Source organism: Bacillus sp. K7 (genome assembly GCF_053903245.1).
Map to the genome: position 1 here is coordinate 403186 of NZ_CP096406.1, position 57671 is coordinate 460856.

Sequence of the window (57671 nt, forward strand, 5' to 3'; positions counted from 1 at the left end):
GCGTTGAAGGCGGCAAAGCCGATCGCTGACATGATGTAAGTGAGCTCGGTCAGCTTGAACCGCTGCGTCATTTTTCTGGCGGCGGTATTGTACATCGCGGAAGACAAAGCGGACAAAAGGATCAGCAAAGATCCTGTTAAGCTGGCTGATTCCACTTCGATCCCTTTCATCACAAAAATAAATATGACGCCGGCAACGGATAAAACCGTGAAACCCTTCTGCATCCACGTGGAGCGTTCCTTTAATAGATAACTGGCTAAGACCATTGTGAAAATCGGAATGGCAGCCTGTATAATTCCCGCTTCAGAGGAGGACGAGTACACAAGGCCGAATGCCTGAAAGCTGAAAAACAACGCCGGATACAGCAGGGCGAGCGGCAAGATGGCAATGACGTCCTTTACACGAATTGATAGCTTTACCCAGCCGAATAAGACCGGTACAGTGGCAGCGGCAAACGCAATGGTGAACCGGTGCGCCAGAATATCAAACGGTTCTGCTGTTTGCAGCGCGATTTTTACGAATAGAAACGATAAACCGATAATGAATGAATATAAGATAGCCGCCATATAAGCGGGGGCTTGCTGATGTTTACCCATAATGGAAGGTGCTCCTTTACCTGATTTGCAGCGCCGGTCGCTCCCTTTTATTGTATGGCTGTGAGCAGAAGGGTACAATGAGAAAAACAATGAACTGTACCGGTACAAAACAGGGGGAGAAAGCATGGAGAAATATATGAGTCTATTGACGAGGATAGAGGAGATGATACAAAGCAGCGCCTATCAGGAAGGAGACAGGCTTCCATCCATCCGACAGCTGTCCATCCGCTATCAAGTCAGCAAAAGCACAGTGATCCGCGCGCTGCGGGAGCTGGAAAAGCGCCATCTCATCTACTCCGTTCCGAAAAGCGGCTATTATATTGTGAAAAAAACGGGCACACCAAAAAGCGGACAGCCGGGGCTCATCGACTTTGCCACATCTGCGCCAGATCCCGACGTATTTCCGTATCTTGATTTTCAGCACTGCATCAACAAAGCCATTGATACATACAAAAACGATTTGTTTATTTATGGGACGCCAAAGGGGCTTCCGTCGCTCATCCGTGTTCTCCGAAAGCTGCTCGCCAATCAGCAGGTATTTGCGGACGAACGGCACATTTTCATTACATCAGGTGTCCAGCAGGCGTTATCCCTGCTTTGCGCCATGCCGTTTCCAAATGGGAAAGAGAAGATCGCCATTGAGCAGCCGGGCTATCATTTGATGATTGAACAGCTTGAGACGCTTGGGATTCCTGCCATCGGAGTAAAACGAACGGAAGAGGGGCTTGATATGAACGAGATTGAGCGGCTGTTTCAGACGGAATCGATCAAATGGTTTTATACAATGCCCCGCTTCCATAACCCGCTAGGCTGCTCTTTGTCAGAGCGTGATAAACAGGAACTTGTAAGACTGGCGGAAACGTATGATGTCTATCTCGTTGAGGATGATTATCTCGGTGATTTGGAGGAAAATAAAAAGGCAGATCCGCTGTACGCATATGATCTGTCCTCGCATGTCATTTATTTGAAAAGCTTCTCAAAAATGATGTTTCCCGGCCTTCGCGTGGGGGCCGCTGTTTTGCCGGATGCGCTGGCTGACACGTTTCACACGTACAAAAAGCTAAACGATATCGACAGTTCTGTGATTTCTCAAGCGGCGTTGGAAATCTATTTGAAAAGCGGCATGTATGGCAGGCATAAGGAGAAAATCCGCTCATCCTATAAGGAACGGTCACTGAGGCTTCATCAGGCCATTCAAACACATAGAAGTCTAGGAAGCGGCCGCTTTGCGTTCTCCAGCGGACAGGCGCCCTGCATGCATACCCATCTGGTGCTCCCTCGGGATTTGCAGGCCTCAAGGGTAATGCAAAAGCTGAAAAAACAAGGGGTTCTCCTTGAGGCGATAGACCGTCATTATTTATCAGATTATCCAAGAGAAAATCTATTAAAAATCAATATTTCCAATGTGAAAACGGAAGATATTGAACACGGCGTCAAGCTGCTGATGAGCCATTTATAAAAGCGCATCGTATGAGACCATTGTGATATCCTTGGGGAAATCAGGGTGCGCGGCGCATACGGCCATTTTGTAGCTCGGATCTACTTCATATGTTTTGATATAACAGGGGGAATGGCTGTCCGGAAGCTCAATGGTTACTTGTCCGTCCTGATGCAGGCGCACCGAAAAGGAGTCAAGCGGAAGCGATAAGCCTTTGCCTTCCTGCTTGATAAAGCTTTCTTTCATTGACCATAGATGATAAAAATAGTCTGTCTGTTCGTCGATGTTTTTGGCTATAAGGTCGTTGTACTCTGTTTTTGAAAAGAAGCGTTTGGCGATATCGAGGCTGATCGGTTTCATTTTTTCAATATCGATGCCGATCGGCTGTGAATCAAACGCGCAAATGACCCAGCGGCCGGAGTGGGAAATATTGAAATGGGCGTCAGGAAGATCAGGGATGCAAGGCTTCCCGTATTCCTGCGCGCTGAAGCGGATCTCGGCTTTGTCCAGCTGATATTGCCCGCTGATAACAGAGCGAACGAGCACATCTCCCAGCAGGGTGCGGTGAGCATCTTCTTTATGATAAAATCTCCGGCATTTCTCCCGTTTTTCAGGCGATATGAAAGACATTAACCGTTCAGTCTCCTCCTGTGAAAGCGGGCGGTCCATATACATTCCGTAAATCTTCATTCTAGATCCTCCGTCTGCAAAAGATTGTCAAAACCATCCTATCATATTTTGTTTTACTTCGGAGTAAGATCCTCAATAATCTCGTATACGTAGGGATTTTTTGGTGTACTAATTGTTTGCATATGTGTGACGGATACGATCGGAAGCTGTTCGCCGTTCTTATTAAATACAGTCAGTTTTCCGGTGGTCTGAACCCACTCGCCTTCCTTTATATCATGTTTTTCTGAGAAAGAAGCCGGCAGTCCGTATACCGCAGCATCTGCAATACAGCAGGATATGCCGTAACGTCCAACGATATAGCGACCCAGCTGTTCATCAAAATAGACAAATCCTTTCATGTCGATCTCTTTTCCTGCATACGCTTCTGCATGTTCCAGCAATAGATTGACAATGGGCACATAATACTTGTCTGAAATCGGAATGACATTCATCCCTTCCAGCTCCCGAGAAAGTTCTTTTTCATAACCGCTGGGCAGGACTGCGGCCGTTCCTGCTTCATGAGAGGATTCCGCCTGAGTATTAGATTTCTTTTGTTCCGGGCTTTTGGCACTGTTTGCTGAGAAGATTCTGTTCTGTGCCACTTCCTTTGTCAGCACATGGTCAGGGAAAAGGAAACCGGTAACAATAGGAATCAGAAAAAAACTGTACAGCCATGGGTGAGACGGAGAATGTGTTTGACCGCCGGCACATGCACAGCAGGTATGCTGACTGTCTTGTTTTCTCCAGATCAATGACAGTATGCCAAGCGCAAATGCAGCGACGATAAAAAACTTCGCAAACCAAAGCATCCGCGGAGAAATGAAATGCAAAATATGCCCTGTCAGATAAAGTTTAAAGATCATTAAAGCAAAGCCGACCAATAGAAGCCCCCGGACAACAGCATCAAAAGAATACGGTTTATTTTGTTTCAATTCACTCATCCTTTATGAGGTAATCAAACCATAAAGCCAAGCTATTGCAAGAACTGAAGCGGAAATCACAACAAAAAATACAAACACAAAGCGTTTTTTAAAAAATGAAGCATACACAAACGTGTTTTTTACATCTAACATTGAGCCGTACAGCATGAAGGAGAGGAGGGAAGCGTGAGAATAGGTGCCTGAAAAAGTAGACGCGACAAACGCATCCGCATGTGAGCAAAGTGACAGGACAAATGCCAGTCCCATCATGACAGCGGAACCAGACAGGTCGCTTGTCCCCAGCTCTGCGAGAGCCCCGCGATTTAGAAACGTTTGAAACAGGCTGGCGATACATGCGCCCATGATCAAATAGCGGCCCATATCGAAAAATTCTTCTACAGCATGGGTGACGATAGGTTTCAAGCGTTTTCCGTGCTGCTGATGACTGTGTTCCGGCAAGGCAGCTGTTTTATGCGGTTTCAGCATGTTTTTGTTTCCGAATATCCAATACATCAGGAGCCCGATTATGATACAAATAACGACGGAGAGCCCAATCCGCGCGTACACAAGTTCCAAATGCTTGCTGAAGGCATAGTAGGTGGAGAGGATGACAATCGGATTTAAGATGGGCGCTCCAACTAAGATAACCGCGCCAACATGCAGAGGGAGCCCTTTTTGAATGAGACGGCGCACCACCGGAATGACTGCACACTCACATACAGGGGAGAGAATACTGATGGCGACAGCGGACCCTATTGCGCCATAAGGGTTTTTGACGATCCATTTGGCCATCCATTCATCTGAGACAAAGAATTCAATGCACGAAGAAAAAAAGATGCCGAGCATGATAAATGGAATGGATTCAAGCAAAATACTCAGGAAAATGGTATTCACATTTAGCAGTGAATCTGGAATAGCAAAAGACAGTTTTGAAGGTTCAAGCAGAATAAAACAATACAGTAAAAAGAAAAAGAGCAATATGCTGAAGGAGCGTCTTGCAAAGTGTTGGAGAGCTTCCATCATGATACCTTCCGATTCTAGTATTTCTCTTACTCAGAGATAGTACCAATCTATGAGACAAGCCTGCCAAACATGAGTGAAAACAAAAAAACGGGCCATTGAAATGGTCCGTTTTTCTTTGACAAAAGATTAGTGCAGAGGCGGAGATGCTTTCACAGCGGCTGTCCGCCTTGCCACCGCATAATTCAGCAGCTGGATTGACTGCGGCAATGAAAAGCGCAGAATGAGTCCGGTGAGAATGGCAGTCAAAATGGTACCAAAACCGATCGGACCGCCCATGCCCCATGCCGCCAACAAAATGATGATTTCCATGCCGTTCCGCACCCATTGCACATTCCAGCCGGTTTTTTCTGTAATCAGCATCATCAGTGAATCACGCGGCCCCGCGCCAAGGCCTGCCGATACATAAACACCGACGCCGTAGCCGATCATGACCACGCCAAGAGAGAAGACGATGACGGAGCCTGTATAAGTGGAGGGGGCAGGCAGAAGAAAATTGAAAAAATCTATAAAAACACCAATGAGTACCATGTTCAGGATCGCCCCAATTTTTGGCCAAGCCTTCGTAAACAATGACGTTAATCCAACGATGAGCGCGCCAATCATGATGGACCACTGGCCGACGGTAAAACCGAAATGCTGAAACAGGCTGTAATGAAATGCATCCCACGGGCTAATGCCGAGCGCTTTCCCTTCAATCGTCAGGGATACACCAAAAGCCAATATGATTAAACCGGAAAAATAAAATGTCCAACGCAGCACAAGTTCTCGCTTCACGTGAGGTCCCTTCTTTCGTAAAAATCAGTCGAGTGTCATTGTAGCACATCTGACAAAAGGGCGGAATAGGCGAAAGGGGCTCAACAAAAAAACAGGGCTGCCGCAGCCCTGTTTCAGCGTATTGGCAAACCCTTGCATTCGTTGTCAGGCCTGCGCTTCGGTGCTCACGAATTTAACATTCGCTGTGCTCCAATGCTCGCCCTTCCTAGACTTCAAAGGTTTTCAATCACGCTGAAAATGACAAAATCCTAAAACGAAAATCGTTTTAGGATTTTGTCAACAATCTGAAACAGGGCACTGACGCCCTGTTTTTCTTTTTACAACGGGTTCAAAATCCGGTTCAAGAACCGCTGTGTCCGTTCTTCTTTTGGTGCGGAGAAGATTTGCTCCGGCGGTCCCTGTTCCACGATGACGCCGCCGTCAATGAAGACGACTTCGTCCGCCACATCCTGGGCGAATTTGATTTCGTGGGTTACAACGACCATGGTCCAGCCTTCATTGGCCAAATCCTTGATCACCTTCAGCACCTCTCCGACAAGTTCGGGGTCAAGAGCTGAGGTCGGTTCGTCAAACAGCATGAGTTCAGGCTGAATCGCAAGAGCGCGGGCGATGCCGACGCGCTGCTGCTGTCCTCCGGAAAGCTGGAACGGATATAAATTCATTTTGTCCTTCAGTCCGACTTTCTCAAGTAGCTGAATCGCTTCTTTTCTGACTTCCTCTTTGTTTCGTTTTTGCACCTGAACAGGGCCCTCCATCACGTTCTCAAGGGCTGTGCGGTGCGGGAACAGGTGATAGGCCTGAAACACCATTCCGGATTTCCGGCGAAGCTTTAGGATATCTGCCTGTTTCACCTTTTTAGAGAAATCAATGGAGAAATCGTCAAATGCAAGCTCCCCGCGATTGGGGATCTCGAGCGCGTTCAGGCAGCGGAGCAGCGTCGTTTTCCCTGAACCTGAGGGCCCAAGTATGGCGATGACTTTCCCTTTTTCAATCTTCATATCTATCTTTTTTAAAATTTCATTTTCACCGAATGATTTGTTTAATCCTGTTACGGTAAGCATACCCGGAACCTCCTTATTTGGCCACGTAGCGGTCAAGACGCCGTTCGATGACATGCTGGACGAGTGAAAGCAGGAAGCAGATCATCCAATAAATAAAGGCTGCTTCAATATAGATCACTAAAATCTGGTCAAGATTCCGCGCGCCGATTTCTTGGGCTTTTCTGAACAGTTCAGCGACCAGAATTTGAGAGGCGAGGGATGTATCTTTGATCAGGCTGATAAAGGTATTGGATAATGGCGGGATCGACACACGAAACGCCTGCGGCAAAATGACGCGGAACAGCGTTTTCTGATGGGTCATGCCAATTGTATAGCTGGCTTCCCACTGTCCTTTCGGCACGGATAAAATAGATGCCCGGATGATTTCAGATGCATAGGCGCCGACGTTAAGTGAAAAGGCGATCACTGCGCTTGGAAATGGATCTAATGTGATATTAAAGGCCGGGAACAGATAGAAAATGATGAACAATTGAACGAGAAGAGGAGTGCCGCGTATCGCGGATACGTATACGCTGAACACCCATCTCAAAGGTTTCATTTTCGACATTCTGGCAAGCGCTGTAATCAGCGCGATGATCATCCCAAATAGGAAGGAAAGAATCGTAAGGGGAATCGTATAGTAGATTCCCCCTGAAAGGATCGGCCAGAATGACTGCTGCACCAGATCCCACGGGATCGCCGTGCCAAGCGTCAATGCCGGCAGATTATTTAGAAACATCTTCGCCGAACCATTTTTTCGAAATGCTAGAAAGAGTCCCGTCCTCTTTCATTTCTTTTAATGCTTTGTTGACTTGATCCACAACCTCGCCGCTTCCTTTGCGGAATGCGAAATAGGTGAACTGCGGATCGCCTGTTTCAAAAGCGATTTTTACGTTTTTGTTGTCTGATGTTTTTAAGTAGTTCAATACAGCAAGCTTATCGTTGTATGTCATATCGACGCGGCCTTGCTGGATGAGCTGAAGGGATTGTGCCAAGCCTTCTACGCCTTCAACTTTCGCGCCTGCATCTGTAGCTAATTTGTTGTAATTGCTTGTCAGTGATTGTGCCGATGTTTTTCCTTTTACATCTGCTTCAGACTGAATATCGTTGTTGTCTTTTTTCGTCACGACAACGGCTCTTGAAGTTGTATATTTATCAGAGAAATCGTATTTGTCTTCACGGTCTGTTTTTCCGACTTGGTTGGCAATAACGTCAAACCGTTTGGAATTCAGGCCGGCAAACATACTATCCCATTGTGTTTCCTTAAAATCGACTTTCAGACCTAGGCGTTTTGCGGCTTCTGTAATGACTTCCACATCATAACCAGTCAGCTTATCAGTGTCTTTGTCGTGGAAAGTGAACGGTTCATATGTTCCTTCCGTACCGACTGTCAGCACACCTTTTTTCTTAATTGAAGCCCAAAGATCGCCGTCTTTGGCGTTGTCTTTTGACTGATTGTCATTTCCTGCTCCGCAAGCTGCGAGCACTGCAATGCTTACGATCATGAATAAAGCCAAAAATGCTTTTTTCATCATATTCCCCACTTTTCTGGTTGATTTTATTGAAATAAAAAATTAGCTTACAAATCTAAAGGATAACTTTTTTTTAGTATGAGTCAAGTAATTGGTTTTCATAAGGCGATTTCTCTTAAAATAAATCCAAAAATTGCTGTACCGGTTTTGGCAAATAACTGTCCGTTCTCCACATCACAGCCGGTTTCATGATAAAGGGATTGTTTTCGATACGAATGGTATGAACGTGGTTCCTCATATGAACAGGAATCATTGTGACGGGCAGAATAGAAGCGCCAAATCCGGATGAGACGAGGCTGAGCAAAGTTGCGGAATCGTGGCATTCACAAACAGTACGCGGCTCCAGATTCAAACGCTGAAATTCATTCATGACCTGATTATAGACGCCTTTTCCATTGACAGGCCGCAGCAGAATCAGCGGAAAGGAAGGGATGTCTTCCATTTTAATGGTGTCCCCGCACGGATATCCTGCTTCTTCTGAAAGCACAAGTACACATGGAATGTCATCAAGCTGTTTGAATTGGACCGTGTCGCTTTTGATCTGCGTCGTCGTGACCGCCGCATCGATTTGTCGGCTTTCCAGAAGTTCTAACAGTGTCGCGGGCTCATTTTCCCAAATGTTAAAGGTGAGGTGCGGGTATTTCTCTTTCATCTGTGTGACTTTTTCAAGCATCAGAGCGGCGCAATAAATCGTTGACCCCACAGCCAGCGTGCCGGCAACTTCCTCCTTCAGCTCTTGTACCTCGATGACGGCATCTTCAAATCTGTGCAGAATCTCTTTGGCTCTTTTCAGAAAAACAGTTCCTTCATATGTAAGCGTCATTTGTTTTTTCTTATTCCGGTCAAAGAGAATGACACCTAGCTCGTCCTCCAGCTGTTTCAGCTGTCTGCTTAAAGGCGGCTGTGCCATGTGGAGTTTTTTGGCGGCGGATGTGATTTTTTGTTCTTGGGCGATGGTAATAAAATATCGAAGCTGGCGAATGTCCAAAAAAAGCGCCTCCTCAGTATACCTTTTAGGTATGAAATATAGATTTTAGAGATATTTTTCATATGGATATATCAGGAGTATGATGGAAATGAAAGCGGAATTCAAGCGTAAAGGAGGGGGCAAAAATGAAACTCGTTGTCGGAATGACAGGGGCAACAGGGGCCATTTTCGGAGTCAGGCTGCTGGAGTGGCTGAAAGCGGCCGGAGTGGAAACCCATCTCGTTGTGTCTCCTTGGGCGAACGTCACGATCAAACACGAAACAGGTTATACCTTAAAACAAGTGGAACAGCTGGCTACATACACATATTCGCATAAGGATCAGGCTGCAGCCATTTCTAGCGGATCGTTTGATACCGATGGAATGATTGTCGCGCCATGCAGCATGAAATCTCTCGCAAGCATTCGCACCGGGATGGCGGATAATCTGCTGACACGTGCGGCGGATGTCATGCTCAAGGAGAGGAAAAAACTCGTCCTCTTAACGAGGGAGACGCCTTTGAACCAGATTCATCTCGAAAATATGCTAGCGCTTACGAAAATGGGCGCCATCATTCTTCCTCCAATGCCGGCCTTCTATAACCAGCCCGGCAGCTTAGAGGAAATGGTCGACCATATTGTATTCAGAACATTGGACCAATTCGGCACTCGCCTTCCTGAAGCGAAACGCTGGAATGGGATTGAAAAGCAAAAAGGAGGAGCTTGATCATGGCTTATCAAGATTTCAGAGAATTTCTCACTGCCCTTGAAAAAGAAGGGCAGCTGCTGACAGTGAAGGAAGAGGTAAAGCCGGAGCCTGATTTAGGGGCCGCGGCACGAGCAGCCAGCAATCTTGGAGATAAAAGCCCCGCGCTTTTATTTAACAACATTTACGGCTATCACAATGCACAAATTGCGATGAATGTAATCGGTTCCTGGCCGAACCATGCAATGATGCTCGGCATGCCGAAAGACACGCCAGTAAAAGAACAGTTTTTTGAATTCGCCAAGCGTTATGAACAGTTCCCAATGCCGGTCAAACGTGAGGAAACAGCGCCGTTTCATGAAAATGAAATCACAGAAGACATCAATTTGTTCGATATCCTGCCTCTTTTCAGGATTAACCAAGGGGACGGCGGCTACTATTTAGATAAAGCATGTGTCATTTCCCGCGATCTTGAAGACCCTGAGAATTTCGGCAAACAAAACGTCGGCATTTACAGAATGCAGGTCAAAGGAAAAGACCGCCTTGGCATTCAGCCTGTGCCGCAGCACGATATTGCGATCCATTTGCGTCAAGCTGAAGAACGCGGCATCAATCTTCCAGTCACGATTGCGCTGGGCTGTGAGCCGGTTATTACAACGGCGGCGTCGACTCCGCTTCTCTATGATCAATCAGAATACGAAATGGCAGGCGCAATTCAAGGCGAGCCGTATCGCATCGTCAAATCTAAGCTGTCTGATCTTGATGTTCCATGGGGCGCTGAAGTTGTGCTTGAAGGTGAAATCGTGGCCGGAGAACGTGAATATGAAGGCCCGTTTGGTGAATTCACAGGCCACTATTCCGGCGGACGCAGCATGCCAATTATCAAAATTAAACGCGTATATCATAGAAACAATCCAATTTTTGAACATTTATACTTAGGCATGCCTTGGACAGAATGCGATTACATGATCGGCATTAACACTTGTGTGCCGCTTTATCAGCAGTTAAAAGAAGCGTATCCGAATGAAATTGTCGCTGTGAACGCCATGTACACACACGGTTTAATCGCGATTGTTTCCACAAAAACCCGCTATGGCGGATTTGCAAAAGCAGTCGGTATGCGCGCACTCACAACACCGCACGGACTCGGCTACTGCAAAATGGTCATTGTTGTTGACGAGGATGTCGACCCATTCAATCTGCCGCAGGTCATGTGGGCGCTTTCGACTAAAATGCATCCAAAACACGACGCGGTCATCATTCCAGACTTATCTGTCCTGCCGCTTGACCCTGGATCTAATCCATCAGGGATCACTCACAAAATGATTCTGGACGCCACTACGCCGGTTGCGCCGGAAACAAGAGGCCATTATTCACAGCCGCTTGATTCACCATTAACAACGAAAGAATGGGAACAAAAATTAATGGACTTGATGAATAAATAAGGAAAGGATGATCGATATGCATACATGTCCTCGATGCAATTCAAAAAAGGGAGAAGTCATGAGCAAATCGCCCGTAGAAGGCGCCTGGGAAGTTTATCAGTGCCAAACATGCTTTTTTACATGGAGATCCTGTGAGCCGGATAGCATTACAAACCCGGCGAAATACAATCCGGCGTTTAAAATTGATCCGAGTGAAACAGAAACAGCAGTTGAAGTTCCGGCTGTGCCGGAACGAAAGGCTTGATCAGCGTGAACTGTCTATCAGACCGCCTGTTTGAGCTGCTTGACGGGAATCGCTTGGATGAGAAGCAGCATGAGGCTTTCGTTCTGCAAACGGTATCGGATGATGGCTGGCCGCATGCCGCCATGATTAGCGTGGGTGAAATCATCGCTCTCAGCCGAACAGAAATTCGAATCGCTCTGTGGAAAAACACAGCGACTGCAGCCAACATCCGTCGCAGAGGAAAAGCGCAGTTTATGGCATGGTGGAAGGGAGCCGCCCATTATGTGAAGCTGCAATGCGAGCCTTTGCCGTCTTTGAAAGAATCCGAATATGACAGAGACCGTTTTGCCTGCCGCATCGTTTCGGTGAAGGAGGATGTGGCGAAATATGCAGATTTGACTTCCGGTGTCCGAATCCAGCTTCACAGCCCTGAAGAGGTGCTGAAAAGATGGGAAAAGACACGAAAGGAATTGAAACGGTAATATGACAGAGCCTGACGCCATACGTCTAGCTTTTATTTTTAATAAAAATGAAATGGGGGCCGCGCGTAGAAGATTGTCTTGTTAAGGTCGCCACATATTTACAATGAATCTCTCCTTTTGGAGGGATTTTTTCATTACTATAGATGAAGGTGTTTTCACCAATATGCCGATTATTGAAGAATGATGGGGGCATACATTTGCCCAGCTCGATCTTGTTGAGCGGTTATCTGATGTTCAAGTACCGGTTTACATCGATTTAGGAAGATATGATTATCTGGTTGGGCCTGTTACATTGTGGGATGCTGTTGACGGTTTATATGCCCATGTGAAGAAGGTTGTTTTTGAGGGTAGCGGCCATCAGCCGGTGCTGGAAGAACCGCAAGCCTTTGATCAAAGCTCAGCAAATGGATGGAAAAATAAAAAAACAGCCCGTGGGATCAAAAATCCGCGGGCTGTTTTCTTATTATAAGACCCCTTTCATCGCACGCTTGATAATTGGCGAAAGCAGCAGCAGAATGCCGCCGAGCACGATAGAAATCAAGCCGATGGTACCGAAGTAAGTTGTTTCAGGAATTTTATCAAACAATCCGGCTACTTGGGCATTGATTGCTTGGGCGGCTGCGTTAGTCAAAAACCACATGCTCATTGTTTGTGCAGAGAATGCAGCTGGCGCCAGTTTCGTTGTGACGGATAAACCGACTGGAGACAGGCACAGCTCTCCAAGCACGACAAGCAGGAAGCTGAGAACGAGCCAAAGCGGGCTTACGAGTGCATCTTTCCCTTGCATAGCCGGGAATACCATAATGATAAATGACAGTCCGGCTAGAATAATTCCGATTGAGAATTTAACTGGTGTGGACGGCTGGCGTTTGCCAAGCTTCATCCATAACCAAGCGAAAATTGGCGCGAAAATGACGACAAACAATGGATTTAATGATTGGAACCAAGATGACTGAAGTTCTAATCCGCCCAATGAAAGCTTTATGCGTTCATCAGCGTAAACCGCAAGAATGGTTGCTCCCTGTTCCTGAATGGCCCAGAACATGACAGCGCCGATAAATAAAGGAATGTAAGCGGCAAGACGAGATTTTTCAGTTTTGTCCGCTTTTTTGCTAGTAAACATGATGATGAAATAAACAATAGGGATCAGAATACCGAGAATACTCACAAGGTCGATGAAACGATTGATCGTCAGCACGCCTGTTTGTACAGAGACCATCACTGCGATCGCTAAAATGATAATACCGATTCCAGTGCCAATCGCAGATTTTTTAGACAGCGGATTCGGCACATTTGAGCCTGCAAGCCCTAGGTTTTTCTTTCTTGTTACAGCATATACGATAAGTCCGAGAAGCATTCCGACTGCGGCCACTCCGAAGCCAAGATGATAGTTGTACTTCTGTCCGAGTGTTCCGACAATTAACGGCGCGAGCAAACCGCCGAGGTTAATCCCCATGTAGAAAATACTAAAACCTGAGTCGCGGCGCGGGTCTTCTTTCGTGTAAAGATCTCCAACCACGCTTGAAACGTTTGGTTTTAATAAGCCTGTTCCGATAATGATAAGCGCCATGCTGATATAGAATGCTGTCGCGCTGCCCGGAAAGGCGAGTGCAATGTGGCCGAACATAATGAATATGCCGCCGTAAAACACGGTGTTTGCGGTTCCGAATACCCGGTCAGCAAGCCATCCGCCTATAATAGTCGACATGTATACGAGAGATCCGTAAATTGACATAATGGCTACCGCTGTGCCTTTGTCAAAGCCAAGCCCTCCGTTTACCGTCTCTGTATACAAATAGTAAAGTAAGATTGCTCTCATTCCATAGTAAGAGAAACGTTCCCAAAATTCGGTGAAAAAGAGCGTAAATAGTCCCCTCGGGTGACCAAAGAACCCTTTTTGCGGGACGCTTTTAATGATACTTTCGTTATCAATTGAAGCCATGTCAGCCAAACCCTTTCTTAAAAAAGTGTATTATAAAAATCATATTCTTATATAATACTTGTGTCAATATAATTTATACGCATTTCAAATAGTTCCATAATGGAAAAATTGTAACAGTATAAAAATAGTGATTTTATCCTAATGATTAAGTCCTTTTTCCGTAAGATTTTCTAACAAAACGATTCCTTTATATTTTTTCAATAAAATTTTAGAAAAATGTACAAGCGGATCGGGCCGTTATGCGTATCATGATAGTATCATGAAGAAGGAGGCTCGCAATTGGCTGAATTCATATTAAATGCGGCTGATTTCGGTGTTTCAGGAGATGGCACAACGGATTCAACAGAAATGATTAATCAATGCCTCAGTACCGCTGTTTTGAAAGGATATCATACGGTCTGGTTTCCAAAGGGAACATATCTAATAGACGGAACGCTTGGAGGTGATCCCAATCAGAGGTTTCGAAACGCGGGGATAAAGGTTCCTGCCAACCTTGAGATTGTGATGGACCCCGAGTGTATCATGAAAGTCATTCCGAACAGTTCGTGGGGTTATTCCGCATTTTATGTAGGCAAGCAAGAGAATATAACCATTTCCGGAGGACAAATCATCGGCGATCGCGATGAGCATACGTATGCGTCCGCGGGCATCAGGTCAACCCATGAATGGGGCTTCGGCATATGTATTGAAGGATGTTCGAATGTTGTGATTGATGATGTCAAAATTTCTGATTTTACCGGAGACGGGATCATTGTCAGTCCGAGAGGATTAAAGACAAATGATGATTATCGAACGTCAGAGCATGTCACCATCAGCCGCTGTGAGGTTCGGCGGTCGAGAAGGAATAACATTTCCATTACCGGATGTGACATGGTCACAGTGGAGGGATGCTTGATTGAGGACGCCGGAACGGGAAATGGAACAGCGCCTAAGTTCGGAATTGACCTAGAAGGATATGGCGAAGGTGATATTGATTATGAAGAACCGGTCAATGTATCCATTCGCAATAACCATTTTACGGGGAATGTTTCGAGTTCTGTGACCAACTTTAACGGGTACGGCATTTCAATAGAAGGTAACCACTCAGACAATACGATCAGCTATGGGTATGGAACGCAAACGGTGATCAAAGGAAATATTCTCAGATGGGAGAAAGACGCGGCTGCCGCGCCTAGAGTCGGGATTACGGGACTCGGTGTGTCACAAGGAAAAGAGAGCAGTGATGCGGTCATCGCCGGCAACCTCATTACCGGGTTTTCAACAGGGATTGATGTCAGGGGAAAGAGCGTGCTTGTCACGAACAACAAAATCAGCAACTTTCAAAACACAGGCATATTGGTTTATCAGTCTTCCGACGTAAAGGTGGATGGCAACCAGATTCAAAACGGATTGTCTGAAACAAGGCGCAGCACCGGCCTTCGCGCAGTGCTGTCAGATGATACCGCATTTTTGAATAACTGCCTCATTCAAGTCATTGACGGCGTGAACATTTCCGGCGGCGATATGATCATAAAAGATAATGTGATGAGAAAATTCAGCCGGGGGATCTGGATCGCTCAAGGAAACGCCGTGATTGAAGGAAATACAATGATCCCCGATGCGTTTGAAGGCGCCTTGGAGTCGTATACCATTTCCGTCACGAACAATGCGAGCGCTATTATCAAAAACAACACATGTAAAGCGTTTAAAAACTACCCGATCTACTGTTCAACAAGGGCGAAAACCTCAATTATCGGCAACCATTTTGAGAGATCTCCGCTTTTGGTCACCATCTATATCAACGCTGGTGTGCATGAGATTTTTGATAATACCATTTCAGTCAACAGAACAGCTGGAAATCCGATTGTGATATATGTTAACGATTCAGCAGGCTCTATCATCTCTGGAAACACCATCAATAACCTCTCCGCAGGCACGGCGACAGCCATCCAAACAAACACCTCAACCAATTCCAAAATCATCGGCAACCACATTTTCAAAGGAACCATCAGCAAACATAGCAGTGATACCACAGACGGCAATATCATCGCCTAAAATTAGCGCCCCGCCTTGGGGTTCTTTTTTTTCGACTTATACATCAAGAATATTTCTCTGCTCAATTCCAAAGTGAAAAATAAAATCACGATCGATTCAGCAAACGTTGTCATCTTAAAGCTGGATATATTGTTGAATAGGGATTTTGTCAAACTGAATCCTTGCAGCGTGTCCATGAATACAGAAATAAATAACAGACAAAACAATAAAAGCGCTGTCACGCCTAATATCTTCATGATTGATCACCCTCCGCCTTTTAGTTTCTGTCTTTATCAGAGAGTTATACTGCCCGTCGGACACATGCATAAACTTAACGCCTAAAGGGAGAATATGAGAAAACGACAAAGAAAGGTATTTGTGTATGCCTTTATTTTCCAACCGGAAGAACAATACCGATTCAAAAGACAAACAGAATACAGAAGAAAAGAATCACGAACAGCAGCAAGAAAGAGAAAGGCCTGTACTCATTTCCGCAAGTTTGACAAAAAACATAGCGGAAATGAAGAAGGAAGTCGGAAGCAGCGCTGATGTCATCATTCGCGAGATCAAAATCGGTGAACAGGATCGTGTCCGCCTCGCCGTTATTTATATCGCGGGTTTGATTGATAATAACACGCTTCATGAATCCTTAATTGAGCCTTTGGTTGAGAGCCCGTCCATCCAAAATCCTCATGCCATCCAGCAGATTCTCGAAAAAACGCTTCCGCTGGGCGGGGTGAAAGCGAATGGGAATTGGGACAAGCTTTTTTCTGAATTGATGCTAGGCAATGCGCTGGTTTTTGCAGATGGATCTGAAGAAGCGCTGATCTGCAGCACACAGGGCGGAGAGCAGCGCTCCATCCAAGAGCCTAGCACCCAGGTGTCGTTCCGCGGTCCGCGGCAAGGGTTTACAGAGTCTCTTCAGACCAATATTTCCATGATCCGCCGATACATCAAAAATCCGAATGTATGGGTAGAGAAAATGAAAATCGGATCTGTAACACATACAGATGTCGCGCTAATGTACATTCATGGCATTTGCGAGGAAAAGGTGCTGAAAGAAGTTCGCTCTCGCCTGAAAAAAATAGATATTGACAGTATTTTAGAGTCGGGATATATCGAGCAGCTGATTGAAGATGAAACATTTACAACGTTTCCGACCATGTATCATACAGAACGTCCTGATGTTGTAGCGGGAAATCTGTTGGAAGGAAGATTTGCGATTGTTGTGGACGGAACGCCGTTTGTTCTTATTGCTCCTGCCTTATTTGTTCAATTCTTTCAATCGGTTGAAGATTATTATTCGCGTTTTGACATTGCGACGAGCATACGGATTCTGCGGGTTCTAGTCTTTTTTATTTCGCTTGTGGCACCGGCTGTTTATGTGGCAGCCACGACGTTTCACCAGGAAATGATCCCGACACAGCTGTTGGTTGTCATTGCCGCCCAGCGGGAAATTGTTCCATTCCCCGCTGTTGTCGAAGCACTCACGATGGAGGTTGCTTTTGAGATCCTCAGAGAAGCGGGAGTCAGGCTGCCCCGTGTCGTCGGCTCGGCGGTATCTATCGTAGGTGCGCTTGTTATCGGCCAGGCTGCTGTACAGGCTGGCATCGTTTCTCCGGCCATGGTCATCATCGTTGCTCTTACGGCTATTGCCAGCTTTGCAACACCGGCGTTTGCGATGGCGATTTCAGCCCGGCTTATTCGGTTCATCTTTATTATTGCTGCGGCTGTTATGGGATTTTACGGGCTGATTTTGGGGATCATTGTGATGTTTGTTCATTTATGCAGCCTTCGTTCCTTTGGGGTCCCTTATATGTCCCCGCTTGCTCCTTTTTCTTCTCAAGGCGTAAAGGACACGCTGTTTAGGGTGCCGTGGTGGGCTGATGAAAAACGGCCGGAATCAATCACCAAGAAAGATAAAGTGCGCCAGTCAAAACATCAGCGGCCTGTGCCGGACGCTTCACGCGGAATGGTGAACAAAGAAATGGAAGAAGGGGATAAGGATGATACGTAATCGTGTATTAGCCATTATCATGCTTTTGAGCATCATTGTGCTGCCCGGCTGCTGGGATAAGCGGGAACTGACAGATTTAGCGATTATTTCTGCGATAGGCATCGATAGGACAAATGAAGGAAACTATGTACTGCATTTTCAAATTATCAATCCCGGAAATGTAGCCGGCGGGCTTCAGGGCGGCGGTGCGGGAGACAGGCCGCCTGTATCCGTTTATTCGATTGAAGGAGACAACATGACGGAAGCGCTGAGAAAAGCCTCCATGAAGGTATCGAGACGGCTTTACTTTGCCCATACGAACCTGATCGTGATCAGTGAAAAGCTGGCGAAAGAGGAAGGCTTGGATTTTGTGTTAGATAATCTTGACCGTGACACAGAGTTCAGGACAACGGCCACAGTGGTCATCGCTCATAAAACGAAAGCGGAAAATATTGTAAAAACCCTGACGCCGATTGATAAAATTCCGTCTAATAAAGTCAATAAAACACTCGACTTTACACAGGCGCAGTATGGAAGGGTCATTAAAACGAATATTCAGGACGTCATAAAAACCCTTGCTGCTTCGACACAAGCGCCAGTCATACCCGGGTATTTGATGATCGGTGACAGCAAAAAGGGGATCAGCCTGGAAAACACACAGGCAACCGATCCTAAAGCGATTCTTCAGGCAAACGGTTTAGCGGTATTCGATAAAAAAGGCCATTTAAAATATTGGATTGAAGATGATACGGTGAGCTCCGGTGTGGTTTGGCTTTTGAACGAGATTGAGCATACGTTTATTAATGCCGATTGGGGCAAGACAAAGGATGCGGTAAGCTTACAAATCACACACCAAGACACCAAGCTAAGCCCCGAGATGCGCAACGGCCGCCCGCGAATTCATGTTCATGTCACTGTCGAGGGCATCATAGACGCTGTCAAATATCCGTTTCAATTGTCCGATCCAAAGGTGCTGGCCGGTATTGAAAAAGCGTTGAACAAAGAATTGGAAGATGAAATCAGCAGAACAGTGAAAACCATTAAAAAGAACAAAGTAGATTTTATCGGATTTGGCGAGACGATATTTAGAAAGTATCCGAAGCAGTGGGAAAAAATGAAAGACACATGGGACAAAGAGTATTTGCCTGAACTTCCTGTCGATGTGAAGGCGGAGATATATATCAGAAGAACGGGATTACGCAATAACCCGATCAGGCACCAGCTCGGCCATGAATAGGCCTTGGAGAAAGGGGAAGTGACAGATGGAAAAAGCTCAAATCAGCATCAGGCAGCTGTTTGTCATGATTATCATTTTTGAGCTGGGCAGCTCCTTATTGATTACCCCGGGGACGATGGCGGGCCGTGATGCCTGGATAGCAGTGCTTTTGGGCTGTGCGGCCGGTTTGTTTCTGTTTTATTTGTATCAGGGCATATACCAATGCTATCCGGACTTTTCTCCGAAAGAATATATGGATGATATGCTCGGCACCAAGCTCAGCTGGATTTTTTCATTTCTCTATATCTTATACTTTGCCTATATTGCCGCACGGGTGCTGCGTGACTTCGGAGAAATGCTCCTGACGTTTGCGTACCATGATACACCTATTATTATCCTCAATGCGCTATTAATGGGCGTAAGCATTTACGCGGTCAGAAAAGGAATTGAAGTGCTGGCCCGGTCAGCGGAACTTCTTTTTGGGGCCATGTATTTATTGGGTGCGTTCGGTCTCGTATTGCTTATTGTATCAGGCTCTGTAGAACCGCAAAATTTAAAGCCGGTTTTAGCAGATGGTTTTTCTCCTATCATTCATTCCGTCTTAACACAAACGATGTATGTGCCATTTGGTGAGGTTGTACTATTTGTGATGATTTTTCCTTATCTCAGTGATCGTAAAGGTGTAAAAAAAACGGGAATGCTTGCCATGATCATCAGCGGAATGGTTGTGACGCTAACTGTGGCGATTAATATCAGCGTGCTTGATGTTGATTTGACATTAAGATCCCAGTTTCCGCTATTAAGCACCATTCAGACAATCAAGGTTGAAGAATTTTTAGACCGTCTCGATGTCTTTTTTATGCTGGCGCTGATTATCGGAGGTTTCTTTAAGGTCAGCCTTTATTTATACGCGGTGGTTGTGGGCACGTCCACGCTCTTTAAGGAAAAGAACCCTTCTCAATTGGCTTATCCGATGGGATTTGGCATCTTACTCCTTTCCATTACGATTGCGACTAACTTTTCGGAGCATTTGAACGAAGGCTTGAAGGTGGTGCCGCTCTATATTCATTTGCCCTTTCAGCTTTTGTTTCCGCTTTTCTTGTTTATCATAGCCGTTTGGAAAAAGAAGCGAAGAGAGAAAGTAAAGTCATCGGAAGAAAAGAAACAGTAAAAAGAGCGGGGGATGCAGCCGCCGCTCTTTTTACGTTCACTTCTATATAAAAGGGGGATATAGGGTGCGCCCCTGTCTGCACTGGCAGAGGCGCGTTTTTGTTATACGACTGCGGCGTTTTCCTTCACAGTAAAGCTTCCTCTTGAAAGCCTGATATTGATGTCCGATACTTTCGCAATTTGCTCATCGTGCGTTACCATGATGACGCATTTCTTTTCCTTGTGTGCCAGATCTTGAAAGAGCCGCACGATTTCTTTTGATGTATCCTCATCAAGGTTCCCTGTCGGTTCATCGGCTACGATGAGATCCGTGTCACAGCAGAAAGCTCTTGTAATTGATACCCGCTGCTGCTGTCCGCCGCTTAGTGTCAGCACTTTTTGCCGGGCTTGTTTTTCATTGATGCCGACCTTCTGCAGCATCTCCAGCGCGTACGCTTCTTTATTCTTTTCTTTAGAACCCGTGATTTCCATGGCGGTCGTGATGTTTTGAAGAGCCGTCATATATGGCAGCAGGTTGTACGCCTGAAAGACAATGGATACAAATTGATTTCTGAAATTGGTTAATCCGATTTTGGAAACGGCTTTTCCGTTGTAAAGGATCGTTCCTTCTTTTGGTGCGTCAAGTCCGCCTGCCAGAGACAGAAAAGTGGTTTTCCCTGTCCCTGATGTGCCGTTGATTGTATAAAATTTTCCTTTTTGAAAGCTGATGTTGATATCCTGAAACAATGGCTGGCTCTTATCTTTATACCAGTAACCCACTTGTTGAAATTCTAATAAGCTCATAGGTTTCGCCTCTTTCTATTCCTGTTTTGTCAAGATCGTTTTCGGGTGGAGCCGCAGTACTGAAATAGACGGCAGCAATGTTGCGATGATCGCGATGAAGATGCCGATTCCGCCAAGAACTAGCATGTCGTTCATAGAAACAGCGACGTTCAGTGAATCAATGACATCCGCGTTTGCCGAGCTGTGGCCGAACATTCCGCCGCCCATACGACCGCCGCCAGGCATTTGCCCGTTTTGGCCGTTTACGGATTGCGTTGAATCGGTTGATGAACTGATCTGCTGGGATAAAAGCTGATTGCCGAGCTGGTTTGCGACTAGGCTTCCCGTTACTGATGCAAGGCCGATGGCGATAACGGCCACGATCAGAATCTCAGTTAAAAACTGTCCGATCAATTTCCATCGTTTTTCACCGATGGCCATTAACACGCCCATCTCATATTTGCGCTCTCTGATTGACATCATAACAATCAGGCCGAGAATGACTGCGCCTGCCGCTGACACAAGATACACGACGTTTTTAGAGAATGAAGCTACATTTTCGATCGGGCCGACCATTTGCTGGTAAAGCTGATCGTTTGTATTCAGTGTGTACGTATCGAAGTCAATGGATGTTTTCTTTGCTGCTTTTACGAAAGCATCCATATTTTTGGCATCGTCCATATAATAAACAGCCGAATCAATGGTGTTTTTATAGTCGTCACCTTTCAGCGCCGCTGTTGCTGTATAAGGTGTGTAAAGCTTATTGTAAGGATTTAAGAAAGAGAAATTCTGGGCTTGGTCATCGCCTGAAGACGTTGTTTTATAGATGCCGACAACCTTCAGCTTCACCGTTGTATCCTCATCGGTTGCTGACTCAATTGTGATCGAATCGCCAACGCTTATATCATTTTCTTCCGCCAATGTTTCATTCACCACTGTTACTTTTTTGCCGACGTCTGATTTTGTAATCGCACGTCCGTCAGTGATTTTTGAATCTCCGTCAGAGAATTCATCAACTAACGCTGTGCTGACGACACCTTCAATCGAAAGATCGGCTTGAACCATTTGCGGTCCGCCTTGTCCGCCGCCTTGGCTGTTTTTCGTATTTGAGCTCGAACTGCTTGAGCTGGAATTACTTGAGCTTGAGCTTTCAATCGCATCAAAGTTTCCCGCGTTGGCTGAAGCCGAATTAATGTAGTTGTAGCTCTTCACATGATCAAGTGCAGCTAGTTTATTCGCATCAGACACTTTGATCGGTGTTGATTCGAAACTGCGTTTTTCCCCGCTGTCCTGCTGTTTTTCCATTTGTTTTTGGCGGTCAACTTGGAGCGTCACGCTTCCGCCGAGTTCCTGTCTGGCCAATTCGCTTGATTTTTGTGCTGCCGACTGGATGGTGAGGCCTGACAGAACAAAGACACATATGACTGTAAACACAAATAATTGCAAGAACGTTTTTCCCTTTTTCGCCTTCATATTCCAAAAGGCCCGTTTGATGAAGTTCATGTATGTTCCTCCGTATAGGTATTTTTATTGATAAGGCCGCCTGTGGGGCGGGCCCGCTTGCTGATAAATGAATAGTAGCCCAAAGGTATGAAAAAACTATGAACAATCTATTTCTAGTCGATGAAATAAAAACTAACAATTGTGAAACACAAAACCTTCTGGCTCAAATGGTGCTATTATAGAAAAAAGCATCACAACAACCGGAGGATATAATGAAAATATTAATGATAGAAGATAATGTTAGTGTATGTACGATGACGGAGATGTTCTTTTTTAAGGAAGGTTTTGAAGCTGAATTCGTCCATGACGGGTTAGAGGGGTACCAGCGTTTTACGGAGGAAAATTGGGATCTGATCATTTTGGACATTATGCTTCCGTCTATGGACGGCGTGACCATCTGCAGAAAAATAAGAGAGACAAGCACGGTGCCGATTATCATGCTGACTGCCAAAGACACTGAATCAGACCAGGTTATCGGTTTTGAGATGGGAGCGGACGATTATGTCACGAAGCCGTTCAGTCCGCTGACATTGGTTGCCCGCATCAAAGCCGTTATCAGAAGGTACCAGGCGACAGGCAAGGCGGTTATGGATGATGATAGAATCGAGACGGAATGCTTTATTATTAATAAGAAGACAAGAGAAGTGTTTTTAAACGGAGAACCTGTGAAAAACCTCACGCCGAAGGAATTCGATCTGCTTTATTATCTTGTCCAAAATCCGCGGCAAGTGTTCTCCAGAGAGCAGCTGCTTGAACAGGTTTGGGGCTATCAGTTCTACGGAGATGAGCGAACGGTAGACGTTCATATTAAACGGCTGCGGAAAAAGCTTGCCAGCGAGGAAAAGCCTTTCCTATATACGGTGTGGGGAGTAGGGTATAAATTTGATGAAGATTAAATATTTATATCAGCTGCTGCTGAGCCATATCAGCATTTTGATTTTAGCGTTTGTCATTATCATTTCTCTCTTTTCCCACTTTGTAAAAGAGTTTGCCTATCAAAACAAAGTAGAGGAATTGACGTCATACGCGGTGCAGATCGCAAACGAATTCCAAGGCGGCCAGATTGATATGCACAGGCTGTACCCGTATCAGGATTTGCTGGGCACGAGAAAGACACAATTCATGCTCTTTGATGAAAAGCAACGCCCTTACTTCATGCCCGAAGGTTTTCCGCCAAGAGAAAAGCTGAAGAAATCTGAGTGGAGTAAGCTGAAGAAAGGGCAGACTGTCATGATCAGAGCGGATGGCCGTTTTGATGATGAAGTGTCTCTTGTGGCGCAGCCTATTTATGTCCAGAACGAATTTAAAGGTGCCGTTATGCTGATTTCTCCGATCAGCGGTGTTGAACAGATGGTCAATCAGGTCAATCTCTATATGTTTTATGCCGTGATCAGCACGCTTGCCATTTCCATTCTCGTCAGCTGGCTGCTATCGAAATTCCATGTGAAACGGATTGAAAAACTGAGAGAAGCGACGGATAAGGTAGCTTCCGGCGATTATGACATTCACTTGGAAAGCAGCTACGGGGACGAAATCGGCGTACTGGCGTCTGACTTTACGATCATGGCGAAAAAATTAAAGCAATCAAGAGATCAAATCGACCGCCTTGAGAAGCGGAGAAGGCAGTTTATCGCTGACGTATCACACGAACTAAAAACACCGCTGACGACGATCAACGGCTTGGTTGAAGGGCTGAACAGCCATACGATTCCTGAAGATAAGAAGGAAAAATGCTTCTCGCTCATCAGTGAGGAAACGAAGCGCATGCTGCGGCTTGTCAAAGAAAATCTGGACTATGAAAAAATCAGATCGCAGCAAATTACGTTGAACAAGCTCGATGTTCCGCTGATTGAGGTTTTTGAAATTGTGAAAGAACACTTGGAACAGCAGGCGGAAGAAAGGCAAAACAAGCTGGCGATTCAGGTAGAGGATCACGTCATTGTTCATGCCGATTACGACCGGCTCATTCAAATCCTCGTCAACATAACAAAAAACAGCATCCAATTTACGGAAAACGGCAACATTTGGCTGCGCGGAATAGAGGGATATAAAGAGACGATTATCGAAATTGAAGATACGGGAATCGGCATCTCCAAAGAGGATATTGAGCATATTTGGGAGCGGTTCTACAAAGCTGATATTTCGAGAACGAACACGGCGTACGGGGAATACGGGCTCGGTCTCTCCATCGTCAAGCAGCTCGTTGAAATGCATCAGGGCACAGTAGAAATTAAGAGTGAAAAAGGAAAAGGCACAACATTCATCATCCGCCTTCCTATAACGGCAAAACAGCCATAACATACAGGGCGGCGCATCCTCAGATGCATCCGCCTTTTTTTTGCACACCGCTTCGGTTGATTGCGTGCCCCCGAAACAAAGATTGCGTGTTTTTCGGGGTGGGAGGGTCTCTAAACATGATAAAATATGACATAAACAGTTTTTGATGGGAGAGGGTGAAGGAATGAAGAGCGGGGTAATTCCTTCTTCAGCGGTCGGTCAAAAAATTAACGAGTGGTACAAATATATCCGCACATTCAGCGTGCCGGATGCCGAAGTGTTGAAAGCTGAAATCCAGCAGGAACTGAAACACATGCAGCATGATTCCAACTTGCTGCTTTATTATTCACTAATGGAATTCCGCCACCAGCTTATGCTTGATTATCTTGAGCCGTTAGAGAAGTTAAATATCGAGGACCAGCCAAGCCTGTCTGAATTATCAAGAAACATTGACAGCAACCAGGCGGATCTCAAAGGGCTGCTCGACTATTATGTGAATTTTTTCCGCGGGATGTATGAGTTTGATAAGCGGGAATTTATTTCGGCGATTACATATTATAAACAGGCGGAAAAAAAGCTATCCTTTGTCGCAGACCATATTGAGCGTGCTGAATTCTATTTTAAAATCGCGGAAGCTTATTATTATATGAAGCAAACGTACTTTTCACTGATTAATATAAAAAACGCCTATGAAATTTATGTGGAGCAGGAAACCTATAATGTGAGAATCATTCAATGCCATTTCGTCTTCGGGGTCAACCTGATGGATGAAAGGAATTTTGAACAAGCCGCACGCCATTTCAAATTGGCGCTCGATATGGCCGAAGCAGAACAAAAAGCCCAGTTGGTCGGAAGGGCATACTACAATCTCGGATTATGCTATTACAATCAAGACCTTATTGACCCTGCTATTGACTACTTTGAAAAAGCGGTCTCCACGTTTGAAAGCAGCCGGATCATCAATTCACTGCCGCAAGCCTATTTTTTAATCACCCTGATTTATTATAAACGGGGAAAACATGATAAAGCTTCGGCATATCACAAGCGGGGCTATGAATATGCTAAAGAAACAGACGATGCAGACTACGCGGTAAAATTCGAGTTTTTGCAATCCCTATATCAGCAACAGCCCAATGAAGAAGGAATCGATCGATGTTTCCAATACTTAAAAAATAAAAATATGTACGCTGATATAGAGGATTTAGCCCTAGAAGTAGCAAAATATTACTATGAACAGAAATGGTTCAAACTGTCTGCTTCCTACTTTTTACAAGTTGAAGAGGCAAGAAAACAAATACAAAGGAGTGAAGGTTTGTATGAAATTGAAATCTAAGTTGTTTGTTATTTGTTTAGCCGCAGCTGCGATTTTTACAGCAGCCGGCGTCTCTGCTAACGCGGAAGCACCCGACTTTCATGTGGCGGAAAGAGGAATGACATAAAAACCAGCCCCTTCTCATTGCGAGAAGGGGTTTTTTACAGAAACAGCGCCGCAAGACATGTCTCTTTCGGCGCTGCCCTTCCATGGAGAATATTTTCTTAGTATCCTCCGTTATAAAACGCAGTACCCACAATAATCAAGAGGATAAATAACACAACGATCAAAGCAAATGAGTTTCCTCCATAACCTGACATCTTGTGCCACCTCCTTGTGAGATTACCTTATTATATGCGCAATGGCCAGAAGAGGATTGGGTATAGACATATCAAAACAAAAACGCCGTAAGACTAATTTTAGTCTTACGGCGCCTATGAGGTAAGTGAAAAAGGTTTAGTAGAAGCCGCCGCCTACATATGCCGCTCCAACAATAATCAAAAGAATAAACAATACAACGATTAAAGCGAATGAATTATTGTAACCGCCGCCGCCAGTGTATCCTGACATAAGGCTCCACCTCCCTATCATGGATACTATAAGATATGCGCAACAGATCCATTTGACAGGGCCATTAGTGGACAAGAGAAAAAATGGACAATTTGGCTATGAGCCAGGCCGCATAAAAAATAGCGGGATGTTTGCGCCCGCTATTTATGTAACTAAGAGATCAGCACGCCTGCGAAAAATTCCTGATATAACGCTTGAACGGCTTTTCTTTCTTCGGCTTCTTTTACGCCGAACATCATGCTTACCTCAGAAGATCCCTGATTGATCATTTCAATATTCACATTTGCCTCTGATAATGCTTTGGCCGCTCTTGCCGTTGTGCCGACATTGTGGCGCATCGCTTCTCCAACAACCATAATCAGTGCGAGATGATGCTCGACAATGACTTCGTCGGCCTGCAGGTCCTTTTCGATCTGTTTAATCACGCTGCGTTCGGCGGCAGTATCCATTTGATCCTCGCGCAAGATGATGGTCATGTCATCAATACCCGATGGAACATGCTCATACGTCAAACCATGCTCCTCGAGGATTTGAAGGGCTCTGCGGCCAAATCCGATTTCTCTGTTCATTAAATACTTGCTGATATAAATGCTGCAAAAGCCTGTATCGCTGGCGATGCCGACGACAGGGCCGTTTGTGTTATCCCGCTTGCTGACGACGCGGGTGCCTTGGGCTGACGGGTTATTCGTATTTTTGATTTGCACGGGAATCCCCGCTCTAAACGCCGGAATGAGCGCTTCGTCATGAAACACTGAAAACCCCGCGTAGGACAGCTCCCGCATCTCTCTATATGTCAGCTCGCTGATTTCCTTGGGATTTTTAACGAAGGACGGATTGACAGAGTACACAGCGTCTACGTCTGTAAAGTTTTCGTACAAATCGGCTTGAAGCCCGTTGGCAAGAATGGAACCCGTAATATCAGAACCGCTCCGTGAGAATGTGATCACATCGCCAGTCTTGCTGAACCCGAAAAAACCGGGAAAAATAATAAGGCCGTCACGTTCCCGAAGACGATAGAGATTTTCATAGGATTCAGGAAGAACTTGTGCGTTGCCGGGTTCATTTGTCACAAAAAGGCCGGCATCCTTCGGGTTGACATATTCCGCTTTGACGCCTTTATGGCGGAAATAGGCGGCGATCAGCTTGGCGTTGTTATCCTCTCCGCTAGCTTTGACTGCGTCAAGATATTGCTCGGGATTGTTTTGCTCTCCTTCTAAAAGCGTATACAGATCATCGCGGATTTTTTCGATAATGCTTTGCTCCAACTGAAGCTCATTGGCGATGAGGGCATACCGTTCCATAACAGCTTCCGCCAATTCAGGGGCGCTGCCTGATGCCAAATATTGTTCTGCACATGCGATTAAGAGATCAGTCACTTTCGTATCCTCAGCATAGCGTTTTCCCGGAGCTGAAACGACGACAGCTTTCCGTGCCGGGTCTGAGGTTACGATGTGAAACACCTTTTCAAGTTGGGCACCTGAAGCAAGTGAGCTGCCTCCGAATTTAACGACCTTCATGTTCACATCTCCTAATGTTTAAAATTTTCAAATAAATTTAGTATACATTATCTCTCTTTCAGTCCTGTAAATCAAGGATAATTTCTTTCTGTAATGAACATTTGTGTTTTCCACGAGGATTAATGTCAGGTTTACTGACCGCATACATGCGTGGTGAAGATAAATATGGTAAACAGCCTAACGATTTGGGATGGAAAATGAATCGAATGATTAGTAAAATTGAATAAATGACTACATTAATATTTTGAAAGAATATTGACTAACACTAGAAAAATGGTAATATTGTAAATGATAATGATAATCAATTACTATATGGCCATATTGTTTTGAGTCCTTGCGGAAGTAGGAGATACGTTCTTTTTGCTGTAAGGATTGTAAGGAGGCAGCATGAAGCTACGTTACTTATTTATTCTACTTATCATATTAGCAATCACATCTGTGTTTATCGGCGTAGAAGATCTGTCGCCGCTTGATCTCTTCGATTTAAGCAAACAAGAGGCATCAACGCTGTTTGCAAGCCGTTTGCCGCGATTGGTCAGCATTCTTATCGCGGGCTTAAGCATGAGCATTTGCGGTTTGATTATGCAGCAGATCAGCAGAAACAAATTCGTGTCACCAACAACGGCGGGCACGGTGGATTGGGCGAGGCTTGGCATTTTAATTTCTTTGCTGCTGTTTACATCCGCCAGTCCTTTAATCAAAATGCTGGTCGCGTTTGTCTTTGCCCTTGCAGGGAATTTTCTGTTTATGAAAATTCTTGAAAGAATCAAGTTCAACGACACCATCTTTATTCCGCTTGTCGGTTTAATGCTCGGGAATATCGTCAGTTCCATCGCGACATTTATCGCATATAAATATGACTTGATCCAAAATGTGTCATCATGGCTTCAGGGAGACTTCTCTTTAGTCGTGAAAGGAAGATACGAGCTTCTTTATCTGAGTATTCCGCTCGTCATCATTGCCTATTTCTATGCGGATAAATTTACAGTGGCCGGTATGGGAGAAAGCTTTTCTGTCAACCTCGGCCTCAAGTATAAACGAGTTGTGAACATCGGGCTCATGATCGTGTCCCTGATCACGTCTCTTGTCATTTTGACTGTCGGTATGCTTCCGTTTCTCGGTTTAATCATCCCGAATATTGTATCGATGTACAGAGGAGACAATTTGAAGAACAGCCTGCCGCACACGGCGCTGTTGGGAGCGGTTTTTGTGCTGTTTTGTGATATATTGGGCAGAATCATTATCTTCCCTTATGAAATCTCGATTGGCCTGATGGTCGGAATCATCGGCAGCGGCATTTTCCTGTTTATGCTGTTAAGGAGAAAAGCGTATGCGTAACCAGGTGAAAATTGCGTTGCTCGTTGGTTTATCCATTGTATGTATCGGCTTATTTCTATTTTATGATGTAGGCAATTGGGATTACACCCTGCCGAGAAGAATCAAAAAGGTCGCCGCCATTGTGCTGACGGGGGGAGCGATTGCGTTTTCGACGATGATCTTTCAAACGATTACGAACAACCGCATTCTGACACCGGGCATCTTGGGCCTAGATTCTCTCTACATGCTGATTCAGACCGGCATCATCTTTTTGTTCGGTTCTGCAAATATGGTCATCATGAATAAAAACATGAACTTTATCATCTCTGTTCTGCTGATGATCGTGTTTTCTCTAGTTTTGTATCAGCTCATGTTCAAGGGAGAGGGGAGAAATATCTTTTTCCTTCTGCTCGTCGGCATCGTGTTTGGCACGCTGTTTGGCAGCCTGTCTTCCTTTATGCAGATGCTGATTGACCCGAATGAGTTTCAAGTTGTGCAGGACAAGATGTTTGCCAGCTTTAACAACATTAATACGGATTTGTTATGGCTTGCGTTCATCATCTTCCTGCTGACAGGCGTTTATGTCTGGCGTTTTACGAAGTTTTTTGACGTGCTGTCGCTCGGTCGCGAGCACGCCGTGAATTTGGGCATTGACTACGACAAAGTGGTGAAGCAGATGCTGGTCGTGGTTGCGATCCTTGTTTCTGTTTCAACAGCGCTAGTCGGGCCGATTATGTTTTTAGGGCTTCTTGTCGTCAACCTGGCGAGAGAATTCTTGAATACATATAAGCACTCATACTTAATCGCAGGCTCCGTCTTGATCAGCATCATCGCCCTGGTGGGAGGACAATTTGTGGTTGAGAAAGTATTTACCTTCTCAACGACGCTGAGCGTCATTATCAATTTTGCCGGCGGGATTTATTTTATCTACTTGCTGTTAAAGGAGAATAAATCATGGTAGAGGTCAAAAAAGTAAGCAAACAATATGGGGGGAAAGTTGTCCTTGAAGAGACGTCAGTCACGATTCAAAAAGGCAAAATCACCTCGTTTATCGGGCCTAACGGCGCTGGCAAAAGCACGCTGCTGTCTTTGATGAGCCGCCTGATCAAAAAAGACTCCGGCGAGATTTTCATAGACGGCCAAGAGATTGGATCCTGCGACAGTAAAGAGCTTGCTAAAAAAATGAGCATTTTGAAGCAGGCGAACCAAATCAACATTAGGCTCACCATCAAAGATCTTGTCAGCTTCGGCAGATTTCCGTACTCACAAGGCCGGCTGACAGAGGAGGACTGGGTTCATATCAACCAGGCGCTCGGCTATATGAAGCTGGAAGACATTCAGGACAAATACCTGGATCAGCTGAGCGGCGGACAGTGCCAAAGGGCATTTATCGCAATGGTCATTGCCCAGGACACCGATTATATTTTTCTGGATGAGCCGCTGAACAACCTGGATATGAAACATTCAGTTGAAATTATGAAACTGCTGAAACGGCTGGTAGAGGAGCTAGGAAAAACAATCGTGATCGTGATTCATGATATCAATTTCGCATCCGTCTACTCCGATCATATCGTGGCCTTGAAGGACGGCCGAATCGTAAAAGAGGGGCCGCCTGAGGAGATTATTGAAACCTCTGTGCTTGAGGAAATTTACGATATGACCATCCCGATTCAGACAATTGATCATCAAAGAATAGGTGTTTATTTTTCTTAATATATAGAAGAGGTGAGGAGCATGAAAAAGTTCGCATTACTATTCATCGCGTTGGTAACGGCAGTTGTCATTTCCGCATGCGGAAACCAAAGCACAAGCAGCAGCAAAGGTTCTGATTCAAAGAATGAACAAATCACAGTGAAACACCAGCTGGACAAAGACGGCACAAAAGTGCCAAAGAATCCTAAAAAAGTCGTCGTATTTGATTTTGGAAGCTTAGATACGTTAGATAAACTCGGTCTTGATGATAAAGTGGCGGGCCTGCCGAAACAAGCCCTTCCTAAGTATCTGTCCCAATTCAAAGATGACAAATATGCTGATGTCGGAAGCTTAAAAGAGCCAGACTTTGAAAAAGTGGCTGAAATAGACCCTGATCTGATCATTATTTCAGGAAGACAATCTGAGTCATACAAAGAATTCTCTGATATCGCGCCGACGATTTACCTTGGCGTGGACACAGCGAAATACATGGAGTCATTTAAGTCAGACGCGGAAACAATCGGTAAGATCTTTGATAAAGAAAAAGAAGTAAAAGATGAACTTGCAACAATTGATAGCTCAATTGCAGACCTTAAGAAAACAGCTGAAAAGCTTAACAAAAACGGTCTTGTCATCATGGCGAACGACGGAAAAATCAGCGCGTTCGGTTCTAAATCAAGATACGGCTTGATCCACGACGTATTCGGCGTGACACCGGCTGATAAAAACATCAAAGCGTCTACTCACGGACAAAGCGTTTCTTATGAGTACATTTCAAAAACGAACCCGGATTATCTGTTTGTCATTGACCGCGGTACAGCGATCGGAGAAACATCATCTACAAAACAAGTTGTTGAAAACGATTATGTGAAAAACGTAAACGCAGTGAAAAATGATCACGTCGTTTACCTTGATTCTGCTACTTGGTACTTATCAGGAGGCGGACTTGAGTCTATGACGCAAATGATTAAAGAAGTGAAAGACGGTTTAGAGAAGTGAAAAAATGAGCCTCCGCTTAAAAGCGGGGCTCTTTTTTTATGGATCAGCGTGCGGGCTGCTGTTCGGCAGGGCGCTGAGGTTTCTTTAATGTAAAAGAGAGAAGGAAGCCGGCAAGCGCGATGCAGGTTGCCACAAGAAATGCGGCGTTCATGCCGTGCAGGGCTGCGTGTTTCGCATTTGTCGTGCCTGCGTGTGCCGCTTGGTTGCTCATGACGGATACCAATAGTGCGGTTCCGATCGAGCCGCCGACTTGGCGGATGGTGTTGTTCATCGCTGTTCCATGCGGGATCAGGTGGCGCGGCAACGCGTTGATTCCGGCAGTGGTCACGGGCATCATGATCATGGCGGTACCTAAGAGACGAACGGTATACAACATAACAATCCAAGCGAGTGACGTATGGTCGGTCAGCTGCATAAACGGCAGCGATGTCAGGAAGATGATGCAGAAACCAGCGATCGCCAGCCCTCTTCCGCCGACACGGTCAAAGATTCTGCCGATGATCGGTGACATGAAGCCCATCACAATGGCTCCCGGAAGAAGCATGAGTCCTGTATCAAAAGCTGTGACGTCTCTGACGTTTTGTGTATAAAGCGGCAGGATGGTTTCCGTACCGATCAATAGTGCAAAGACAAGCGTTCCAAGCAGTGTTGTTAAGCTGAACACGCCAAACGTGAAGACGCGGAATTCCAGCATCGGTTTTTCAAGCTTCATTTGTCTCGTAATAAACAAGATCAGTGCGACGACACCCACCAGCAGTGAAATCAAGACGGTTGAACTGGTCCAGCCGTAAGAGCCGACGCTTGAGAAGCCGTACAGAAGGCCGCCGAATCCAAATGTCGATAGGATGACTGATAAAATATCAATCTGTGTCTTTCTTAAAGTCGTCACGTTCTTCATTAGGATGCTGGCAAGAAGCAAATCAATCACAGCAAATGGAAGAATGATATAAAACAGAGATCTCCAAGAGAAAGCTTCGACTGCCCATCCGGAAAGCGTTGGTCCGATCGCAGGCGCGAACGAGATGACCAATCCGACCATACCCATCGCTTGGCCGCGCTTTTCAATCGGAAAGATTGTCAAAAATACGGTCTGCATGAGCGGCATCATAATACCGGCACCAGCTGCTTGAATGATACGCGCTGTCAGAAGAACCGGAAAGTTCGGCGCGAACGCTCCGACAACTGTTCCGGCAGTAAAAATGCTCATTGCTGTAATGAGCAGCGTCCGGCTCGTGAATTTCTCAATTAAAAACGCGGTGATCGGAATTAAAATCCCGTTGGTTAACATAAATGAAGTTGTCAGCCATTGCGCTTGGTTGGCATCTACATTGAATTCCCTCATAATATGGGGAAGCGCGGTAATTAACAGCGTCTGATTCAAGATCGCGACAAACGCCCCGGCTAATAAAATGCCGACAATGATAGAACGGTTAAAAGGTTTTGGTGCAATACTTTTTTCCAATACATATCCCTTCTTTTCTTTACGTAATTAACAGTGTTTTTAACATCGAAACGGGCTGTGTTAAAACACCGGTTTGTTCCAGATAGCCAATCAGTGATTTGAGCAAAAAAGCGCGGGGTTCTTCCTTCTTCGCTTCTTCTTCCAGCATGGCGGCTGCGGATGTCAATTCATCTACGTCATAGTCCGCGGCGGGCAGGGAAGAGATGCCTTGGTATAATTCTTTCAGGGTTTCCGACAACAGGGCTGATTTATCCTTTGGTTTGCAGGAGGATGCTGAATGAATATAAAGCTCGATGGCTTCTGGAGGAAGGAGAGACTTCCGGGTTTCCTTGTTTTTGACAAGCTGATTGAGGGTGCTGATGATAAACGCTGCGATTGGGTCAAGCTCAAGCGGTTTTTCCTCTATTTTGATCAGCATGACAAACTCACGCATCATGCCGTGAAGAATGATGACCAAATCCCACACGAACGGGAGAATGGTTTCTCCATATGCCTGAATCAGCGAATCGCGGTGCCAGCGGATAATCGTTGATCTGGTCTGATGGATATGCTGTTTGACTCGGTTATTATGCAGCTTGGGGTCTCCGTAGGTCAGCATATTGAAAAATTGCTGATTCCGCCTGAAGCCTTCCAGCTCCATTTTGACCTTTTGCATCAAACGCTCCTCGGGTGTCAGCTCGGTATTTTCCTGAAGTCTTGAGGCCGCGGCCACCATTTGCTTCTGGTTAAATGCCAGCAGCTCTAAAAGCAGATCTTCCTTAGACTGAAACAGCTTATATATCGAAGCTTTTGACATCTTACATTCTTCTGCGATCGCCTGCATGGAAACTGATGTAAAATCCTTCTCCGAAAACAGCTTTCTCGCAGCTAACAAGATATCTGTTTTTTTATCAAGCATCTCATGGCTTCCTTCTTTCCTGAACATTAGAAAACCCATTGGTTCACACAAAACCAATGAGTAACAATGAAAAAATTTTACCAAATAAACGAAATAGAAGTCAATGGATTTTAACCGGACAATCAAAAGGCCCGCCGGAAAATCCGACAGGCCGGGTGAGGCTTATTTTTCAACTTTAAATCCTTGTTTTTCAAGCATTTCACGGATGTGTGGATAGTACAGGCGCTCATAATAGGATGCGATGCCCTGTGACCAGTTTCTTGTTTCTTTTCCGTTTGTCCGCTCTTTCATATATTCAGACATCGTCTCGTCATATGTCTGGATGTGGGACGTCAGCTCATCTTGAGTCAAATAGGTTTCCTGATGATTGACGGCTTCCTGTGGAAGACGCGGTTTTTTCGCCGAACGGTCTGCGGGATGGCCGATGACAAGACCGGATACAGGGAACACGTATTTTGGAAGCTCAAGCAGTTCAATCAGCTCTTGAGGGTTTCCGCGAACCGCGCCGATCGGTACCGTGCCCAATCCGAGGGATTCGGCAGCTGCTGTCGCTGTGCCAAGGGCGATACCAGCGTCTACGGCGCCGACAAGAACAGATTCCAAACCGTTTGTGATCTCCATATTGAAATCATGCAGATCTTCAAGCGCGATTTTAGCCCGGTTGAAGTCTGCGCAGAACAGAAGGAAAACAGGAGCCTGATCAATCCAAGGCTGTCCGCCTGCCAGCTCGGAGATTTTCTTTTTGCGTTCTTTATCCTGCACTGTGATCACAGTCACTTGCTGTCCGTTGATCGAAGTTGGGGCTGCTTGCACCGCTTGAATGATGTGGTCCAATTGTTCCTGGGATACAGGCTCATCTGTATAGCTGCGAATCGAACGGTGGTCTGTTAATGATTTGATGACTTCATTCATATGGGACACCCTTTCTTTACTCGCTAAGCTCTGTGCGGACAACATCAAGAGGGGCGCTCAGCAGTTCTTTTCCTTTTGCGACAAATCCTTGGAAATGCGCAGTTTCATTGTGGAATTTCATCGCCGCTTCATCTTTCCATTGCTCAAGCATTACAAATGTATTTTCTTCGCCTACTTTTTCAAATAGGTCGTATTGCGCGTTGCCTTCCTCAGCTCTTGAATGCTGAACAAGCGATTGCGCCTCGTTCAAAAATTCCTCGCGTTTTTCTGGTTTTACTTTGATGTAAGCTTGTAATACGATCATGTCAATCTCCTCCATCGTTATGCTGATTTTATTGTTCGAATTTCATCGAACTAACTGTATCATGTATTCAAAATGAGGTAAAGGAAAAACCCTCAAATAGTAAAATTGTCATTCTAATTGTTGTGTGATACATTTGTGTCATGAACATTCCAAACCATCCAGAAACAGAAACGTTGCAGTTGACAAAGGTTCTTCACGCACTGAGTGATCCGCTTCGTTTAGAGCTCGTCAAGCAATTAGCTGAAGCGAAAGAAAAAACGTGCGGCACCTGTGCGGATGTACAGGTTGCCAAGTCGACCTTGTCGCATCATTTTAAAGTACTGAGAGAATCAGGCATCGCTCAAGTTCGGATAGAAGGGAAGCGCCGGTATTATTCGCTTCGCGCTGAAGACCTTGAAAAGGCGTTTCCCGGCCTGCTTGAAGCCGTACTGAATGTGGACCAGGACCGCTGGTGAATCAATCCCCTGTACCGGGGATTTTTTTATGCCCGTAAACAGCACGGAACAGCCTCTCGACACCCTCTTGAATGTCTTCTTCCTTCAATCGCGCGAAGCCGATAATCAGAGCGGGCCGGCCTGTTTGCCGTTTGTTTTCTTTCAAGCCAAACCGGCTCATTCCGAAGATTTCGAGCTGCTGGCCGGCGGCATGTGCCAGGATGTCTTGTTCGGTGCGGCTTGTATGAAATTCGGTGATGAAATGCAGTCCCGCATTTGCCCCTTGTACGGATACCTCTCCTCTGAACTTTGTTTCTAAAGCGGTGATCAGGCGCTCTCTCTTTTCTTTATAATGCTGCTTCATTTTCTTAATATGCTTCTGATATTTTCTCCGGATTCAATAAATTCCTGCAGGGCGCGCTGCGTAAGCGAGGAACATGTCTGCAAATCATAGCCCCGCTGTTTATATGTCCGCAATAGCTCCGGCGGCAAAACCATATAGCTGATGAAATTCAAACCGGTTTTGCCAGAACAGGCACTTATTTCGCCATTGAACATTTTGATGTTGTTCCTGATATGATCACGGTTTCTAAATCACTAGCGGCGGGCCTCCCGTTAAGCGGTGTGATCGGCCGTGCGGAACTGCTTGATGCGGCGGCTTTAGCTGTTTTGGATATCATTGAAGAAGAAGGGCTGAATGAGGGATCTGAAGAAATTGGCAAAATGATTGAAAGAAAGGCATATGAATGGAAGCGAGAATCCCCGTCATCGGTGATATCCGGGAGACTCGGGGCAATGGCGGCAATCGAAATCGTCAAGGATCTGGACACGCGAGAGCCTGATAAGGCGAAAGCGGCAGGGATTGCGGCGTATGCGAATCAAAACGGATTGCTTTTGCTGACAGCGGGAATCAATATGATTCGCTTTCTGACGCCGCTCGTCATCTCAGACAGCCTTCTGAATGAAGGGCTCAGCATCTTGGAGGCGGGCCTGCGAGCGTAATCATTGGAAAGAAAACGGCTGGGTCTGCTATCATTTTAAGTAATCATAAAACAGAAAGGAATGTTCAATATGCCAGATCAATTAACGGTCTACAACCCGGCTACGGGCGAGGAGATCAAAACGATTCCCCAGCAGTCCGCCCAAGAAGTAGAAGAAGCCATTGAACGTTCACATCAAGCGTTTAAAACGTGGTCCAAAACATCAGCGAATGAAAGAGCGTCTCTTTTGAAAAGATGGTATGAGCTGATTGTTGAACATAAAGAAGAACTTGCAAATGTAATTACAAAGGAAAACGGAAAACCGTATCAGGAAGCGGTCGGTGAGGTCCTATATGGCGCAGGTTATATCGAATGGTTCGCAGAGGAAGCGAAGCGTTTATACGGAAGAACGGTTCCTGCTCCGACAACCGGCAAACGAATTGTCGTCACACGCCAGCCAGTCGGCCCGGTTGCTGCCATCACGCCATGGAATTTCCCGAATGCGATGATTACACGCAAAGCGGCGCCTGCTCTTGCCGCCGGCTGTACGTTTATCATCAAGCCGGCACCGGACACACCGCTGTCTGCCTATGAGCTTGCGCGGCTCGCATATGAAGCGGGCATTCCAAAAGATGTTCTGCAGGTTGTCATCGGAGACGGCGAAGAAATCGGGAACGTGTTCACAAGCAGTCCAAAAATCCGCAAAATCACGTTCACAGGATCGACGCCGGTCGGGAAAATCCTCATGAAAAACAGTGCGGACACCGTGAAACATCTCTCTATGGAGCTCGGCGGACATGCACCGCTGATCGTGGATGAGGATGCAAATATTGATCTTGCCGTTGAACAAGCGATGGTGTCCAAATACCGCAACGCGGGCCAAACCTGTGTATGTGCCAACCGCCTGATCGTTCATGAATCCATCAAAGATGAATTTGCTGCGAAACTGAGCGAGCAAGTGTCTAAGCTGAAAGTCGGAAACGGGCTTGAAGAAGGCGTCAATGTCGGCCCGATCATCAACAAAAGAGGCTTTGAAAAAATCGTCAGCCAAATTGATGATGCTGTTGAAAAAGGAGCGAAGGTTCTTGCAGGGGGCACGTATGACCGAAACGATGACAAAGGCTGCTACTTCGTCAACCCGACAGTGCTCACCGATGTGGATACGTCAATGAATATCATGCATGAGGAAACATTCGGCCCGGTTGCACCGATCGTCACATTTTCTGATATTGATGAAGCGATTGAGCTTGCCAACGATACCCCGTACGGCTTGGCTGCTTACTTCTTCACAGAAAACTACCGCCGCGGCATCTATATTTCCGAGAATCTCGAGTACGGCATTATTGGCTGGAATGATGGCGGGCCGTCAGCGGTTCAAGCGCCATTCGGCGGAATGAAAGAAAGCGGAATCGGCCGCGAAGGCGGTTCGGAAGGCATCGAACCTTACCTTGAAACAAAATATATGTCCATCGGTTTGTAATAAAATGCAAGCTCCTAGAGCTGCCGGATCTTCCGGCAGCTCTTTTTGTGTTCCGGCGAATAATCACAACAATTCCAGCCAAAATAACAGCAAATACATTTTGAAAGAAGGTTCCCCAACAATGGATTTATTATTGGCTCTTCTCCCGGCTTTGTTTTGGGGGAGCATTGTTCTCTTCAATGTGAAATTAGGCGGCGGGCCGTACAGCCAGACTCTCGGAACGACGATCGGAGCGCTCATTGTGTCTATCGTCATTTACTTTTTTGTTCAGCCCGCTCTGTCACTGCGTATTTTTATTGTCGGCATCGTATCCGGGTTATTTTGGTCTCTTGGACAGGCAAACCAGCTGAAAAGCATTGAATTGATGGGTGTGTCCAAAACAATGCCGATTTCCACCGGGATGCAGCTCGTTTCAACCTCGCTGTTCGGTGTGATTGTATTTCGCGAATGGTCTACACCAATTGCGATTACGCTTGGCATTCTCGCTCTGATCTTTATCATCGTGGGAATCATTCTCGCGTCATTGGAAGATAAGAAAGGCAAAAAAGAGGGAGAGCCAAGCAATTTAAAAAAGGGCATATTGATTCTTCTTGTCTCAACGCTTGGTTATTTGGTCTATGTGGTCGTTGCCAGGTTATTCAACGTGTCGGGCTGGTCGGCTCTTTTGCCGCAGGCGATCGGGATGGTAATCGGGGGACTTGCTTTAACCTACAAGCACAAACCCTTTAACAAATATGCAGTCAGAAATATCCTCCCGGGTTTAATCTGGGCAGGCGGAAATATGTTTTTGTTTATTTCTCAGCCGAAGGTCGGTGTCGCGACAAGCTTTTCCCTCTCACAAATGGGAATTGTCATTTCAACGCTTGGCGGCATATTCATCCTGCGTGAAAAGAAAACAAAACGCCAGCTTATAGGGATTGGAATTGGGATTGCCCTGATTATTGCGGCAGCCATATTTTTAGGAATCGCCAAAACAAATTCATAACAATTGGAGGAAGATAAAGATGTATCCGGATTTAAAAGGGAAAGTCGTTGCCATTACAGGAGCCGCATCGGGTCTTGGGAAAGCCATGGCCATTCGCTTTGGCAAGGAGCAAGCAAAAGTGGTGATCAACTACTACAGTAACAAGCAGGATCCAAACGAGGTAAAAGAAGCGGTCGTCAAGGCGGGCGGTGAAGCCGTTATTGTCCAAGGTGATGTCACGAAAGAGGAAGATGTAAAACATATTGTGCAAACTGCCATTAAAGAGTTCGGCACACTCGATATTATGATTAATAATGCAGGTCTTGAAAATCCTGTCCCCTCTCACGAAATGCCGCTGAAGGATTGGGATAAAGTCATCAGCACGAACTTAACCGGCGCTTTTTTAGGAAGCAGGGAAGCGATTAAATATTTCATAGAACACGATATCAAGGGAAATGTCATCAACATGTCCAGTGTGCATGAAGTGATTCCGTGGCCGTTATTTGTCCACTATGCGGCTAGTAAAGGCGGGATTAAGCTAATGACGGAAACGTTAGCGTTGGAGTACGCGCCGAAGGGAATTCGTGTCAATAATATTGGTCCGGGCGCGATCAACACGCCAATCAATGCCGAAAAATTCGCTGACCCTAAACAGAAAGCAGATGTTGAAAGCATGATTCCGATGGGATACATCGGCGAACCGGAGGAAATCGCCGCAGTAGCGGTATGGCTTGCTTCGAAGGAATCAAGCTACGTCACAGGCATCACGTTATTCGCGGACGGCGGCATGACCCAATATCCTTCCTTCCAGGCAGGACGCGGATAAATCAAAAAAGCGACCCAGAAATACTTCTGGATCGCTTTTTTTCATTAGGCGCGCTTTTTCTTTACAAGCGCTGCCACAGATAAAATAATGGCTGCAGCAGACAGCACAATCGCTGTGATGTCGAGAGCTGAAGAGCCTGTGTCCTTGGAATCGTCTTCCGTTTTCGTAGCGCCGTGCTCATCTGTTACTTGCTTTGCGGCGGTAATATGTGTAATAGAATGAGGCGTATCGGCATTTTCGTCACCCGTCCACTCGACAATGCTGCCGTCTTTGTAATATTGATATGCGTCCCAAGCGGCTTCATCCGCTTTATCAGGGTTTTTGGCAACAAAGGTAAACCGCTGGAACTCTCCTTCCTGAATGCCGCCGTCAGTTGCTTCCCATGTGACGGAAACTGATTGATCATCGTGTTTCTGGGTAGATACCTTCCAGCCTGGAATCGGCTCGTATTGTTGGAACTCAACATCCTTCGGCATTTTGAGGACAACCTTTGTTGTCGGCAGGTTTTTTTCAGAAGGAACCTTCATTGTATAGGTTTCCCATGAGCCTGCAGCGGATTCAGCGGGCTTTACAGTAACGTGCGCGCTGGCAGAGGCCGTAAAGAATAAAAGTGAGCCGACAATAGCTGAACATAGTGTACATGCGATTTTTTTAAACAACATAAAACACTCCTTTAATTGGTTTTTGTAAACATGATATTGATTTCGTTAAAGTCACCGGTCAAACCGTGGACTTTGATCTTCCAGTTTCCTTTTTCATTAATGGACAGATTTTCATCCTGGAAGACGCCATTTTCTTTCTCTTTTAATTGAAAGGTGTTTTTGTTTTCGCTGCCTGACAGACCTGTTTTATAAACGGTTAACGTGATTTGCTGGATGTTTTTCACCGGGTCGCCGTTATGGTCGGTGACTCGCAGATCAAATACGTTTTTGCCTGGCTGATTCGGACTGATGCTGAGAGAAACGCTTTGCCCGTTCCCAATCGCTTTGGTTTGGTAGAACGGTTCCGGCACGGGCTCAGGCGGGCTCGGCAGGCTGGTAAACACGGCCGCTGTGATCAATACAGTGATGCCGATTGCCCATTCCGCTTTCACCGTCCGGCTGATTCCTGCGCGGCGCTGTTTTCTGGTGAGCAGAAAATGAACCGCGCCTAAGGCCAGCATCAACACAAACAGTCCGCTTTTCACTAAAAGAGCTTGGCCGTACGCTGTGTGGAACAGCGAATCCATCGAACGTATGATGAAAAATCCATTAAGCAAGCCTGAAAACAAAATGACGCCGACCGCAGTAAGCGCCCATGGAGAGAACCGGCTTACCGTTTCCCATGCGAGCGTTTTGTCAGGCTGCTTCCATTCGTTTGCGAGCAGCAAAACGAGTGCCGCTATTCCGCCGACCCAGATGGAAGCGGATGATAAATGTAGGAAATCCATCAAAATGCCGACCGCTTTTTCTTCAACGACCGCCGCATGGCCGGTAAACGCTTTGGCGAGCAGGAGGCCGAAAAAGAAAATGAGCGGCGCTGTCCAATATCCGAAGGACGAAAAGCGGTTTTTGCGTATCGCAGGAATGACAGAGAGCGTAAGCAGCATGTACAGCGCGGCTTGAATGATCCAAATGGTGCCGCCTGCTGTTTTGAGCAGTGTTTCTCTGATGTAGTCCGGCTGGAAGGCGCTGCCCCAGCCGCCGCCCGCGTTTGCTTTTGTTTGAATCGGAAGCTGAAGCAAAAGCGCCAGCCCCAATGCGGTGATCGAGATGATGAGGATACGTCTCGTCCGTTTGGCAAGTTGTTCTGAATCTCCTTTATACCAGAAGAGATGGAAAAAAACCGTCCCGATAAATAGAGATAAGGCTGTATACAGAATCGCGCGGTCTGCGGCTGTTGCCGGATTAAGCGCTGAACCGGCTGCTTTTTGGGTGCTGAATCCGCCTTCCGCTTTCCCGATGCTGAACGGTATGACGCCGGAGACCGGATGCCCGTCCGCGGACACAGCATTCCATTCCGCTCTGTATACATCACGAGGCAGATCCTTTTTCAGCTTCACCGCCATGATGTGATTGTTGTTTTTTTTGATTTCAGTTTTATCTGTATCCACCCGGTCGCCGTTTGAATTATAGACTTTAATGTAATGAAACCCTTCTTCAACCGGTTCATTAAATTCGATTTCCACCTGTGCGGGAGCGCTTTTTAATTCGCTGTTTTCCCCGGGTGAAGATGTAACAATATAGGCGTGAGCAAAGCTTGTTTTCGGCAGGAAAACAAGAAAAAGCAGAAGGATGATCCACCATCTGTTTCGCTTCATCACTCAAACACCACCTTCCGCTGTATATGTTGTGTTATGTCTTGGTGCAGGTGCACCGCTTTTTTCTGTCTCGAAGCATGTCTTCGAGCGCCTGGTCGAACGTGCGGACGGCTCCGCCGAATCCTTTTTGAAACCGTTCGGCATGGTCGAGTGTTGCAAACGGAATCGCCTGCGGCTGGCAGCAGTGCAGGTTTAATTCAGCATTAACCACAAAATAAGCCGAACCGGCACTGACCGTTGTGTGTAACAGAAAATCTCGGCAAAGTAAGTGTGAAACCTCTTCCGTTTTATCTGCGTAGCGCAAAAACGCGCAGTGTGCGCAGCATAGCTGTTCAATGTCTTGGTTTACCGTAATCAGCTGAACCGAATAAGCCTGATTGACTGGCTTCAGGCAATAGCTGCACATATGATCCGCTTGAGGTATTTGGGCTGGGAGCGTGATGCCGCCGGCCGTTTTGATGACCTGATTTGACTGAACAAGCTGGTTGACATCTCTGTATACGGTCATTTCCGAAACGCCGAACTTTGCGCTGATGTCAGAAATTCTGAGCGCGCCTTCTTCTTTCAGCCACTTCAGTATGTGCTGCTGTCTATTAATCGGAAGCATTCATACATCCCCTCCATTAAGATCTATTTAAGCGTAGATGATTTTAAAGGCAGAGACAAGTAAGCAGATGATAAAAAATGTGAAAATGTGTTGAACAGCAACAAAACGAAACAGAAGGGACTCTGGTATAATAGACATATGGAATGGAAAGTGAGGAATACCCTATGAAAGAAACACAATGTCCGAACTGCGGCAAACCTTTGACAGGCGACATGGTCAGATCATCAAACGTGCCTTGTCAATTTCGCTGCGGACACTGCCGGGAACGGCTTTATGAATATAAAGTATCAGCTCCGATGATGCTGCTGTCACTAGCAGTGATCGTGCTGCTTATTTATCTTTTGCTGCTCCTCCGCGATGCGGTTGGCTCAATGCTGCCGGCCGTACAGCACGTGCCGATGGCTGTTTTTGCACTTGTGTGCGCCTATCCCGTTTTTATAGTGAGTGAGCGGATGATCGCCAAGTACGTGATTCAAAACGGCAACATTATTTATAGAGGAAAGAGAAAAGGCTCCTGAAATCAGGAGCCTTTTTATTTTTAAAAAATTGTCACACCCGTATGCCAAAGTCCTCTTTACTTTCAATTGTATAGAGTGTGTAAGCGTTTTAACATAGAGTCAAAGGGAAGCATGATTCTCTGAACATCTTTTTCTATCTTACAGCGACAAACAAAACAGGGAGGGTTTATATATGCAGCAAGAACAACAGCAAGGCGGCATGAAAGTGAAAGTGCAGCGTTTCGGCAGTTATTTGAGCGGAATGATCATGCCGAATATCGGCGCGTTTATCGCGTGGGGCATCATTACCGCGCTGTTTATTCCGGCGGGGTGGTTTCCGAATGCACAGCTGAATACACTTGTCAGCCCGATGATCACATATTTACTGCCGCTTTTGATAGCGTATACAGGCGGAAAAATGATTTACGATCAGCGCGGCGGAGTCGTCGGGGCGACAGCGGCAATCGGGGTGATTGTCGGGTCGGATATTCCGATGTTTTTAGGTGCAATGATCATGGGGCCCCTTGGCGGATACCTCATTAAACAGACTGATCAATTATTCAAGGATAAGGTCAAACAAGGCTTTGAAATGCTCATCAACAACTTTACGGCAGGGATTGTCGGCGCGGCTTTAACGATTCTCGCGTTTTACGCTATCGGCCCGGTTGTCCTGACGTTAAACAAATTGCTGGCAGCCGGTGTAGAAGTCATTGTACACGCGAATTTACTGCCTGTAGCCAGCGTTTTTGTAGAACCGGCGAAAGTGTTATTCCTCAACAACGCCATTAACCATGGAATCTTAAGTCCAATCGGAATCGAGCAGGCGGCCCAAACGGGAAAATCGATCTTGTTCTTAGTAGAAGCAAACCCTGGGCCGGGGCTCGGCATTTTGCTGGCGTACATGTTCTTTGGCAAAGGCTCTTCAAAATCGACGGCTCCCGGCGCGGCGATCATTCATTTCTTTGGCGGGATTCACGAGATTTACTTCCCGTACATTTTGATGAAACCGGCCCTGATTCTGGCGGCGATTGCCGGCGGAGCAAGCGGACTCTTAACATTCACGATCTTTCATGCCGGACTTGTCGCAGCAGCGTCACCGGGAAGCATCATCGCATTGCTGGCGATGACGCCAAGAGGCGGCTACTTCGGCGTATTGGCGGGTGTATTGGTCGCTGCCGCTGTTTCGTTCATCGTATCAGCAGTGATCCTGAAATCTTCAAAAGCAAGCGAAGAAGACCTCGCTGCAGCAACAGAAAAAATGCAGTCCATGAAGGGGAAAAAAAGCCAAGCGGCCTCTGTTTTAGAAGCGGAGCAAACGAAAGCTGAGGAAGCGTCTGAGCTGTCTTCTGAAAGCGTAAACAAAATCATCTTCGCATGTGATGCGGGAATGGGATCAAGCGCGATGGGAGCATCGATTTTAAGAAACAAAGTGAAAAAAGCGGAGCTGGATATTAGTGTGGCCAACACGGCCATTAACACTCTGCCAAGCGATGCGGACATTGTCATCACACACAAAGATTTAACAGATCGCGCGAAAGCGAAGCTGCCGAACGCGACACACATATCAGTGGATAACTTCTTAAACAGCCCGAAATATGACGAGCTGCTTGAAAAACTTAAAAAGTAATCTCATAGAAAGAGAGTGATACCCATGCAAGTACTCGCAAAGGAAAATATTAAACTCAATCAAACGGCATCATCAAAGGAAGAAGCCATCAAAATGGCAGGCCAGACGCTGATTGACAACGGCTATGTGACAGCAGATTACATTGGCAAAATGTTTGAACGTGAAGAAACATCATCTACTTTTATGGGAAATTTTATAGCCATACCACACGGCACAGAAGAGGCGAAAAACGAGGTGCTTCACTCTGGAATATCCATCATACAGATTCCAGACGGCGTCGAGTACGGAGAAGGCAACACGGCAAAAGTGGTATTCGGCATTGCGGGCAAAAATAATGAGCATTTAGACATTTTGTCTAACATCGCCATCATTTGCTCAGAAGAAGAAAACATTGAACGCCTGATCTCTGCTAAAAGCGAAGAAGATTTGATCGCCATTTTCAACGAGGTGAACTGACATGATCGCCTTACATTTCGGTGCGGGAAATATCGGGAGGGGGTTTATCGGCGCGTTGCTTCACCACTCTGGCTATGACGTAGTGTTTGCGGATGTGAACGACACGATGGTCAGCCTCCTCAATGAAAAAAAGGAATACACAGTGGAGCTGGCAGAAGAGGGGCATTCATCAGAGGTTATCGGCCCGGTCAGCGCCATCAATAGCGGCAGCCAGCCGGAGGAGCTGTATCGGCTAATCAATGAGGCGGCGCTCATCACAACGGCGGTCGGTCCGAACGTGTTAAAGCTGATTGCTCCCTCTATCGCAGAAGGGTTAAGACGAAGAGACGCTTCAAACACACTGAATATCATTGCCTGCGAAAATATGATCGGAGGAAGCAGCTTTCTGAAGAAAGAGATATACAGCCATTTAACTGAGGCGAAGCGGGAGTCCGTCAGTGAAACGGTCGGTTTTCCAAATTCTGCCGTTGATCGGATCGTGCCGATTCAGCATCATGAAGATCCGCTCAAAGTGTCGGTTGAACCATTTTTTGAATGGGTCATTGATGAATCAGGCTTTAAAGGAAAAACACCGGCCATAAACGGCGCGCTGTTTGTTCATGATTTAACGCCGTACATCGAACGAAAGCTGTTTACAGTCAACACCGGACACGCGGTGACAGCGTATGTCGGCTATCAGCGCGGGCTCAAAACGGTCAAAGAAGCAATCGATCACCCGGAAATCCGCCGTGTCGTTCATTCCGCACTGCTTGAAACCGGTGACTACCTCGTCAAAACGTATGGCTTTAAGCAAGCTGAACACGAACAATATATCAAAAAAATCATCGGACGCTTCGAAAACCCATTCATTACAGACGATGTGACCCGCGTAGCGAGATCACCTCTCAGAAAACTGGGAGAAAATGATAGGCTCGTAGGCCCGGCAAAGAAAATAAAAGAGCCGAATGCACTGGCGGAAGGGATTGCCGCAGCACTGCGCTTCGATTTCACCGATGACCCTGAAGCGGTTGAACTGCAAGCGCTGATCGAAGAAAAAGGATACAGCGGCGTGCTTCAAGAGGTGTGCGGCATTCAGTCTCATGAACCGCTGCATGCCATCATTTTAAAGAAGCTGAATCAATAAACGACCCGTGACAGCATGTCACGGGCTTTTTTTACCATCTCGCATTCTAGTATAATAGAAAACGCTTACGATAACAGGGGAAGGAGAATGACAATGAAACAATTCGAGATTGCGGCAATACCGGGAGACGGAGTAGGAAAAGAGGTTGTGGCGGCTGCTGAGAAAGTGCTTCATACAGCGGCTGAGGTGCACGGCGGTTTGTCATTCTCATTTACGTCTTTTCCATGGAGCTGTGATTATTACATGGAGCACGGCGACATGATGCCTGAAGACGGCATACATACGCTTACTCAATTTGAAGCGGTTTTCTTAGGAGCAGTCGGAAACCCGAAGCTGGTTCCCGATCATATTTCGTTATGGGGGCTTCTGCTGAAAATCCGGAGGGAGCTTGAGCTTTCCATTAATATGAGACCGGCCAAACAAATGGCAGGCATCACGTCGCCGCTTCTGCATCCAAATGATTTTGATCTTATGGTGGTTCGCGAGAACAGTGAAGGCGAGTACAGTGAAGTCGGCGGACGCATTCACAGAGGCGGCGATGAAATCGCCATCCAGAATGCTGTATTTACGAGAAAAGCGACAGAACGAGTCATGCGCTTCGCCTTCGAATTGGCGAAAAAACGGCGCGGCCATGTGACAAGTGTGACAAAATCGAATGGCATTTATCACGCGATGCCGTTTTGGGATGAAGTCTTTCAGCAAACTGCGGCTGATTACAGCGGAATCGAAACGTCATCCCAGCATATTGATGCGCTGGCCGCTTTTTTTGTGACGCGTCCGGAAACGTTTGACGTCATTGTGGCGAGCAACTTGTTCGGTGATATTTTAACGGACATCAGCTCAAGCTTGATGGGAAGCATCGGTATTGCGCCGTCCGCGAATATCAACCCGTCCGGCAAATACCCATCTATGTTCGAACCGGTTCACGGCTCAGCTCCCGACATTGCCGGCCAAGGCCTTGCCAATCCAATCGGCCAAATTTGGACAGCGAAGCTGATGCTTGACCATTTCGGGGAGGAAGAACTGGGGGCGAAGATCCTTGATGTCCTGGAACAAGTAACGGCTGATGGCATCAAAACACGCGACATTGGCGGACAAAGCACAACGGCTGAGGTGACGGATGAAATCTGTGCTCGTTTGAGAAAATGGTGATGAAATAGGGCGGGGTGGATGGTTGCCCCGGCCAATCAATTTCCTTACACAACTATCCGAAAAAAACTAACCAAGAAGATCCAAATGCTGTATAATAATTTGGGATTCTTAGGAAGGTATTGGGTGAAGGAAATTGAATGCGAAAAAAATCACATTAAAGAAAAAAAGAAAAACAAGATGGATCGTTGTATTCAGTATCGTTTTGATCGCTGCACTTATTTTGACGATTAGAATGGCGTTTTACAGGCCTTTTCTCGTTGAAGGCTTGTCAATGGCTCCAACGCTTCAAGACTCAGAAAGAATTTTGGTTGACAAAGCAGCCAAATATACAGGCGGTTTTCACAGAGGCGACATCATAGTCATTCAAGACAAAACGAGCGGCCGTTCATCAGTCAAACGTTTAATCGGTTTGCCTGGTGACAGTGTAAAAATGAAGGATGATCAGCTATACATAAACGATAAAAAGGTGGAAGAACCGTACCTAAAGGAACATCAACAAGAGGCCAAAGAAATAGGTGTGAGCTTAACAGGTGACTTCGAAGCTGAGGTTCCTTCAGGCCAATATTTCGTAATGGGAGATAACCGCCTCAATTCGATGGATAGCAGAAACGGAATGGGTATGCCTTCTGATGAAGAGATCGTCGGAACTGAATCTCTCGTCTTTTATCCGTTCGGTGAGATGAGACAAGCAAAGTAAAAAACGACTGAGGTCACTGATGACCATTTGTGCGCGTTAACAGAACAATCTAATGAAATAGGACGAGGTGGTTTTTCCGCCTCGTTTTTGATGAGGGAGAGTGTTTTGAGAAAGAGTGCCCTGTCAAAATAAACCGACTCAGGATTGGCAAAGCCATGTAGGGCATCAAATTGATATATCGCCAAATCGGGAGCTGTTTATCCCGCAGTATTTTGATGAGAAGCGCAACATCTCCGTTCACCTCAGACATACTGCTGCATTCCATGTGATCGTCGGCCCGCGCTGCATCCAACCATAAAGATGCGCTGTCCTCCGTTTTGCCTGATCATTGGTTTCTCCAGTTTTCAGTCGTTCATGTTTGTAAACTGGAATGTGTAGCTTCACACATCCTCGAGCAATTTAGGCGTCACCACATCATATCCAGCCATTTTGATCAGCTTTTTGATATGGCTGTTTACATATTTCGTGTGCGAGAATGCTTATTAACGGCGGAAGTATCAAATGAAGACGTGTTCTTTCTGCGCAAGCCTTGTCGAAAGAGGAAAAGAACGATTCTTATACTTTACTGTATCACCCAGCTAGGTATAGGAGGATGGAAATCGAATGATAACTGGTTTTTCTGATCATCCTTCAGAAAGTGATCTTATAAAACATCTCCTGATAAAATGTTAGGCAAAACCACATTAAGTTGGATATCCTCGAAATAAATAAGAGCCATTGAGAATGGCTCAATATACGCCGATTTTATTATTTCTATTGTTCTGTAACAATGTCCACTTCTTGGGCTTTAGAAGCCTTTTTTAAGTTTTGGGGAGTTATAATAATTTCATTTCCCCAAACACCAGCTCCCACTCCAAGTGTATCTTCTTTCATTAGGGTACGGTCTATAAATGAACGAAAATGAGTAGGTTGCCACCCAAATGGAGGGATTGATCCGATTTGGTATCCTGTAAGTTCTTTTACAGTAGCAGGCGAAGCCATTTTTATATTTTTTGAACCCACTGCTTTTTTCAATTTCCCTGACTTAATATTTTGATCTCCTCCGACCATTACTAAAATTTTTTCACTTTGGCCTGTTTCAAAGATTAATGTCTTGACCATTTGTCTTTCATTAAAATTCAATTCTTTAGCAACATTAGCTGCCCCTTTTTCAGTAGAAGTTGAAAAACTCATAGAAGTATACTCAAGTTTTAAATCATCTAAAAATAGGTGTGCTGGTAGTTTGTTCATTGGATCCTCCTTATGATTTATGGTTTAAATTATGAGAATATTATATATTATTGTGTAATATATTGCATACAAAGAAGAGGATTCATTGATATTTATTAATGGTTACAACACTTGTATTTTTGGCTATAGCTGGAACATGTCTTTATTATCTAATGGAAATATTAAAGGTTTAACAGTTGGGTATCCCTTTTGGTTGGTATCAAGCATTAGGAACCTTGTTCATTATTCTTATGTTCATTTTTAAAGGTTGGGGATAACAAATAATTGAATTGTAAGGCCGGAATAAAAGGGGAGCAGCTATAATAATCTGCCCCCCTTACCATTTAATATAGACTCAAAGTTTTACCTATTCCAAGTTCTTTTGCTTTTTTGAAAATTTTGTACGCGCAAGCTATATCTTCAATAGCCATACCCATAGGATTTAATATAATGATTTCGCTTTCATTCTCTCTTCCGGGAATCCTACCTGTTATGATCTCCCCTAATTCTCCATGTAACTGTTCTTTAGAGAATTTTCCCTCTAAAACGAGTTGATTAATAACCTTTTTTTCACGATTAGCTTGGTCCCAATCATCCACTACTACTTTATCTGCTTTTAAGAAAGTCTCTTTTTCAAAATCCATTATAGAAACATTACTAATGAATGTTCCTTTTGAAATCCATTCAAAAGGTATATATGGCGTATCTGCAACCGTACAAGTTAATATAACTTCTCCATTCCTTACTGTTTTCTCTAAATTTTCACATACGTTAACTTCAATAAATCTGTTGTCTCCTTTATGCCTTACATATTCATCAATTTTTTCTTTTAATAAATTTGCTGAGTCTTGGTTAATATCAAATAAATTAATCTTTTTAAGGTTTTTAAAATGATCAATAAATGACTCGACATGGAATTGAGCAATTTGACCACAACCTAGACAACTCATTTCTGCGAAATTTTTTTTTGCAAGGTGTTTTGCTCCTAAAACTGAAACAGCTGCAGTCCTCATTCCACTTATCAAGCTACCTTCCATGATAGATACAGGATAATTTGTTTCAGGATCATTCAATACAACTACTGCACTAGCTCGGCTTATTTTTCTTTTAGAAGGATTATCATTCTTGCTTCCAACCCATTTTATACCCGATATATTCATTTCATCCAGGTGTGCAGGCATAGCAATAATTCTGTCAGCGATATGTCCTTTACTTTGATTAGCTCTTAGGTATGGTTTTAGAGGTTGTACAAACTTTCTTTCAGCATGTAAAGTGAGAGCTTCTTTAATAGAATCCACATACAATGCAGATTGATTTCCTTCAGCTTTAATAACATCACTCATACTTAAATAGGTTATTTCGGGTGCTTTAATGTTTGTTAACAAACTACATTCCTCCCTAATAATTATATAGTTTGGTTTTTTGACCAAATTTAATAACATCCAAGTCCATGTTTTTATTCTGAATCCATTGATCAGAAAATATTGTATTGAAATACCTATCTCCTCGATCAGGTAATAAGGTTAAAATTTTAACTTTTTCTTTTAATTTCTGAATCAGATTCGTAGCTGCAAAAACCGATGCCCCAGAAGAACCGCCGACTAGCAATCCTTCTTCTAATGCGAGCTGCCTTGTCATATAAAATGCTTCCTCATCTCCAACGTGAACGACTTCATCATATAATTGAGGTTCTAAATTACCAGGTACAATTGCATTTCCCATACCTATTAAATGTCTTTTACCAGAAGGGCCACCAAAAATAACAGAACCTTTAGCATCTACTGCGAGTGTTTTTACTCGAGGAATCAGACGTTTAAGTCCCTTAGTTAAACCAGTTATTAGCCCAGCTGTTCCTACAGGGCAAACAATCCAATCAAGGTCGCCTTTAAAATCATCATATATTTCACCCGCTAAGCTTTCTATATAGGCCCCTGGATTTGCGGAATTATTATACTGATTAGGCCAAAAACAGTTTGGAAGTGTCTTTGAAAGTTCTTCCGCCTTTCTTAACCGTTCTTTCAGATAGTTTCCATCTTTATCAGCATGGTCAACCATATAAACCTGAGCTCCAAAACCTTTAATTAAACTTAAATTAACTTCACTTATTTTGGGATCTACAATACAAATCATTTTATAACCTTTTCTTTTAGCAACCATAGATAAACCTATCGCCAAATTGCCCGAAGAGGATTCAACAATTGTTCCGCCTTTTTTTAGCTTTCCGTCTTTTTCTGCAACCTCTATGAGATTGCTTGCAACACGGTCTTTAGAGCTTCCGCCTGGATTGAACCCTTCCAGTTTTGCATATAACTCTGACTTCCCGCTTGGAACAAGATTATTTAACTTAACAATAGGTGTATTGCCGATAAGTTCTAAAACGTTATCGTAGATCAAACTGTAGTCACCTCTTTCTTCATATTTAAGTAATTAAATTCTGCAATTTTACGAATTTCATTTGAAAAATGTTTAGAATAGAAAACTGGCCCAATCATACTCTTGTCTGGGCTGATACCTACAAATTCTTTCTCCTTAAATCTATGTATCTTTGAAGCTTGATGTATTAATAAATCAAAAGCAAGCTGGTAACAGGCTCCTTTTAAATCACCCAATGATCTATATAAGAATGGATTAGTTATCCTAGTTGCTATTAATATTGGACCAGTGTCTATACCATTATCGATAAAATGTACAGAAGCCCCCACTGATTTTTTAAATTCCTCTATATCCCCTTTGTATGCCATAGACTCGATTGCATTCATTCCCCTGGCAAAGGGTAAGACAGCAGAATGAGCGTTAATAATTTGTCCTTTAGTCAGTTCAATCCACCAATCTTCTAACATTACGTCTAAAAATATGAAAAAAACAACTTTATCAAATTGCCTCACGACACTTTCAAGCCAGTTTTTTGTCTCTTTACTGTTCAAGTCTTCTCCTGCTAATATCACATTATTATCATAATGCAAGTGATTTTTAGGAACACCGTAAGTCATGATCATTTCTTTCTCTGCATTACTAAGTTCCCCATAAATTTCTTCTAAATCACCTATAGTTAGGCTCGGTAAGGTTGAAAGCTTGTCCTTAAGAGATGCTTCATTTTTATTGCCGCGAATCATAATTCCTTTAAAATCATTTTCAGATCCAAAAGCCTTCATCCACTTATCAATTAGGTATGTAGTATGAAACCTATTTTCAGTTATTAGAAAAAAAGCTCTCTTAACTTCTCTGTCTGTCATGCTTCTCACTCCTAAATATCCTATATTCAATATATTAGTAAAGCTAAGAAAATAGAAAGGTTGTATTTAATGCCAGTACCGAAAAATTCTAAACAAAAAACGAGAATTTCAGCCAAAGATATAGTTTTTAATCAATTACAAAAATGGATTGTTGAAGGGAATCTGCGTTCAGGTGAAAGAATTAATGATGACGAATTAGCTGAAACTTTAGGGGTTAGTCGAACACCCGTGAGAGAGGCCTTGCAAATTTTAGAAACGAATGGCTCAGGAATTTCATACATTATCGTTAATTTAGCTAATAATAAAGATTTAACTTCTATTATTAAAAACCTACGTATGCATCCATGCTATGCGTTTAAAATTTACTTTTTTTAAAGAACATGAAGAAATCATCAAATTACAACTCAAAAACATGACATTGATGTATATTTCGAAGAAAAAAATTGTTAAAACCAATGAACGAAATCTTAAAACTGTTAATCTAGAAAAAAATTCCAACTAAAAACAATACTTATATGCGATATTGTTATTCCAAACTCACTTAATTAGTTGAACTCTAAATTTTAGATATCCCTCCTTAAATAGACATATGTAATATATTGAATATATCACATATTATGGAAAAGACAAAATGTTATGAACTGCAATTTGGATAAGAACAGCTCTTTAAAAGAAGTGCTGTTCTTATCACTTATTTCATCATTCTATAAACAACTGATCTTTACCAGATGAGTAAAGCCAAATTATTGGTTTTATTGTTTGCTGCTTAGGGGAACCAACTGAAGGCGATTCTGACGAAATCTTGTTTTGTTCTACGGATTAATGATTCATATATGGGGTCCCGCATAGAAATAATGAAAAACTAAATCTCTTTTAGTGGAAGATGATACTCGTTATAGGGAATGGGCTTAGATAGCTGTTTTTGGGCATAACAGTTTCCTTTTTCATTTTTTTTCATATATCCTATCGTTCAGCTGTAGGCTGATATATAATAGTCAAAAAAGGAGAGATCATATGAACCCATTATCTTTGCCTCACCGCTATCCGTTTTTGTTCATTGATCGCGTGACGAAAAGCGAGCCAGGCAAATATGCGGAAGCGTATAAGCTGATTAGTGAAAACGATTGGTTTATCACTGACACGCAAACAGAAATGCCGTTTTCACTTGTGATTGAAGCACTTGCGCAAACCGCGGCTTTTACAGGGATTACAGGTGAGAACAGCTTGGGCTTATTGTCTTCCGTGAAGAAAGCGGAAAAGCTCGGTGCGGCCATGCCTGGTGACCGGCTTGAACTTGCGTTTGAGGTTACGCGCAACCGGCGCGGGTTTGTGTTCGGACATGCCAAGGCGTCAGTGAGCGGACAGCCTGTTGCTGAAGCAGAAATCGGCATCTATATCGAAAAGTGAAAAAACCCTTCACAACGAATTGTGAGGGGTTCAATTATTTTGTATCGTAATCCCGTTCGCTTTGTGAGTCATCTCTTTGCTGCCGTTTGTGTTTTTCATCCTCCATATTTTCCTTCAGCTCTTCGTTTGGAATCGGATCGGTTAAGTCATTGTGTTCGGGATTTTCATTTGGTTTATTTTGCTGTTTTCTTTCTGTCATCTATCATCACCTCACCGCTTGTTTTCCTCTTATTCGCGTGCCTCAAACATGTGAAATCGCTTTTTTGTCCCGCTGGGTATAATGTATTAGAATAGGTAGAAGCACAATTAAAAGATAAAGAGAGGTACATATATGTCTGTTCAAAGAGAAAATGTGGATATTAAGCTGATCGCAATTGATATGGATGGAACACTGCTGAATGACGAGCAGCTGATTTCGGATGAAAACCGTAAAGCCATTCGGGAAGCGGAGGATAAAGGCGTGTACGTGGTGATCAGCACGGGCCGGACACTGATGACGTGCCGGGAGCTGGCTGAATCGCTGAAGCTGTCGTCCTTTTTAATCACGGCAAACGGCAGTGAAATTTGGGATTCGAATTTTAACTTGGTCGAACGTAAGCTGCTCCATACAGATCATATTCAGATGATGTGGGATTTGCGGAACAAGCACAACACGAACTTCTGGGCTTCTACTGTAAATAAAGTATGGAGAGGCGAGTTTCCGGAAAACATTACGGATCACGAATGGCTCAAATTCGGCTTTGACATTGAGGATGACGACATCCGAAACGAAGTGCTGGAGGAGCTGAGAAAAAACAAAGAGCTCGAAATCACCAATTCAAGCCCGACAAACATTGAGGTCAACGCGCTTGGCATCAACAAAGCCGCAGCCCTTGCGAAGGTTTCTGAAAAACTCGGCTTTACGATGGAGAATGTGATGGCGATGGGTGACAGCCTCAATGACATCGCCATGATTAAAGAAGCGGGTCTGGGTGTCGCGATGGGAAATGCGCAAGACATTGTGAAAGAAACGGCGGATTGGGTTACGGAGACAAATATTGAGGATGGTGTCGCGAAAGCGATTCGCCATTGGGTTTTATAAAAAAAAGAGTCCTAAGATGGGCTCTTTTTTAGTTTGGCAGGTTTTCTTCTGGGCCCATGGTAGGTTTTCTAACAAAAGTATTTCACAAACTGAGAGGTTTGAATTATAATAAAGCAAAGTTCAAAAATTCGGAATAGTCGTTCCGAATTTCGGAACAATAAATACATCAAGCAAATCATTTGCTTTGGCAGGAGGGATTCTGTGTTTCAAGTTGATTTGAACTGTGATTTAGGAGAAAGCTTCGGAGCCTACAGGATAGGCCTTGACCAAGATATTTTAGAGTATGTCACATCTGCGAACATCGCATGCGGATTTCATGCAGGAGATCCCGGTGTCATGCGGAAAACCGTTGCGCTCGCCGCAGAAAACGGTGTGAAAATCGGCGCGCATCCGGGTTTGCCGGATTTACTGGGCTTTGGCCGCCGCAATATGGCGATTTCACCTGAGGAAGCGTACGATCTCGTCGTCTATCAAATTGGCGCGCTCTCGGGTTTTTTAAAAGCAGAAGGACTTCACATGCAGCACGTCAAACCGCATGGCGCTTTATACAATATGGCGGCTGTCGATCAAAAGCTGTCAGACGCCATTGCGAAAGCTGTCTATAAGGTTGATCCCGGCCTAGTGCTTTTCGGTCTTGCTGGGAGCGAGCTCGTCAAAGCGGGTGAACGGATCGGACTTCAGACGGCAAATGAAGTGTTCGCCGATAGAACATACCAAGCCGACGGCACACTGACACCGCGTTCCCAACAGGACGCACTCATTGAAAGCGATGATGCCGCCGTCACCCAAGTAATCAAAATGGTGAAAGAAGGGGCGGTTAAATCTCAGCAAGGCCATGATGTGTCCTTAAAAGCAGATACCGTTTGCATCCACGGAGATGGAGCACACGCGCTGACCTTTGCGCAAAAAATCAGAAAAGAACTCAAAGCGGCAGGCATTGAAGTGGCCGCTATTTCAGCACAGAAGTCAACATAAAGGAGGAACAATAGATGGAGCAGCAGAAAAAAACAGCAGGAAAAAAGGCGGGCAGCTGGTCATTGTTGATGGGGGCCGCCTTTTTAATGGCGACATCCGCGGTCGGCCCGGGATTCCTGACACAAACCGCAACATTTACAAACACACTCGCGGCAAGCTTCGGTTTTGTCATTATTATCTCTATTATTTTAGATATTTTCGCCCAAACCAACGTATGGCGCATCATCGCGGTTTCTGGAAAACGAGGCCAGGAAATTGCGAATATGGTGCTTCCGGGATTGGGTTATTTCATTGCCACTCTCGTCGTGCTTGGAGGACTGGCTTTTAATATTGGGAATATCGGTGGTGCCGGACTGGGACTTCAGGTGCTGTTTGGCATTACACCGGAAATAGGCGCTTTGATCAGTGCTGTTGTTGCCATTTTAATCTTTTTAATTAGAGAAGCTGGAAAAGCGATGGACCGTTTTACGCAAATTGCCGGTTTTGTGATGATCCTTTTAACTCTGTATGTCGCGTTTACAACAGCTCCGCCTGTTGGCGAGGCTGTAGCAAATACGATTGCGCCCGAGCAAATCAGCATTTTTGCTATTGTCACGCTTGTGGGCGGAACTGTCGGCGGTTATATCACATTTGCCGGAGGACACCGTTTGCTGGATGCTGGAATTAAAGGGAAGGAATCCATCCCGCAGGTGACAAAAAGTTCAGTTGTCGGCATTTTAATTACATCTGTCATGCGTATTGCTCTTTTTCTTGCTGTGCTTGGGGTTGTTTCAAAAGGCCTGCACATCGATGAAAGCAATCCGGCGGCTTCTGTCTTCAAGCTGGCTGCTGGAAATGTCGGTTATAAAATTTTCGGATTGATCATGTGGTCCGCTGCCATTACATCTGTTATCGGGGCGGCTTATACATCGGTTTCGTTCTTTAAAACCTTTTCTCCAAAAATTGAAAA

58 protein-coding genes and 6 pseudogenes (2 of these 64 only partly in view) are annotated in these 57671 nt (G+C 45.0%); 34 read left to right on the plus strand and 30 right to left on the minus strand.

Annotation, left to right across the window (positions count from 1 at the left end):
- A protein-coding gene (locus M1D98_RS02015; protein ID WP_268537605.1) for a DMT family transporter crosses the window boundary here: on the minus strand, positions 1-596 show its 5' portion. Its footprint begins 343 nt before the window's first position; the window shows 596 of its 939 coding nt (coding positions 1-596); its start codon is at positions 594-596; its stop codon lies beyond the left edge, outside the window.
- Positions 597-720: 124 nt separating this feature from the next.
- On the opposite strand from M1D98_RS02015, the gene M1D98_RS02020 reads away from it, so the two are divergent.
- Positions 721-2055, plus strand: a complete 1335-nt coding sequence (locus M1D98_RS02020; RefSeq protein ID WP_010330773.1) for an aminotransferase-like domain-containing protein — start codon at positions 721-723, stop codon at positions 2053-2055.
- Here the strand turns inward: M1D98_RS02020 and M1D98_RS02025 are convergent.
- From M1D98_RS02025 to bsdA, 8 genes are all read right to left on the minus strand, one after another.
- Positions 2050-2724 carry a 4'-phosphopantetheinyl transferase family protein gene (locus tag M1D98_RS02025; protein WP_456279950.1) on the minus strand — a complete coding sequence of 225 codons (675 nt, stop codon included), beginning with the start codon at positions 2722-2724 and terminating at the stop codon, positions 2050-2052. The genes M1D98_RS02020 and M1D98_RS02025 overlap by 6 nt on opposite strands.
- A gap of 53 nt (positions 2725-2777) precedes the next feature.
- Positions 2778-3635 carry a TIGR03943 family putative permease subunit gene (locus M1D98_RS02030; protein WP_456279951.1) on the minus strand — a complete coding sequence of 286 codons (858 nt, stop codon included), beginning with the start codon at positions 3633-3635 and terminating at the stop codon, positions 2778-2780.
- A 12-nt stretch (positions 3636-3647) separates the two neighbouring features.
- Positions 3648-4643, minus strand: coding sequence for a permease (locus M1D98_RS02035; protein ID WP_456279952.1), 996 nt, complete (start codon positions 4641-4643; stop codon positions 3648-3650).
- A gap of 129 nt (positions 4644-4772) precedes the next feature.
- Positions 4773-5420: a YczE/YyaS/YitT family protein gene (locus M1D98_RS02040; RefSeq protein WP_010330777.1), complete on the minus strand. Its 648-nt coding sequence runs from the start codon at positions 5418-5420 to the stop codon at positions 4773-4775.
- A 317-nt stretch (positions 5421-5737) separates the two neighbouring features.
- Complete coding sequence (tcyC, locus tag M1D98_RS02045; protein WP_010330778.1) at positions 5738-6481, minus strand: cystine ABC transporter ATP-binding protein TcyC; 744 nt, start codon at positions 6479-6481, stop codon at positions 5738-5740.
- Positions 6482-6494: 13 nt separating this feature from the next.
- A complete protein-coding gene (gene tcyB / locus M1D98_RS02050) occupies positions 6495-7199 on the minus strand; it encodes a cystine ABC transporter permease TcyB (protein WP_456279953.1) in 705 nt (234 codons plus the stop codon).
- Complete coding sequence (tcyA, locus tag M1D98_RS02055; RefSeq protein WP_010330780.1) at positions 7186-7992, minus strand: cystine ABC transporter substrate-binding lipoprotein TcyA; 807 nt, start codon at positions 7990-7992, stop codon at positions 7186-7188. The genes tcyB and tcyA overlap by 14 nt, the downstream gene beginning before the upstream one ends.
- A 115-nt stretch (positions 7993-8107) precedes the next feature.
- Positions 8108-8980, minus strand: coding sequence for a transcriptional regulator BsdA (bsdA, locus tag M1D98_RS02060; protein WP_121641879.1), 873 nt, complete (start codon positions 8978-8980; stop codon positions 8108-8110).
- A gap of 88 nt (positions 8981-9068) precedes the next feature.
- On the opposite strand from bsdA, the pseudogene M1D98_RS02065 reads away from it, so the two are divergent.
- The 5 genes and pseudogenes from M1D98_RS02065 to M1D98_RS02085 all read left to right on the plus strand — a co-directional run.
- A pseudogene (locus M1D98_RS02065) lies at positions 9069-9684 on the plus strand (non-oxidative hydroxyarylic acid decarboxylases subunit B).
- Positions 9685-9686: 2 nt separating this feature from the next.
- The gene (gene bsdC / locus M1D98_RS02070) at positions 9687-11108 is read left to right on the plus strand and encodes a phenolic acid decarboxylase BsdC (RefSeq protein ID WP_010330782.1); all 1422 of its coding nucleotides are present in this window, start codon (positions 9687-9689) and stop codon (positions 11106-11108) included.
- 16 nt (positions 11109-11124) lie between these two features.
- Positions 11125-11352, plus strand: a complete 228-nt coding sequence (locus M1D98_RS02075) for a non-oxidative hydroxyarylic acid decarboxylases subunit D (protein ID WP_010330783.1) — start codon at positions 11125-11127, stop codon at positions 11350-11352.
- Complete coding sequence (locus M1D98_RS02080) at positions 11349-11813, plus strand: pyridoxamine 5'-phosphate oxidase family protein (protein ID WP_268559641.1); 465 nt, start codon at positions 11349-11351, stop codon at positions 11811-11813. Before M1D98_RS02075 ends, M1D98_RS02080 begins: the two co-directional genes overlap by 4 nt.
- Positions 11814-11958: 145 nt before the next feature.
- Positions 11959-12233 (plus strand): annotated as a pseudogene (locus M1D98_RS02085) (alpha/beta fold hydrolase); the annotation flags it as partial.
- A 43-nt stretch (positions 12234-12276) separates the two neighbouring features.
- On the opposite strand, the gene M1D98_RS02090 reads toward M1D98_RS02085, so the two are convergent.
- Positions 12277-13755 carry a peptide MFS transporter gene (locus M1D98_RS02090; RefSeq protein ID WP_010330786.1) on the minus strand — a complete coding sequence of 493 codons (1479 nt, stop codon included), beginning with the start codon at positions 13753-13755 and terminating at the stop codon, positions 12277-12279.
- Between the two features lie 279 nt (positions 13756-14034).
- Here M1D98_RS02090 and M1D98_RS02095 point away from each other — a divergent pair, with 279 nt between their 5' ends.
- Positions 14035-15789: a right-handed parallel beta-helix repeat-containing protein gene (locus M1D98_RS02095; protein ID WP_456279954.1), complete on the plus strand. Its 1755-nt coding sequence runs from the start codon at positions 14035-14037 to the stop codon at positions 15787-15789.
- Between the two features lie 2 nt (positions 15790-15791).
- On the opposite strand, the gene M1D98_RS02100 is transcribed toward M1D98_RS02095, so the two are convergent.
- The gene (locus M1D98_RS02100; protein ID WP_121641885.1) at positions 15792-16025 is read right to left on the minus strand and encodes a hypothetical protein; all 234 of its coding nucleotides are present in this window, start codon (positions 16023-16025) and stop codon (positions 15792-15794) included.
- Between the two features lie 125 nt (positions 16026-16150).
- On the opposite strand from M1D98_RS02100, the gene gerKA reads away from it, so the two are divergent.
- The 3 genes from gerKA to M1D98_RS02115 are packed head-to-tail and all read left to right on the plus strand — an operon-like array spanning position 16151 to position 20151.
- Complete coding sequence (gene gerKA, locus M1D98_RS02105; protein WP_121641886.1) at positions 16151-17785, plus strand: spore germination protein GerKA; 1635 nt, start codon at positions 16151-16153, stop codon at positions 17783-17785.
- Positions 17775-19001, plus strand: coding sequence for a Ger(x)C family spore germination protein (locus M1D98_RS02110; RefSeq protein ID WP_121641887.1), 1227 nt, complete (start codon positions 17775-17777; stop codon positions 18999-19001). The genes gerKA and M1D98_RS02110 overlap by 11 nt, the downstream gene beginning before the upstream one ends.
- Before the next feature lie 25 nt (positions 19002-19026).
- Complete coding sequence (locus M1D98_RS02115; protein ID WP_456279955.1) at positions 19027-20151, plus strand: spore germination protein; 1125 nt, start codon at positions 19027-19029, stop codon at positions 20149-20151.
- 101 nt (positions 20152-20252) lie between these two features.
- Here M1D98_RS02115 and M1D98_RS02120 read toward each other — a convergent pair whose 3' ends face one another.
- Both M1D98_RS02120 and M1D98_RS02125 read right to left on the minus strand, forming a co-directional pair.
- Positions 20253-20933, minus strand: a complete 681-nt coding sequence (locus M1D98_RS02120; protein WP_268559637.1) for an ABC transporter ATP-binding protein — start codon at positions 20931-20933, stop codon at positions 20253-20255.
- A 15-nt stretch (positions 20934-20948) separates the two neighbouring features.
- On the minus strand, positions 20949-22415 hold the full coding sequence (locus tag M1D98_RS02125) for an ABC transporter permease (RefSeq protein ID WP_121641889.1): 1467 nt from the start codon (positions 22413-22415) through the stop codon (positions 20949-20951).
- Between the two features lie 212 nt (positions 22416-22627).
- On the opposite strand from M1D98_RS02125, the gene yclJ reads away from it, so the two are divergent.
- The 4 genes from yclJ (at position 22628) to phrC (ending at position 26131) form a co-directional block, all read left to right on the plus strand.
- Positions 22628-23311, plus strand: coding sequence for a two-component system response regulator YclJ (gene yclJ, locus M1D98_RS02130; RefSeq protein ID WP_010330794.1), 684 nt, complete (start codon positions 22628-22630; stop codon positions 23309-23311).
- Positions 23298-24713 (plus strand): ATP-binding protein, encoded by a 1416-nt coding sequence (locus M1D98_RS02135; RefSeq protein WP_456279956.1) that lies wholly within the window; start codon positions 23298-23300, stop codon positions 24711-24713. Before yclJ ends, M1D98_RS02135 begins: the two co-directional genes overlap by 14 nt.
- 163 nt (positions 24714-24876) lie before the next feature.
- Positions 24877-26025 carry a response regulator aspartate phosphatase RapC gene (gene rapC / locus M1D98_RS02140; protein WP_268523683.1) on the plus strand — a complete coding sequence of 383 codons (1149 nt, stop codon included), beginning with the start codon at positions 24877-24879 and terminating at the stop codon, positions 26023-26025.
- Positions 26009-26131, plus strand: coding sequence for a phosphatase RapC inhibitor PhrC (phrC, locus tag M1D98_RS02145; RefSeq protein WP_010330797.1), 123 nt, complete (start codon positions 26009-26011; stop codon positions 26129-26131). The genes rapC and phrC overlap by 17 nt, the downstream gene beginning before the upstream one ends.
- Positions 26132-26228: 97 nt before the next feature.
- Here the strand turns inward: phrC and M1D98_RS02150 are convergent, their stop codons facing one another.
- The 3 genes from M1D98_RS02150 to M1D98_RS02160 all read right to left on the minus strand — a co-directional run bounded on the left by M1D98_RS02150 (position 26229) and on the right by M1D98_RS02160 (position 28091).
- Positions 26229-26324, minus strand: a complete 96-nt coding sequence (locus M1D98_RS02150) for a YjcZ family sporulation protein (protein ID WP_026014550.1) — start codon at positions 26322-26324, stop codon at positions 26229-26231.
- A gap of 136 nt (positions 26325-26460) precedes the next feature.
- Complete coding sequence (locus M1D98_RS02155) at positions 26461-26574, minus strand: YjcZ family sporulation protein (protein ID WP_039075856.1); 114 nt, start codon at positions 26572-26574, stop codon at positions 26461-26463.
- 152 nt (positions 26575-26726) lie between these two features.
- Positions 26727-28091, minus strand: a complete 1365-nt coding sequence (locus tag M1D98_RS02160; RefSeq protein WP_121641891.1) for an aspartate kinase — start codon at positions 28089-28091, stop codon at positions 26727-26729.
- Positions 28092-28478: 387 nt separating this feature from the next.
- On the opposite strand from M1D98_RS02160, the gene yclN reads away from it, so the two are divergent.
- The 4 genes from yclN to M1D98_RS02180 are packed head-to-tail and all read left to right on the plus strand — an operon-like array spanning position 28479 to position 32099.
- Positions 28479-29429 (plus strand): petrobactin ABC transporter permease YclN, encoded by a 951-nt coding sequence (gene yclN / locus M1D98_RS02165; RefSeq protein ID WP_010330800.1) that lies wholly within the window; start codon positions 28479-28481, stop codon positions 29427-29429.
- The gene (gene yclO / locus M1D98_RS02170) at positions 29422-30369 is read left to right on the plus strand and encodes a petrobactin ABC transporter permease YclO (protein WP_010330801.1); all 948 of its coding nucleotides are present in this window, start codon (positions 29422-29424) and stop codon (positions 30367-30369) included. The genes yclN and yclO overlap by 8 nt, the downstream gene beginning before the upstream one ends.
- A complete protein-coding gene (yclP, locus tag M1D98_RS02175; RefSeq protein WP_456279957.1) occupies positions 30363-31121 on the plus strand; it encodes a petrobactin ABC transporter ATP-binding protein YclP in 759 nt (252 codons plus the stop codon). Before yclO ends, yclP begins: the two co-directional genes overlap by 7 nt.
- A 21-nt stretch (positions 31122-31142) precedes the next feature.
- Positions 31143-32099, plus strand: a complete 957-nt coding sequence (locus M1D98_RS02180; RefSeq protein ID WP_268551000.1) for a siderophore ABC transporter substrate-binding protein — start codon at positions 31143-31145, stop codon at positions 32097-32099.
- A gap of 43 nt (positions 32100-32142) precedes the next feature.
- On the opposite strand, the gene M1D98_RS02185 is transcribed toward M1D98_RS02180, so the two are convergent.
- The 4 genes from M1D98_RS02185 to M1D98_RS02200 form a co-directional block, all read right to left on the minus strand.
- Positions 32143-33561: an MDR family MFS transporter gene (locus M1D98_RS02185; protein WP_456279958.1), complete on the minus strand. Its 1419-nt coding sequence runs from the start codon at positions 33559-33561 to the stop codon at positions 32143-32145.
- A gap of 19 nt (positions 33562-33580) precedes the next feature.
- Positions 33581-34459 (minus strand): TetR/AcrR family transcriptional regulator, encoded by an 879-nt coding sequence (locus M1D98_RS02190; RefSeq protein ID WP_121641894.1) that lies wholly within the window; start codon positions 34457-34459, stop codon positions 33581-33583.
- 162 nt (positions 34460-34621) lie between these two features.
- Entirely contained in the window at positions 34622-35371 is a 750-nt protein-coding gene (locus tag M1D98_RS02195; protein ID WP_010330806.1) for an NADPH-dependent oxidoreductase, read from the minus strand.
- Positions 35372-35387: 16 nt separating this feature from the next.
- Positions 35388-35675, minus strand: coding sequence for a putative quinol monooxygenase (locus M1D98_RS02200; RefSeq protein WP_019713321.1), 288 nt, complete (start codon positions 35673-35675; stop codon positions 35388-35390).
- A gap of 140 nt (positions 35676-35815) precedes the next feature.
- Here M1D98_RS02200 and M1D98_RS02205 point away from each other — a divergent pair, with 140 nt between their 5' ends.
- Entirely contained in the window at positions 35816-36130 is a 315-nt protein-coding gene (locus tag M1D98_RS02205; protein WP_010330808.1) for an ArsR/SmtB family transcription factor, read from the plus strand.
- 1 nt (position 36131) lies between these two features.
- On the opposite strand, the pseudogene M1D98_RS02210 reads toward M1D98_RS02205, so the two are convergent.
- Positions 36132-36616: pseudogene (locus M1D98_RS02210) on the minus strand (GntR family transcriptional regulator); the annotation flags it as partial.
- On the opposite strand from M1D98_RS02210, the pseudogene M1D98_RS02215 reads away from it, so the two are divergent.
- The 4 genes and pseudogenes from M1D98_RS02215 to gdh all read left to right on the plus strand — a co-directional run.
- Positions 36608-37111, plus strand: a pseudogene (locus M1D98_RS02215) (aminotransferase class III-fold pyridoxal phosphate-dependent enzyme); the annotation flags it as partial. The pseudogenes M1D98_RS02210 and M1D98_RS02215 sit on opposite strands and share 9 nt — an antisense overlap.
- A 69-nt stretch (positions 37112-37180) precedes the next feature.
- The gene (gene gabD, locus M1D98_RS02220; RefSeq protein WP_456279959.1) at positions 37181-38569 is read left to right on the plus strand and encodes a succinate-semialdehyde dehydrogenase; all 1389 of its coding nucleotides are present in this window, start codon (positions 37181-37183) and stop codon (positions 38567-38569) included.
- Positions 38570-38690: 121 nt separating this feature from the next.
- Entirely contained in the window at positions 38691-39554 is an 864-nt protein-coding gene (gene glcU / locus M1D98_RS02225) for a glucose uptake protein GlcU (protein ID WP_010330812.1), read from the plus strand.
- A gap of 19 nt (positions 39555-39573) precedes the next feature.
- Positions 39574-40359 carry a glucose 1-dehydrogenase gene (gene gdh, locus M1D98_RS02230; RefSeq protein WP_268551003.1) on the plus strand — a complete coding sequence of 262 codons (786 nt, stop codon included), beginning with the start codon at positions 39574-39576 and terminating at the stop codon, positions 40357-40359.
- Between the two features lie 44 nt (positions 40360-40403).
- Here the strand turns inward: gdh and M1D98_RS02235 are convergent, their stop codons facing one another.
- From M1D98_RS02235 to ycnK, 3 genes are read right to left on the minus strand one after another with little or no spacing between them, the layout of a single operon-like run.
- Positions 40404-41018 (minus strand): YcnI family copper-binding membrane protein, encoded by a 615-nt coding sequence (locus M1D98_RS02235; protein WP_121643699.1) that lies wholly within the window; start codon positions 41016-41018, stop codon positions 40404-40406.
- A gap of 14 nt (positions 41019-41032) precedes the next feature.
- The gene (locus tag M1D98_RS02240; protein ID WP_456279960.1) at positions 41033-42658 is read right to left on the minus strand and encodes a copper resistance CopC/CopD family protein; all 1626 of its coding nucleotides are present in this window, start codon (positions 42656-42658) and stop codon (positions 41033-41035) included.
- 34 nt (positions 42659-42692) lie between these two features.
- Positions 42693-43265, minus strand: coding sequence for a copper uptake transcriptional regulator YcnK (gene ycnK / locus M1D98_RS02245; protein WP_456279961.1), 573 nt, complete (start codon positions 43263-43265; stop codon positions 42693-42695).
- A gap of 164 nt (positions 43266-43429) precedes the next feature.
- On the opposite strand from ycnK, the gene M1D98_RS02250 reads away from it, so the two are divergent.
- The 6 genes from M1D98_RS02250 to sipU all read left to right on the plus strand — a co-directional run bounded on the left by M1D98_RS02250 (position 43430) and on the right by sipU (position 48817).
- A complete protein-coding gene (locus M1D98_RS02250; RefSeq protein ID WP_039076030.1) occupies positions 43430-43783 on the plus strand; it encodes a hypothetical protein in 354 nt (117 codons plus the stop codon).
- A gap of 172 nt (positions 43784-43955) precedes the next feature.
- A complete protein-coding gene (locus tag M1D98_RS02255; protein WP_435576966.1) occupies positions 43956-45389 on the plus strand; it encodes a PTS mannitol transporter subunit IICB in 1434 nt (477 codons plus the stop codon).
- Positions 45390-45413: 24 nt separating this feature from the next.
- A complete protein-coding gene (locus tag M1D98_RS02260) occupies positions 45414-45845 on the plus strand; it encodes a PTS sugar transporter subunit IIA (protein ID WP_010330819.1) in 432 nt (143 codons plus the stop codon).
- Between the two features lies 1 nt (position 45846).
- Positions 45847-46968, plus strand: a complete 1122-nt coding sequence (locus tag M1D98_RS02265; RefSeq protein ID WP_268523667.1) for a mannitol-1-phosphate 5-dehydrogenase — start codon at positions 45847-45849, stop codon at positions 46966-46968.
- 87 nt (positions 46969-47055) lie between these two features.
- On the plus strand, positions 47056-48120 hold the full coding sequence (locus M1D98_RS02270; RefSeq protein WP_456279962.1) for a tartrate dehydrogenase: 1065 nt from the start codon (positions 47056-47058) through the stop codon (positions 48118-48120).
- A 133-nt stretch (positions 48121-48253) separates the two neighbouring features.
- Complete coding sequence (gene sipU / locus M1D98_RS02275; RefSeq protein WP_121641903.1) at positions 48254-48817, plus strand: signal peptidase I sipU; 564 nt, start codon at positions 48254-48256, stop codon at positions 48815-48817.
- Between the two features lie 53 nt (positions 48818-48870).
- Here the strand turns inward: sipU and M1D98_RS02280 are convergent.
- The 5 genes and pseudogenes from M1D98_RS02280 to M1D98_RS02300 form a co-directional block, all read right to left on the minus strand.
- Positions 48871-49315 (minus strand): annotated as a pseudogene (locus M1D98_RS02280) (dienelactone hydrolase family protein); the annotation flags it as partial.
- A 255-nt stretch (positions 49316-49570) separates the two neighbouring features.
- Positions 49571-50047: an aminoacyl-tRNA deacylase gene (locus M1D98_RS02285; protein ID WP_268526743.1), complete on the minus strand. Its 477-nt coding sequence runs from the start codon at positions 50045-50047 to the stop codon at positions 49571-49573.
- Positions 50048-50370: 323 nt separating this feature from the next.
- Positions 50371-51369 (minus strand): 2,3-diaminopropionate biosynthesis protein SbnB, encoded by a 999-nt coding sequence (sbnB, locus tag M1D98_RS02290; protein WP_435577015.1) that lies wholly within the window; start codon positions 51367-51369, stop codon positions 50371-50373.
- Between the two features lie 55 nt (positions 51370-51424).
- The gene (gene sbnA / locus M1D98_RS02295; protein WP_435576968.1) at positions 51425-52420 is read right to left on the minus strand and encodes a 2,3-diaminopropionate biosynthesis protein SbnA; all 996 of its coding nucleotides are present in this window, start codon (positions 52418-52420) and stop codon (positions 51425-51427) included.
- Positions 52417-53259 carry a formyltransferase family protein gene (locus tag M1D98_RS02300; RefSeq protein ID WP_268551011.1) on the minus strand — a complete coding sequence of 281 codons (843 nt, stop codon included), beginning with the start codon at positions 53257-53259 and terminating at the stop codon, positions 52417-52419. Before M1D98_RS02300 ends, sbnA begins: the two co-directional genes overlap by 4 nt.
- Positions 53260-53328: 69 nt before the next feature.
- Between M1D98_RS02300 and M1D98_RS02305 the strand changes: the two are divergent.
- Positions 53329-53523 (plus strand): annotated as a pseudogene (locus tag M1D98_RS02305) (GntR family transcriptional regulator); the annotation flags it as partial.
- Positions 53524-54273: 750 nt separating this feature from the next.
- On the plus strand, positions 54274-54666 hold the full coding sequence (locus M1D98_RS02310; protein ID WP_268526748.1) for a 3-hydroxyacyl-ACP dehydratase FabZ family protein: 393 nt from the start codon (positions 54274-54276) through the stop codon (positions 54664-54666).
- A 34-nt stretch (positions 54667-54700) separates the two neighbouring features.
- Here M1D98_RS02310 and M1D98_RS02315 read toward each other — a convergent pair whose 3' ends face one another.
- A complete protein-coding gene (locus tag M1D98_RS02315) occupies positions 54701-54865 on the minus strand; it encodes a hypothetical protein (protein ID WP_010330829.1) in 165 nt (54 codons plus the stop codon).
- Between the two features lie 132 nt (positions 54866-54997).
- Between M1D98_RS02315 and M1D98_RS02320 the strand changes: the two genes are divergently transcribed.
- From M1D98_RS02320 to M1D98_RS02330, 3 genes are all read left to right on the plus strand, one after another.
- Positions 54998-55747, plus strand: coding sequence for a Cof-type HAD-IIB family hydrolase (locus M1D98_RS02320; RefSeq protein WP_010330830.1), 750 nt, complete (start codon positions 54998-55000; stop codon positions 55745-55747).
- 201 nt (positions 55748-55948) lie between these two features.
- Entirely contained in the window at positions 55949-56722 is a 774-nt protein-coding gene (pxpA, locus tag M1D98_RS02325; protein ID WP_039075835.1) for a 5-oxoprolinase subunit PpxA, read from the plus strand.
- Positions 56723-56736: 14 nt separating this feature from the next.
- Positions 56737-57671: the 5' portion of an NRAMP family divalent metal transporter gene (locus M1D98_RS02330; protein WP_121641906.1), read on the plus strand. It continues 280 nt past the right edge of the window; the window shows 935 of its 1215 coding nt (coding positions 1-935); the start codon lies at positions 56737-56739; its stop codon lies beyond the right edge, outside the window.

Excerpts from the sequence above, each read along its gene's own strand:
- ycnK (WP_456279961.1), bottom strand. The coding sequence starts at position 43,265 with ATGCTTCCGATTAATAGACAGCAGCACATACTGAAGTGGCTGAAAGAA.
- gabD (WP_456279959.1), top strand. The coding sequence starts at position 37,181 with ATGCCAGATCAATTAACGGTCTACAACCCGGCTACGGGCGAGGAGATC.
- M1D98_RS02120 (WP_268559637.1), bottom strand. The coding sequence starts at position 20,933 with ATGAGCTTATTAGAATTTCAACAAGTGGGTTACTGGTATAAAGATAAG.
- M1D98_RS02270 (WP_456279962.1), top strand. The coding sequence starts at position 47,056 with ATGACAATGAAACAATTCGAGATTGCGGCAATACCGGGAGACGGAGTA.
- M1D98_RS02260 (WP_010330819.1), top strand. The coding sequence starts at position 45,414 with ATGCAAGTACTCGCAAAGGAAAATATTAAACTCAATCAAACGGCATCA.
- M1D98_RS02265 (WP_268523667.1), top strand. The coding sequence starts at position 45,847 with ATGATCGCCTTACATTTCGGTGCGGGAAATATCGGGAGGGGGTTTATC.
- yclJ (WP_010330794.1), top strand. The coding sequence starts at position 22,628 with ATGAAAATATTAATGATAGAAGATAATGTTAGTGTATGTACGATGACG.
- M1D98_RS02180 (WP_268551000.1), top strand. The coding sequence starts at position 31,143 with ATGAAAAAGTTCGCATTACTATTCATCGCGTTGGTAACGGCAGTTGTC.
- phrC (WP_010330797.1), top strand. The coding sequence starts at position 26,009 with ATGAAATTGAAATCTAAGTTGTTTGTTATTTGTTTAGCCGCAGCTGCG.
- M1D98_RS02190 (WP_121641894.1), bottom strand. The coding sequence starts at position 34,459 with ATGCTTGATAAAAAAACAGATATCTTGTTAGCTGCGAGAAAGCTGTTT.
- M1D98_RS02300 (WP_268551011.1), bottom strand. The coding sequence starts at position 53,259 with ATGACAGACAGAGAAGTTAAGAGAGCTTTTTTTCTAATAACTGAAAAT.
- M1D98_RS02285 (WP_268526743.1), bottom strand. The coding sequence starts at position 50,047 with ATGAACAAACTACCAGCACACCTATTTTTAGATGATTTAAAACTTGAG.
- tcyA (WP_010330780.1), bottom strand. The coding sequence starts at position 7,992 with ATGAAAAAAGCATTTTTGGCTTTATTCATGATCGTAAGCATTGCAGTG.
- rapC (WP_268523683.1), top strand. The coding sequence starts at position 24,877 with ATGAAGAGCGGGGTAATTCCTTCTTCAGCGGTCGGTCAAAAAATTAAC.
- yclO (WP_010330801.1), top strand. The coding sequence starts at position 29,422 with ATGCGTAACCAGGTGAAAATTGCGTTGCTCGTTGGTTTATCCATTGTA.
- M1D98_RS02240 (WP_456279960.1), bottom strand. The coding sequence starts at position 42,658 with ATGAAGCGAAACAGATGGTGGATCATCCTTCTGCTTTTTCTTGTTTTC.
- M1D98_RS02020 (WP_010330773.1), top strand. The coding sequence starts at position 721 with ATGGAGAAATATATGAGTCTATTGACGAGGATAGAGGAGATGATACAA.
- M1D98_RS02155 (WP_039075856.1), bottom strand. The coding sequence starts at position 26,574 with ATGTCAGGATACACTGGCGGCGGCGGTTACAATAATTCATTCGCTTTA.
- M1D98_RS02150 (WP_026014550.1), bottom strand. The coding sequence starts at position 26,324 with ATGTCAGGTTATGGAGGAAACTCATTTGCTTTGATCGTTGTGTTATTT.
- M1D98_RS02195 (WP_010330806.1), bottom strand. The coding sequence starts at position 35,371 with ATGAATGAAGTCATCAAATCATTAACAGACCACCGTTCGATTCGCAGC.
- M1D98_RS02075 (WP_010330783.1), top strand. The coding sequence starts at position 11,125 with ATGCATACATGTCCTCGATGCAATTCAAAAAAGGGAGAAGTCATGAGC.
- gdh (WP_268551003.1), top strand. The coding sequence starts at position 39,574 with ATGTATCCGGATTTAAAAGGGAAAGTCGTTGCCATTACAGGAGCCGCA.
- bsdC (WP_010330782.1), top strand. The coding sequence starts at position 9,687 with ATGGCTTATCAAGATTTCAGAGAATTTCTCACTGCCCTTGAAAAAGAA.
- tcyC (WP_010330778.1), bottom strand. The coding sequence starts at position 6,481 with ATGCTTACCGTAACAGGATTAAACAAATCATTCGGTGAAAATGAAATT.
- M1D98_RS02090 (WP_010330786.1), bottom strand. The coding sequence starts at position 13,755 with ATGGCTTCAATTGATAACGAAAGTATCATTAAAAGCGTCCCGCAAAAA.
- sbnB (WP_435577015.1), bottom strand. The coding sequence starts at position 51,369 with ATGAGTGATGTTATTAAAGCTGAAGGAAATCAATCTGCATTGTATGTG.
- M1D98_RS02125 (WP_121641889.1), bottom strand. The coding sequence starts at position 22,415 with ATGAACTTCATCAAACGGGCCTTTTGGAATATGAAGGCGAAAAAGGGA.
- M1D98_RS02205 (WP_010330808.1), top strand. The coding sequence starts at position 35,816 with ATGAACATTCCAAACCATCCAGAAACAGAAACGTTGCAGTTGACAAAG.
- glcU (WP_010330812.1), top strand. The coding sequence starts at position 38,691 with ATGGATTTATTATTGGCTCTTCTCCCGGCTTTGTTTTGGGGGAGCATT.
- M1D98_RS02035 (WP_456279952.1), bottom strand. The coding sequence starts at position 4,643 with ATGGAAGCTCTCCAACACTTTGCAAGACGCTCCTTCAGCATATTGCTC.
- M1D98_RS02025 (WP_456279950.1), bottom strand. The coding sequence starts at position 2,724 with ATGAAGATTTACGGAATGTATATGGACCGCCCGCTTTCACAGGAGGAG.
- M1D98_RS02250 (WP_039076030.1), top strand. The coding sequence starts at position 43,430 with ATGAAAGAAACACAATGTCCGAACTGCGGCAAACCTTTGACAGGCGAC.
- M1D98_RS02310 (WP_268526748.1), top strand. The coding sequence starts at position 54,274 with ATGAACCCATTATCTTTGCCTCACCGCTATCCGTTTTTGTTCATTGAT.
- gerKA (WP_121641886.1), top strand. The coding sequence starts at position 16,151 with ATGCCTTTATTTTCCAACCGGAAGAACAATACCGATTCAAAAGACAAA.
- M1D98_RS02320 (WP_010330830.1), top strand. The coding sequence starts at position 54,998 with ATGTCTGTTCAAAGAGAAAATGTGGATATTAAGCTGATCGCAATTGAT.
- yclN (WP_010330800.1), top strand. The coding sequence starts at position 28,479 with ATGAAGCTACGTTACTTATTTATTCTACTTATCATATTAGCAATCACA.
- M1D98_RS02100 (WP_121641885.1), bottom strand. The coding sequence starts at position 16,025 with ATGAAGATATTAGGCGTGACAGCGCTTTTATTGTTTTGTCTGTTATTT.
- M1D98_RS02160 (WP_121641891.1), bottom strand. The coding sequence starts at position 28,091 with ATGAAGGTCGTTAAATTCGGAGGCAGCTCACTTGCTTCAGGTGCCCAA.
- M1D98_RS02200 (WP_019713321.1), bottom strand. The coding sequence starts at position 35,675 with ATGATCGTATTACAAGCTTACATCAAAGTAAAACCAGAAAAACGCGAG.
- M1D98_RS02255 (WP_435576966.1), top strand. The coding sequence starts at position 43,956 with ATGCAGCAAGAACAACAGCAAGGCGGCATGAAAGTGAAAGTGCAGCGT.
- yclP (WP_456279957.1), top strand. The coding sequence starts at position 30,363 with ATGGTAGAGGTCAAAAAAGTAAGCAAACAATATGGGGGGAAAGTTGTC.
- M1D98_RS02110 (WP_121641887.1), top strand. The coding sequence starts at position 17,775 with ATGATACGTAATCGTGTATTAGCCATTATCATGCTTTTGAGCATCATT.
- M1D98_RS02115 (WP_456279955.1), top strand. The coding sequence starts at position 19,027 with ATGGAAAAAGCTCAAATCAGCATCAGGCAGCTGTTTGTCATGATTATC.
- tcyB (WP_456279953.1), bottom strand. The coding sequence starts at position 7,199 with ATGTTTCTAAATAATCTGCCGGCATTGACGCTTGGCACGGCGATCCCG.
- M1D98_RS02315 (WP_010330829.1), bottom strand. The coding sequence starts at position 54,865 with ATGACAGAAAGAAAACAGCAAAATAAACCAAATGAAAATCCCGAACAC.